The sequence below is a fragment of the Salinivibrio sp. PR6 genome (assembly GCF_001995955.1).
GTDB classification, from domain to species: Bacteria; Pseudomonadota; Gammaproteobacteria; order Enterobacterales; family Vibrionaceae; genus Salinivibrio; species Salinivibrio siamensis.
The window spans coordinates 1-52,740 of record NZ_MUFA01000026.1; the positions used below are offsets into that span (position 1 = coordinate 1).

Genomic DNA, 52,740 nt, shown 5'->3' on the forward strand with positions numbered 1-52,740 from the left:
ATCCTGTATGGGACAATCAAAACCAGCTAACCCATTTTATATCGGTACAAGCCAATATTACGCAAGTCAAGCAAACCTATTTAGATTTCACCCGCAAACTGGATGCTATTGGCGGCGCGCTCGTCATTATGGAGATTGACGCTACTGGCAAGCTTGATTCCGTGAACCCCTTATTTGAAGAGGCGCTGGGGCAGATTGACAAGTCATGTGAGGAGGCTTCACGTTCTATTTATCATCAAATTACTCACGAATTAAAAGAAGCGATTAATAAACAAGGGCATGCTTCGGCGTTGATCGAGTTTGATGGTCAACATGACCAACTGGCGATTGATGCGAGAATCTGTGTACTTAAAGATTTATCCGGCAACATACTCAATTATGTCATGTTCGGTATCGATATCAGTACGCGGCGTAAAACCGTCGCAAAAACACAAACATCAATGCAGTCCGTCTCTCAGTCCAGCCAAGAGGTCATGAAAATCATTGATACCATCAACAACATTTCAGAGCGCACTAACTTACTCGCACTCAACGCCGCCATCGAGGCTGCTCGCGCGGGTGAGGTTGGGCGTGGTTTTGCCGTGGTCGCCGATGAGGTTCGTCAGTTAGCCCAAAGCTCTCACCAATCGAGTAAACAAATCAGTGAATTAGTAAAAGCACAGTGAAAAGCATCGATGAACTGGCCACCTTGTTGAATGACATAGAGAGCTAGAACGCCGAGAAGCCCAAGAGCCAACACTCGCGCCATCTATTTACTCAAAAACTAAATTAGCATTGACTTATATTAAAACCTCAGTATGCTGCGTGTCTGATTTAATCGTAACCTGTTTTGACTCACTGAAAGGAAAATCATGACATTTCAAATTCCATGGGAAGCCTTAGTTGGTGGCATGCTTGTGGGCACAGCCTGTCTGGCACTATTAGCTTTCAATGGTCGCATTGCGGGGATCAGCGGTATAGTGTCAGGCGCGTTGTCATCACGCGGTCGTGAGGCACAATGGCGAGGGTTGTTTTTGCTGGGTATGATCACTGCCGGCGTCTTAATGCCATTCATTGGCTTCGAATTGCCCGACTACACAAGCCTTACACCGGGATTAACACCTATGGTTGCCGTACTCGCAGGATTATTGGTCGGGGCAGGAACAACGCTCGGAAACGGCTGTACCAGCGGTCATGGTATTTGTGGTATGGGTCGCTTGTCGAAACGGTCTATTGTGGCAACGCTTACTTTTATGAGTGCTGCCTTTGTCACTGTTTTTGTTCGTTTACACCTTTAAGGACGTTTATCGCTTATGTTCCGCCTTGTTGCTCTACTCTCAGGCTTTATCTTCGGTGTGGGTATGATGGTGTCAGGCATGACCAACCCGTCTAAGGTGATTGGCTTTCTAGATGTATTCGGCCAGTGGGACCCCAGCCTTGTGTTTGTGATGGGTGGTGCGCTGCTGGTTTTTGTTCCCGGCTACTTTTTGGCCGTGCGTCGGCAGAAAAAACCCTTAATGGCCGATCAATTTTGCCTGCCTAAAACGCGAAAGATTGACAAAAAGCTCGTCGGCGGCGCATTACTCTTTGGCGCCGGCTGGGGACTCGCTGGACTTTGCCCAGGCCCAGCAATCACGGCCATTGGCTCAGGATCGCTCCCAATTGCTTTATTTATGATTAGCATGCTCGTTAGTATGCGTTTTGCCGCCTACCTTCAGCAGCCACCTGCCTCCTCCCCATTAAACGCTTAAAGATCTAGCAAGGGATTATGCGCCCTAATTATCTATTTTTATTAGGGCGCTAGTCTTCCATACTAATTGGCGAGGCGCTGAACCGTATCTGAGACTTCCTCAGCACCAGCATAAATATCACGCATCACGGCTTCCGCTGACGTAATCTTTTCTCGGCTCTGTTCGGATTCTGCGACGACTTCTTCCATCGACCCACTCACCCCCTGAGTTAATTTTCTGTTTTCATCGACAACATTTGCGATTTGTGTTGTCGATTCACTGGTGCGTTTGGCTAAACTTCTCACCTCGTCAGCGACCACGGCAAACCCTCTGCCCATCTCGCCGGCTCGTGCCGCTTCAATCGCCGCATTCAGGGCGAGTAAGTTGGTTTGTTCGGCAATTTGATTGATGGTGGTGACAATCTCTTCAATGCTCTGTGCATGCTCAGTCAGTTGATGGAGCTGCTCTGCCGTGGATTGCATTTTTTCTGTGACATGACTCGTAATGTCAACGGCCTCTTTGAGCAAGGCACTACCACCCTCAACATGTTGAAGTGTCGCGGCTGAAGAGTGATGAGCGAGTTCAGCAGCTTGTGAAACTGCATGGCTTTTCTGCACGCTAGTGGTTATATTTGAAGCAAATTTCACCACTTTCTCAACACGCCCACTATCACCGAATATTGGATTATAGGTGGCCTCTAACCAGATTTCGTTGCCAAATTTATCACGGCGTTGATACTGCCCGCTTTTAAATTGTCCATTTTCTAGCTCTGCCCAGAAATCCGGATTTTTCTCATAAAAATCGGCGTCGCAAAACATGCGATGATGTTGCCCTGTGATTTCATCTAATTCATATCCCACTGTGGCTAAAAAGTTATCGTTAGCATGGATAATGTTGCCTTGGGGAGTAWAAACGATGGCCGCCATTGAACGATCAAGGGCTGTAAATAAGGCCTCTTTTTTAGTTTTTTCTTGGTGGATCCGCGTCACGTCCGACGCGATTTTGCGGACTTTAATCACTTTTCCGGTCTTGTTTTTAACCGGAAAATAGGTCGCATCCATCCAAATTTCGTTACCGTTTTTATGTCGGCGCCGGACAACTCCCTTTTGCCTTTCACCCTGACCGAGCCGCGCCCAAAAATCTCGGTATTCTTGAGACTGCGAGGTTTCAGGAAAACAGACCACAGAGTGGTGTTGCCCGACAACCTCTTCAAACTCATAACCGATAATATCCAACAGCAACTGGTTGCAATTAAGGACAGTTCCATCTGTCGAGAATGTAATGGTGGCAACACTTTCGTTTATCGCATCAAGCTCTATCTCTAGATGCTCTCTATTTTTCTCACTCTCGGCAAGCAAGCGTTTTGTTTGATTAAACATCATGGTGGCTCCCTATTACCTCTAGGCCCATATTTTTGCTCTTTGCGCTTCTCATCTGCTGTGGCTAGCCAATCCACATGAGCGCTTGAGAGCATGTTAAATGACGTCTATTCGCGTCATATCAAATAGCATAGCGAATCACCATGGTTACACCAGTCAGACTTTTTAATGAACAAGCATGATAGGTGTCAATTATGTAAGTAAATAATAAAAACTATGCTAAACAATAGGATGAATAATTATTTTTTGTATATTTAGTTTGCCAAACCATCCAACAAAGCAGCCACTGTATCAATGAATGGTGTAATACTTATTGCGCCACCCATTGCACTCATACTATTGAATGAGATGCCGACTGACTATTACGAAGAAAACAACCCCGACGACAAATACCGATCGCCGCGATCGCAAACAATGGTCACCACCACAGAGCCGGGTTCGGCTTTGGCGACTTGCAGGGCCGCAAACACCGCACCACCCGAGCTAACCCCCGCACAAATACCCTCTTCTCTGGCTAGGGCGCGCGCGGTCTCTTTCGCATCTTGCTCGGAAATGTCCATCACTGCATCAATGTGCTCGTCGGTATAAATGCCGGGAAGATATTCAGCTGGCCAGCGGCGAATACCAGGAATCGCGCTCCCCTCTGTCGGTTGTAAACCAATGGTTTTAATCGCGGAATTTTGCGTTTTTAAGTACTTTGAGGTTCCCACAATGGTACCTGTGGTGCCCATGCTGGCAATAAAGTGGGTAATTTGTTGCTGGCTTTGTTGCCAAATTTCTGGCCCTGTACCCGTTAAGTGCGCCTGCCAGTTATCCGGGTTATTGAACTGATCCAACACTTTGCCCTTACCCTGTGCTTGCATGGATAAAGCTAAATCGCGAGCGCCCTCCATCCCCGCCGCTTGAGAGACGAGGATCAACTCACTGCCATAGGCTCGCATGGCATCTTTGCGCTCCTGTGTGGCGTTTTCAGGCATGATTAAAATCAGTCGATAACCTTTAATCGCCGCCGCCATCGCCAACGCGATCCCTGTGTTGCCACTGGTCGCTTCAATCAAGGTATCGCCGGGTTGGATATCACCCCGCGCTTCTGCCTGCACGATCATATTAAGTGCGGGTCTGTCTTTCACCGAACCGGCCGGATTATTGCCCTCGAGTTTGACTAAAACAGTGCTACCTGTCGCTGCGGCTAGGCGCTGCAAGCGCACCAAAGGGGTCTGACCCACATAATCTTCAAGCGTGGGGAAATCAGCCACGTTGTTTACCTCTGCATGTTTCATGAATTGCCTGCCTGATGGATGCTCTCAACACCGCATAAGACACTGTCTATCGCCACATCCTACAAGGAGGCTTGACACGACACGCAGACATTTTTTCACTAACATATACAAAATGGTTATATTTAAACTGTTTTTTATTCCCTTCAATTGCTTTTATTCTGTGACCTATCCCAACTTTCTTTGCTGATAACAGCAACAAACGGCCATCAAGGATTTAACAATGAAGGTATTCAAAACTCTGGCTCTTTCGGCCTTGCTTGCCACCAGCGCGGCGCCGGTATCTGCCGCCGAGCAAACCCTCTTGAATTCATCTTACGATATCGCACGTGAGCTTTTTGCTGATTACAATCCGCTGTTTGCAGCGCACTGGCAAGAAAAAACCGGAGAATCGGTGACCATTAAGCAGTCGCACGGTGGATCCTCGGCGCAGGCGCGCGCCATCATGCAAGGGCTGCAAGCGGATGTGGTCACCTTCAACCAAGTCACGGATGTGCAGGTGTTGTACGATCGCGGCAAGTTGATCGACAAAAACTGGAAAGAGAATTTCCCCAACAGTAGCTCGCCGTACTACTCAACCACCGCGTTTTTGGTGCGCAAGGGCAACCCAAAGAACATTGAAAATTGGGATGATTTAGCCAAGGACGACGTAGCCTCTGTTTTCCCAAACCCAAAAACCTCTGGTAACGCCCGTTATACCTACCTTGCCGCACTCGGTTATGCACAAAAGGCATTCGGCAAAGATAACACCGAGCAGCAAGACCAATTTTTGAAACAGCTTCTCGCCAATGTGGCGGTGTTTGATACCGGCGGCCGCGGCGCAACCACCTCGTTTGTTGAACGCGGAATTGGCGATGTGCTGGTCACCTTTGAATCAGAGGTCAACAATATCCGCCAGCAATATGGCAGTGATAAATACGATATTGTGGTGCCTAAAACCTCGATTTTGGCCGAGTTCCCCGTCGCCGTGGTCGAGCGCAACGCCAAACGCAACGGCACCACTGAGCTGGCGACCGAGTATTTGTCTTACCTTTACAGCGAAAAAGCACAACGCTTACTGGCCGATTTTAACTACCGCGTCCATCATCCTGACGTGGTCAAAGACCATGCCGATCGTTTCCCTGAAGTCGAACTGCTGACCGTAGAAGCTATCGCAGGGAGTTGGGATCAGGCCATGAAAACGCATTTTGCCAGTGGCGGAAAACTCGACCAACTACAACGCCGTTAATGCTTTCTAGGTATTGAGACGCTATGCCATCGCTATCGTATCAACGCCAATCGATCCCTTGGGCAGCACGTCAGCAGCGCGTGCTGCCCGGGTTTGGCATCAGTTTGGGCGTGTCTTTGCTGTTCATCAGCTTGATTCTGCTGTTACCGGCCAGCGGCCTTATCATGCAGACCAGCCAAATGACATGGCAAGAATACTGGTTTGCCATCACTGACCCACGGATTGTCGCCAGTTATAAAGTCACGGCCGGTGCGGCGCTGATTGCCTCATTATTAAACGGTGTGATTGGCCTACTCTTTGCGTGGGTGCTGGTGCGATACGACTTTGCAGGCAAACGCTTCGTCGATGCGCTGGTTGATTTGCCGTTTGCTCTGCCCACCGCCGTTGCCGGCGTCACGCTCGCCACCCTGTACGCCGATAACGGCTGGATAGGCAGTGTGCTTGCTAACGTCGGTATCCAAGTTGCCTACACGCCGCTTGGGATCGTGATTGCCATGATGTTTACCAGCTTGCCGTTTGTGGTGCGTACCGTCCAACCCGTGTTGGAGGAAATTTCCCAAGAGGAAGAAGAGGCCGGTACTGTGCTCGGGGCGAGCGACGCTGCGGTATTTTGGCGGATTATTCTGCCGACCATCAAGCCAGCGTTGTTAGTCGGTGTGGCCTTATCGTTTACCCGCAGCTTAGGTGAGTTTGGCGCGGTGATTTTTATTGCTGGCAATATGCCCTACGTCAGCGAGATCACGTCGCTGATGATCTTTGTTCGCTTGCAAGAGTTTGATTTCCCAGCGGCTAGCGCCATTGCCTCGGTGATCTTGATGGTATCCCTGTCATTGTTGTTTGCCATTAACCTTTGGCAAGGTCGCTACTTAAAGCGCATTCACGGGCGATAAGGACACCTTATGAGTACAAACACGGTGAGAATCGGTGATACCCCATGGATCAGGCGCAGTTTAATCGCGCTTATGCTGCTGCTCGTGGCGCTGGTGTTGGTTGTGCCACTGGTGAGCATCTTTTCCATTGCCTTCGCCGATGGCATCACAAGTTATTTTCAGCATTTACTCGCACCGGATACCCGCCACGCGATTGGCCTTACATTGTTGGTGGCCATTCTCACGGTGCCCATCAACCTCGTATTTGGCGTGATGTTGGCATGGGCCGTCACCCGCTTCCAATTTCCGGGGCGAAAACTGATCACCACCTTGATTGATATCCCGTTTGCCGTATCGCCCGTGGTCGCAGGCTTACTCTATTTGCTGCTTTATGGCAGTAACGGCTGGCTAGGCGCATGGCTATTTGAGCATGATCTTCAAGTGATGTTTGCCCTACCCGGCATTGTGTTGGTCACTATTTTTGTTACCTGCCCTTTTGTCGCCCGCGAGCTGATCCCGCTCATGCAACAGCAAGGGCAAGCAGAGGAAGAAGCGGCGGTGGTGTTAGGCGCATCATGGTGGCAGCTTTTTCGCCGCGTCACCTTGCCCAATATTAAGTGGGCCCTCATCTACGGGGTCATTTTGACTAATGCGCGCGCCATCGGCGAGTTTGGGGCGGTCGCTGTGGTGTCAGGCAGCATTCGCGGTCAAACCAATACCCTGCCTTTGCAGGTACAGCTGCTCTATGAGGACTACCAAACCCAAGCGGCGTTTGCCTGTGCGTCATTACTTGCCTTTATGGCTCTCGCCACCTTGGCGCTAAAAGCTTTGGTGGAATGGCGTCAGCATCGTGTGCACGCCAGTACCGCGCCGATGGATGAAAGCAGTGCATCAACGCCTGCCCACTTAACCTTACAAACGAACCAGAGTGAGCCGTAAGCCATGCGCATTCAACTGAACGATATCACCAAACACTTTGGCCAATTCCAAGCGTTATCGCCGTTATCACTCACCATTGAGCAAGGTGAAATGATGGGGCTGCTTGGCCCCTCAGGATCCGGGAAAACCACGTTATTGCGCATTATTGCCGGATTAGAAAGCAGTGACAGCGGCCAGATCCTGTTTGGAGAGCGCGATGTCACCCGCGTTCATGTGCGAGATCGCCGTGTCGGGTTTGTTTTTCAAAACTACGCCTTGTTTAAACACATGACGGTGGCAGAGAACATCGCCTTTGGCTTGCAAGTGATGCCGCGTCGCGAGCGTCCTTCACCGGCCACGATGACACAAAGGGTTAATCAACTGCTTGAGGTCGTGCAGTTAAGCCACCTGGGCCAGCGGTATCCCGAACAATTATCAGGCGGGCAAAAGCAGCGTATCGCGCTGGCGCGAGCGTTAGCGACACAGCCGGAAATCCTATTGCTTGATGAGCCATTTGGGGCATTAGATGCACAAGTGCGCAAAGAGCTGCGTCAATGGTTACGCCGACTGCATGATGAAATGGCTTTTACCAGTGTGTTTGTTACCCACGACCAAGACGAAGCACTGGAACTATCGGATCGCGTGGTGGTGATGAGTAACGGTCAAATTGAACAAGTCGACAGCCCGGTTGATCTATATGCTGCGCCGAAAAGTCGCTTTGTCTTTGATTTTTTGGGGAATGTAAATGTCTTTTCCGGCGCCTATCAACAAGGCGTCTGGAAAAATGGCAATGCCTTTATCCAACCCACATTAAACACGCACACCCAACAATCAGGCACTTTGTATGTGCGCAGCCATGAGTTAACTCTGGCCGATAAACCCAATAGCCAACTCTCGCTGCCCATGCGTGTGGTCTCTATCAATCCAGTCGGTGCCGAGGTGCGGGTTTCACTCGCTCCACAAGGCTGGGAGAGTGAACAACTGTGGGAGGCCACCTTGACCCATCATGCGTGGCAAGCCGCAGCGTATCAAAAGGGCGATACCGTGTATGCGATGCCGCACCGCGGATACTTTTTCAACGGCACTGACATGGAGCCACAACGCCTTAATTGGCCATTTTTGGCGAAAGATAGCTTGGTATACGATATTTAATGGTTTTGCGGGTAAATCTTGGCGGTGCTTTATCAACTCTCTACTCAGTATCCGCCTTTCAAACAAACATCGCCACTTTCAATTCGGATAGCGAAGAAGGGTAGCCTAGGTAATAACCTTGTGCATATTCGCACTCAAAGCTTTTCAACAATGCAAGCTGAGTGTCCGTTTCCACGCCTTCAGCCACCACGTTAATGTCAAGTCGTTTGGCAATATCAATAATACCTGCAGTGATCGCTTTGGCACGACTGTCGGTTTCCATCGATTGGATGAAACTACGGTCAATCTTGATCTCATCGACGTTGATTCGGTTAAACATCCCTAAAGAGGTATATCCCACACCAAAATCATCAATGGAGAAAGCCACGCCATGGCGTTTGAGCGTATCAACCACTCGTGCGCACTCAAGAATATCATCAAGTGCCGCGGTTTCGGTTATTTCTAGGCACAGGTAACGCGCGAATTCTGGATTCAGTTGCAAGTAGTCATCAATACGCCGGATAGCACTCTCACTATTAAACTCAACCGCAGAAATATTAACCGACACACGCTGAATGACAGTTCCCAACAGACCGCTATCATGTAACTGCTTGGCAGCTTTTTCGAGCACGAGCGCCGTTAGGTCTTCGCAAAACCCCTGCTCTTCGGCAAGCGTGATAAACGTACTCGGTGGCACCACACCATAGGTTTCATGGGTCCATCTCGCCAATACTTCTAAGCCGGTTAGCTCGCCTGATGCCAAGCGATATTGCGGCTGAAAGACAACCTCAATCTCTTTGTTATTGATTGCAATCCTGAGTGCGGAAACGAGCTGCCTACGCTTTTGAGCTTGCTCAGTTAAATGAATATCATGATACGTTATCGCCCCTTTGCGCTTTTTGGCATCATTCAGGGCGCGCGTAGCCGCCGTCATCAAGGTGGCGGCATCGTCACCATCTGGCCCAAATAACGCCACCCCTATCGAGCAAGTGGCTTTTTGATCGTATCGTTGCAAATGACGATGACACTCACGGTGCAACCTATCAATATAAAGGGCCATATCGCTGGCACCGTCTAACGCTACAAGGCAGGCAAAGCGGTCTGCATGGACGCGCGACGTGAGTTTATCGAATAGCGTTGATACCTCAATGGCATGAGCCATGTCAGACAGCAGGTGATTAGTACGTTCAAACCCAAGTTTATTGGTGAGTGATGTAAACCCATCAATGTCGATAATCACCAAAACATACGAGGTTTGTTGCTCCCGTGGGGCAAGCAAGGTATCCACATGACGCATAAACACTGACGGGCTGTGCAACCCTGTGACACTATCAATGTCACTCGCTCGCTCTAACGCTAGGTGATTCCTTCTTGCCAGGTTCCAGAGCATAATCGATGTCACCACCACAAAGAAATGCCCTTTAAATGCTTGTGCTAATTCATGCATCTCTAGATTCGTTGCCAACGCAGTCACCACGCGATCGGAGAATAAGATCCACAAAGTCGCAAAAAAGAAATAGATAAACGCCAGCTTCAGTGCGTAGTAGTTCGTTTTTTTCATTGTGGTTCCCGTGCGATGACGTCCATTCAACCTTCTTGCAACACCCTACCTCACGCCCACCGTGACGCAAAATGAAAGAAGCGGCAATAAAACCGACCTCTTTCAATCCATTATTAAAAATGAGACAGCGTTTTTAAAGTGTGTAACTGCATATTAGGTCTAATGTTAGTTGTTCGCTAGAAAAAACGACAATAAACAACCTACTAATTGATAAACGCCTTCCATCTATATCAGCCATCTCATCAATGATTAGGCGTTAAACTACCTAGCATCAATCCAACACAATCCGGTAAAGCGTCATACATTACCCCGCCGCGCCATCTGCGCGTGCTTGACTCAACATGGGGCCAAATCGCACCGCAAACCAACCATAGCTGATCGTCCAAAGCAGAGCAGACACAGCAACCAGCTCTAGGGTATAAACGGGCCAAAACCACATGCCAAATACACGGACGAGGGCTGAAATGAGTAAGGCATAAAAGAGCCAAGAAACAGTGGGACCTTGATAGACATTGCGCCCAGTATGGCCGAGCGTGACTCGCACAATCATGGCCAAGACAACGCCACCGAGCGCACCTATCGCAAATAAGTGCCAGATAAGATTTGATGCCCAGGGGTTAATCACCAAGGCTTTTAATAACAAGCCAAGTGGTAAAAAGAGATAGAATAGGTGCAGCGAGAACAGCATTGGTACCTGGTACGCTCTCCAACCTTGCCAGCGGTAGAGCCGAACACATTGCGCAATACCCGCTGTAAGCAGCAACCCACGCGCGACCATGTTATCAGTGCCGGACACCAAAGTGACGCCAATCAGTAGCACAAACAGAGCGATAATCGCTCGCTCTAGCCACACAGGTGGGCTGGACACCTGTATACCCAACTTCTTCTCCGTGAAAAACGGGATCACACGGCCACCCATTACGCTAATAAGCAGCATGAACCACAACAAGGTACTGTGCCAAACTTGATTAATAGGTAGTGAGACTTCCCCTAACAGTACGCCGTAAGACAATGCGTTAAGCAAAGCCGCCACCGCTAAAATAGGAATAAATAGATAATTGCGCTGACGCTTAGTCACTACCACGCGATAACCCAACGACCATGCCACGCAGGCCATAAACAGGGTATCAAGTACTAGGCTCGCCCAAATCGGGACATCCACCCAGAAGCTCAACCGCGCCAACAGCCATAATGAAAAAATGGCGAAAAGCTTCAGCCCTCGGGTACCCGGCACACCCGTCCAGTTTTGCACCGCCGTCATTAAGAACCCACCGACAATGGCCATCGAAAACCCAAACAGCATCTCGTGGGCATGCCACCAAAGGGAGGGAACGGTCAGTGAAACCATTCCAGGATGCGTGTAAAGCCCACTCCATATAATAATAACCAGACATGAGTAAAGAGCACCAAAGAGGAAGAAGGGCCGAAAGCCCAATCGGAGCAACGGTGGGATCTTATCTTCTTTTTGTTTGTCGGTGACATTCAGTAGCATGGTAAAGCACTCCATAGGAGAATTTCGATGATGTCACCCTAGCACACACGAAAACACTGCCTTTGATATTAAACAAATCCAAACCACTTTAATGTGCTACAAAAAATAGGGTTATTATATCTATTGAGTAACCGATTTCCGTCTTGTCGTGTCACTCGGTCAAGGCCGTCAATAGAAGAAGAAACCCAAACCACTAAATAGAACCACGCTACTGAAAATTAATTACAACATTGTCATTTAATACAGATATTAATTAAACATTGATCACAAATGAAACACGAACTATGCTCTAAATATACCAATATGTAATTTAGTTACACATAAGGAGCGTGTTATGTTATCTGCGATTAAGGAACTTTTTACCCCTCATAAAGATTATGCGGGCCGACATATTGACGCCGTTATCGATCGATTAGCGGCACAAACAGGGACAGAGCCTCATGTTTGGTCTTACCTTCGAGAGCAAGCTGTTTATGAAAACACCCTCAATGGCATGCGTGTATATCCTCATGAGCTCAGAAAGTACGCGGCCTAGAACAAACTGTTCCTAGAACACCAACAGATTTTGCGTCGTGCTACTGTAAGGTTCGTGCTAGACTCCACGCCATTCAGTGTGTCTGTGCAGTAACGCGGACACACGCTTCTTGTTTGTTGAGTCTGTTATGCCATTTAAAAAACTGGGTTTAAGCGACCCACTTTGCCAAGCCATTGCCCAACGCGGCTTTACCACGCCAACGTCCATTCAAGCCAAAGCGATTCCGGTTATCCAACAAGGGCATGATCTGATTGCCGCGGCACAAACGGGCACGGGGAAAACCTCGAGTTTTATCTGGCCTATCATCGATAAATTATCTGCCGGTGAAGCTGGGCGCAAAAAACGTGCTCGCGCTCTCGTCATCGCTCCCACTCGTGAGCTCGCCCTGCAAGTGGCAGAGAGCGCAGGTCAAGACAGCCAGTTTACTGAGCTAAAAACCTTGGCGATGGTTGGCGGCATGGACGAGCAGGCACAAAAGCAAGCCTTGATCGACGGCGTCGATATTTTGGTCGCCACCCCAGGACGTCTACGGGATTTACTCAGCCAACGTGCCGTCTATCTAGATGAAGTAGAAGTGCTGGTTCTCGACGAAGCGGATCGCATGCTCGATATGGGCTTTATTGATGCGATTCAACATATTCTAGACCGATTGCCGGCAAGCACGCAGTGCTTACTATTTTCGGCCACGCTATCTAATAAAGTGCGCGATCTGGCCAAAGCGACCATTGGCGATGAAGGCAAAGAAATCAGCATTGCCGCACGAGATGCCTCGAAAGACAACATTACTCAATGGTGTATTCCAGTCGATAAAGATAAGAAATCCGCCCTACTGAGTCACTTAATCAAAGAGAATGGCTGGACGCAAGCGTTGATTTTTATCGAAACCAAGCACGGCGCCGCCAAGCTCGCCACCCAGTTAGAAAAACGTGGCATTGCTGCGGAAGCGTTTCACAGTGGACGCAGCCAAGCCGTGCGGACCCAATTGCTGGAAGACTTTAAAAACGGTGACATCCAATTTTTAATTGCCACCGGTGTCGCCGCACGCGGCATTGATATTGAGTCGCTCGAGCGCGTGGTTAATTATGATCTGCCCTTCCCCGCCGATGAGTACGTCCATCGGATTGGCCGTACCGGTCGCGCCAGTGCTCAAGGCGAAGCAATTTCATTGGTATCAAAAGACAACACCAAAAACTTGCGTATGATTGAAGCACGTCTCGGGCACCCACTTGAACGTCGCATCATCGAAGGCTTTGAGCCCAAAAAGCCGGTGCCGCTGACTGCGCCTAAGTGACGAATACGTAGACTATGATTGCAACAAAATAAAAACGGCGAGCCTGGTGCTCGCCGTTTTTGTTGGCTTTATGCCTGAGTCAGTGTTTGCCACAGCGCCTGCCATGCGTCTGGGCGGCGATAGTATTGGCTCACTGTGATGGCTTGCCATTGGCCGTTTTGCTCCACCAGCATGGATGGAAAACCGCGTAAGCCATGCGCTACCATCAATTGACGGGTTTGATTCACCGCGGGCATCACGTCATTTTCGGCGCGATTCATCGCCTGTTGCCAAGCCTCTGCCTCTATCCCCATCTCACTGGCAAGCTCTGCGAGCGTGTCAGCGTCATAGACGGAGCGACCTTGCTGATAATGGCCACGCTGGATGCGTTTCAGCATCTCTGCCCCCTGACCATCAAGCTGCTGAGCAGCGAGGATGGCTTGCGCGGTAATAAAGGAGTCCAAAATTACCGGCTGGTCGCTTGCCACGCGGTCAAGATAAGCTTGACCAAATGTCTGTCCGGTTTGATCGGCAATGGTCTGATCTGCCGCCAAAATGTGTTGACGAAAGCTGTCTTCAATCGGCGCACGCTCACGCATGCCACCTGGATGAAGCTGCAAATTAATCTCAGGGGTGTTGCTCAGGCTTTCAATCAAGGTGGCGGCGCCAAAGCACCAGCCACACATTGGGTCAAAAATATAGTGGACGTTTACCATTCCATTTCTCCCATATGTACTTTGGCACCAATTTCCAAAGCCATCGGCAAACCCGCTTTCGGATATTTCGCTTGCATGGTTTTAATCAGCTCAGCACTGTCTTCGCTGTTTGCTTTCGCCTCGGCGAAGTCTTGCAAATACTGCTGGGCAAAGGTAATGGTGTCAGCGTTTAGTGCCGTGCCTGCTTTCATATGGCCTGGGATCACCACTTCAGGTTTCAGTGCTGCCATTTCTTCTAGTTGTGCGGCCCAACCTTCACGTGCTTGGTCGGATTGTGCGTCTGCCATCCAAAGGTGAACATTGCCATACACAGCGACGTTACCGAGGATCGCTTTGTTGGCTGGGATCCAAAGATACGGACGGTGCGCCAACTCGCCTTTCGCGCCGCGAATTTCAATTTTACGACCGTCCAGTGTCAATGACGTACGGGTATACGCAGCAGGTACCACGGGATTTTGCGGCGCATTGTCACCCATTTTTGGGCCCCAAAATGCCATTTTTCCATCCAGTTTTTCTGCAATGGTGGCGCGCACTGCCGGTGTGGTGATCACGTTTGCATCAGGGAACATACCGTGCAGCACTTCCGCACCAAAATAGTAATCTGGGTCTGCTTGGCTAATAAAGATAGTGGTCAGCGCTTTCCCAGAGTCCAGCACCTTAGCAGCAATACGTAGCGCGTCTGCTTTAGTAAAGCCCGTATCAACCACCATGGCTTCGGTTTCGCCATACACCAAGGTTGAGTTTACGTGGAAGCTGTTACCATCCGCGTTATACACGTCTAAGTTCAAGGGTTCAGCATTATTTGCTGCCATTGCGCTGCCGGTCAGTAATAAAGAGGCGGCTAGGGTTTTTATCAATTTCATCGTCGTGCTCCGTTGTTTGCATTCGGTGTTGAGATGCTGTGCAGTTTACGGGCTCGACTTGTTCGGATATATAGCTAATAATTTGCATCATTGTTTCATATTTCGATCATATTGATGCGTCRTCGCCATTCATCACACGATCGATATTGTTTATAGCCAACCTCGGAGCACACTCATGGATAAACTTACTGCGGCAAGAGTCATGGTAGATGTCGCCCTAACGCAAAGTTTTACCGCCACTGCCGAGCGTCTCGAGATGTCACGCCCCATGGTGACTCGCCATGTCGAAGCGCTGGAAGACTGGTTAGGTGTGCGCTTATTACAGCGCACCACGCGCAAGGTTTCATTAACTTCCGCCGGCGAGCAAAGCTTGCCGCAACTGGAGCAATGGGTTGAGCAAGCCAATGCCCTGACACAGCAATGGCAACAAGACGCGGGCTTGACTGGCAAAGTGCGGGTGGCCACCAGTATGTCGTTTGGTTTTGCGCAACTGATCCCCGCGGTAAAGCCTTTTATGGCCGCTCACCCCGGGGTCGATGTAGATATTGAAGTGCAAGACAAGGCCGTCGATTTGATTGCGGAACGGATTGATATAGCCATCCGCATTGCATCCAACCCCGACCCTTCCCTAATTGGTCGTCCGATCGCCGCGTGTGATTCCGTTTTGGTAGCAGCACCGGATTATTTAGCCGCCCATGCATCGATCCGCTCACCGGAAGATCTCACCGCGCATAGCTGTCTCAGTTACAAGCAGTTTGATCGACCGATTTGGCATTTAGACAAAGGTGAGGAACACGCCGCGGTTGAAGTTCAAGGTAAGCTCTCAGCTAACGAGGCGACCACCTTACTCAGTGCTGCCATTCAGGGCATGGGCGTAAGCATGCAGCCGGTGTATCTGGCTCATAGTGCCATTGCGCGAGGTCAGTTGGAGGTTGTGCTCCCCGATTGGCAACCCAAGGCAATGGATATCTACGCCTTGTATCCGTCACGTCGCAACCAGCCACCAGCGGTGCGTGCGCTGCTGGATGCGCTGATTGCCCACTTCGCCAATCGCGAGTGGGCACCGGTTGCTATTTAGTCAGCAGAAAAAATTGAGTAAGGCGAGCTATTTAGTGAGAGAAAAAGCGCGCAGACTTAGTCAGACGATTTTGCTCGCGCAGCATGATAACGCTGGGCTTTAACCAGCCATTTATCAAGCTGATTGGCAAAGGCTTGTTTTTGCTGCGGACCAAGCGGAGCAGGCCCACCTGTGTGCACACCGCTACTGCGCATGGTTTCCATAAAATCACGGATATTAAGCCGGGCGCGGATGTTTTCTTTGGTCAGCAATTCGCCGCGGGTGTTAATCACCGTCACGCCCTTTTCAATCACTTCATCCGCCAGCGGAATGTCTTGGGTGATCACCAAATCGCCCGCCTCTGCCTCGGCAACAATTTGGTTGTCCGCCACATCAAAGCCCTTCTCGACCTGACGTGAACTGGCGTAAGGCGACGGCGGTAAACGAATAAACTGGTTGGCAATAAAGGTGGCTTGAATGTGCGTTCGGTGTGCCGCGCGCACTATCATCTCGCGCATCGCGACCGGACAAGCGTCCGCGTCTACCCATATTTGCATGCTGGTTCTCTTAGCGTTAGCGTCAATGCCTGCATTAAACCCCAATTCACCGCAAATTGAAACGTTACCCCTGTGTTGTATCCGCGTTTAGTACTGGCTTTACATCGCTTAGCTGCTCAGGCGCGCAGATATTAGTCTGTGTTGGCCGCCCGCTCTCAAACTGCGCTAGCCAAGACGTTAAGCATGGCATCACGCCATCTGCAAACGCTGCCTCCCCTTGCCACCAAATTCGTGCCAGAGTTAACCAGCGGTGACGCTCACTGTGTGCATTGGCGATGTTGTCGGTGCGCAGTAGGCTGTGGTCGGCCTTTTCAAACACACGCACGTGATAAAACGGCAGCGGCGCGTTAGCAAGCAGCTGGTGATACGTAGAAGCGGTTTTATCTGAGTCGACATAAGCATCCCGCGCACCAAACAACGCTAACGTGGGCACGTCGAGATCGATTAAATCAGCAGTCACATCCGAGGCCCAATTACGTTGTACAAATTGCCAAAAGGCCTCGCTCATGGGCGCGTTGCCATTCGAGTTTACGTGGTTGAGGTACTGCTGATACGACGCGCCGGATTGGATCAAGGCATCCACTGTCGCCTCGGCAGCTTGCTCGGCCGCAATAGCGGATTCACTGTATCCGGCGGCTAATCGCCGTTGACGTCCAGAATACTCGGATTGCGCCATCCAGTTGACTGCTCCACCGACACTGATCAGAAAATCGATGTTTTCGACTTGGTGCGCCACCTTAGTGATCACCCAACCAGCTTGACTAAAGCCCATCAACCCCAGCTTGCCATCCTTTAGCCCCAAGGTTTGGCGCAAATAGCGAATCGCCGCCGCGACTTCATCGGCCCGATCTTGCATCGATTGCGACCGCCAATCCCCGCTCGACTCTCCCACTCCCGGCTTATCCCAAGACAACGCACACCACCCATTCGCCGCTAATACTCGCCAAAGTGGGAGGTAATAACCAAACGCATCGGTCGGCACGTCACCAGAACCATGCACAAACACCACACACTGATTCGGGCTCTCAGAACCTAAAGGTAAAATTAACTCACCCGTGAGTTGATTATCGCCTGTGTTAAAGTGAATGGCTTGACGCTTTAGCCCCGCGTTTGGGTCATCCATGACTATGACCAAAAACGTGCCTATCAGCACCAGCGCTATCAAACCTCGCTTTAGCCACTTCATCGCCTTTTCCTTCCACCCCATTATCACTAAAAGGTGTATAAATAGCCGGTATTGAACGACCAAAGATCGTCTCTATCGACAATAGGGCTGTCTGATACTTCATCGTCATAGTGGCGATAACTCACCCCCAACAACAGGTGATGCGCGCGACCAAGCGTGTAATAGAGGTTGAGGTCGGATTGGAATTTGCAGGTTTGATCAGGTTGATAAGTGGGTCGGCCAGCTTTGGCATCCTGGGCTGACACGCCGACATAATAACGACTCACCGCGCGACCCACACAAGTCAGTGACACTTGAGGATCAAGCACCCACTGGCCTTGCTCCATCGGCGCTCCATAGCGGCCCACCACCGCGCCACTGTTATGATTATCCGAGATATCATGATGGTAACCGAGCTCAAAATAGCCCACCGACGTTATCCAGCCGGTGGTTAGATTAGCGGTATACACCTTATCGAGACTTTTCATATCTTTGAGGGTTTTGCTGTCACCGCGGGCGTGATCGCCAAACACATCGTCGCCCACACCCGCCGACACATACCAGCTGTCGCCCTCGGCGAGATATACACCTAGGGTATCGTTGCGATAAAAAATCCCCTCCCATTGCGCCTCAACCACCAGCTCAATGTCTTGGCCATCTTCACCGTCTATATAAATCGACGGCTCGGTATAGCCGACCAGGCCGACAGTCAGATAATTATCCGCGGACATACTGTCGGTTTGCGCATGCCCGGCTAAGGGCACCAAGGTCAAAAATAGACAGATAAGCGTAGTAAATGGCTTCACCGGCGATTCTCCATAATGGCGAAATAGTAACTGAGAGTTCGCCCTTATCTTGAAACAACCGGTATTAAGAAAACCTTAAGACTCTCCCGTCATTTTGTGCGCGGCTTCCCAATTGATAACCGCCTTCGCCATCTGAGCGTCACATTGAAATTCAAAATGCCAGTTGAGCTGTCCGGCAATGCGCTCAACAAGCTGGAGACCTAGGCCAAATCCGATCTGATTCTCATCCACGTCTGAATCAATAGGGTTGGCAATCGAAAACTGCCCGTTGGTGATCTTAATCTCAATCGCGCCGGGCGCACTGTAGGTGAGCGCATTGCGAATCAGGTTGGTACTCGCAATACGAAACAATTCCCTCTCAATAGAAATGGGATCACTATGATTATCGATATGGACAGTCACTGGCTTATGCGCAGCAAGATACGCCAGCTCATCCACGAGGGTTGCGCAGAGCGAGCCAAGATCGACCTTTGATTGGCGAACCTTATCTGGATGTTGCCGTGCCAGCCAAAGCAGTGATTCAGACAGCGCCATCATATTAGTGTTGGCACGCGAGGCACGCTGCAAGGCCGGATAACTGACATCCTTGTCATCGATGCGCAGTGACAAAGTATCCAAGGATGCCTGCATAATCGCCAAGGGCGTGCGCAGTTCATGGCTGGCATGCTTTAAGAACTGCTGCTCCCGTTGGTTATGCTCACGCACCTGTTGCAGCGAGGCCATCAAGTGGTCGGCAATTTGGTTAACTTCACGTACCGAAAAGCGCACATCGATGGCTTGGTCAGGGTGTGTTTTTACCCGCGCCGACCATGCCACCAACTCTTTGAGTGGCTTCAATGCATTGTTAAACAACAGCCCAATCACGGTGACAAGCACCAGCATAAAAGCGGCAATTAACACGCTGGCATCGGCCAAAGAGCGCTCTACAATCATGGCAGCTAATGCTTCGATTTTTTCTGCCGCTTCAAACTCGACCAAATACAGGCCTTGGGATAGATGATGGTCGGAGTACAACAAGTAGCCATACTCACGCGCGCCACTGTCATTAATGCGCTGTATTTCAATTGGATCATCGGGTTGTATCGGCTCTGAGGAAAACAAATCACGCACCGATGTCGGGATAGCCTGCCAATCTCGATACGCACTAACAGTGTTGCTTTGGGGCAATGGATAGTTAGGATCGGCGGCCAGCTTCTGCTCTAGCTTGATAGCATCGAGCCGCATGTAGTTTTTGCCTGCCTGACTGATTTGATAAAAGCTAAACACGGTGACAAGTGCCAACAACCCGATAAAGATCGCCACCGCCATGAACACAAGCTGGCGACGCGATTGCGCGGCGAGGCTTCGAACAGAGCTTTGGCTCATACCGGCGCGGCCTCAGAAAGGGACAAACCAATACCGACATGGGTATGGATCAGCGTTTTAGCAAAGGGTTTATCAACCACTTTACGCAAATGGTGAAGGTGCACGTTAATGGTTCCTTGGCGCACATCATCGCTGGCCCAAATCGCCTCCTCAATATCGCTTTTGGACACCACAGTGGGTGAGCGGCGAGCGAGTAGCAACAGAATGTTCCAACCGATAGGGGTCAACTTAAGCGGCGTATCACCGCGCGACGCGATATGCTCTTTGGGGTAAATCGTCAGATCAGCAATGGTAATACACTCTCGTACCGGTTGATGACGTCGATGCAAGGCCTGTAAACGTGCGAGCAACAAAGGCATGGTGCAAGGTTTGACCACATAATCATCCACGCCGGCGCGAAAGCCCTCAAGCTGGTCGGCGTCCGCGCCGCACGCGGTCAGCATTAACACCGGGGTATCAATCCCCTGCTCACGCAGCTCACGACAAACCGCCATACCCTGAACGTTGGGCAGCATATTGTCGAGTATCACACAATCAAACGTCTGCTGGCTGGCAAGCTGGATCCCCGTTTCGCCGTTATAGGCAAAATCACAGTCGATATTATGCAGCTCTAAATATTCTGACATCGCTAAGCTGAGATCGTGGTCATCTTCAATGATGAGTATTTTCATGCGGCGTGCTCTTCTATCCGTGTCGTTTTTAATCTACACGAATCCATTGGATAAAATACACCCCACTTAATCTCGTCCGATACAAAAAAAGCGCCCGCAGGCGCTTTTATCGAAAGACTATCATATGACTTACTTTAGCAATGCCAACACCGCATTGACGCAGGCTTCAGACGACACCGGGTTTTGCCCGGTGACTAAGTTGCCATCAGTAACCACATACGAGGTAAAGTCATCCGCTTTCTCATAAAGACCGCCGTTTTCTTTGAGCATATCCTCAACCAAGAACGGCACCACCTCGGTCAAGCCAACGGCGGCTTCTTCGCCATTGGTAAAACCGGTGACCCGTTTCCCTTTCACTAGTGGCTCGTCGCGATCTGAACGCGTATGGCGGAACACTGCCGGGCCGTGGCATACCGCACCAACGGGTTTGCCCTGATAATAGAAGGTCTCAATCAGCTGACGAGATGTCGGATCTTCCGCCAAGTCCCACAATGGACCGTGTCCACCGGGATAGAAAATCGCGTCATACTCATACGCATTCACATCGCTCAGCTTGACGGTGTTATTAACCATATCTTGCAACTCCGCATCGCCATCAAACCGGCGTGTGGATTCCGATTGCGCATCTTCCGCTTCGCTGTTCGGATCAATCGGTGCTGCGCCACCTTCCGGGCTGGCAACTACAATGCTCGCTCCAGCATCTTTAAACGCGTAATAAGGGGTGGTGAACTCTTCAAGCCAAAAGCCTGTCTTGTGTCCCGTATCGCCCATGGCATCGTGAGATGTCAGCACCATCAAAATTTTGTGTTGTTGCATCATCGCTCCTTATTGTCACGCGTTTGGGTAGTATTTGCTTGGTTTTCATTGAGTAGACTAACAAGACATGAGTGTTAACGTAAAAGGTGGTCGCTTAGATCACTCTCATCAGTTGACGGTTTTTTTACGTTTATTGTCTAACGCTGACCTAATGCTAGCGCAATAATGACACCTAAGCGCAGCAAACGCCTATCATGAAGTCATTCATCGCTGGCCCCCAGCAACGATTTAGCCTTTAAACATTAATTAAACGAGGTAAACATGAAAAAAACCTATTTACTTGCACCACTGGCACTGGTTGTCGCACTGGTTGGCTGTGAACAGCAAACCAACGAACCACAAGAGGCGCAATCGCAAGTCGAATCTAGCTTAGACGACGCCCAAAATGCAGTGAAAGAAGGCACAGAGCAAGCGATGGATAGTGCAGAAAACGCCATCGATAGCGCAGAAAACACCGTTTCTGAAATGGTTGATCATCATAATGCAAAAACATCACTAGACTGGAACGGTACGTATCAAGGTGTGGTGCCCTGCGCCGACTGTGAAGGTATTGATACCACACTAACACTGAACCCAGACAACACGTATTCACTCACCAAAACCTATCTGGGCAAAGAGGGAGAAGCTCTTAAAGAATCAGGCACCTTCAAGTGGGATGAAACAGGCAGTGTCGTCATCCTTGAAGGGCTGACTGACAGCCCTAACCACTTCTTTGTGGCGGAAAACCAGGTGATCATGCAAGACATGAATGGCGAAACCATCGAAGGCGACCTTGCTGAGATGTATCACCTGAAAAAGCAGTAATCTACCGAAGGTCTGTGATCGGCTGTTTTGGCAGGTTACAGGCCCTTTTCATCATAACCTTTAACAGGCTTCACCTCTTCTCCATTTGTTAAGTGAATATTGTCGCCGAAATACCCACCAAGATCAGACAGTTCGACATGATCTAACTTGATACCTTGATACCTTGATATTCGAATATGCCTTCGTGGTAGAGGGTATCTGGCGAATTCATCATGATTTTAACACGGAATTGGGGGTGCTTACTCTGCAGAATTCTGAATCCGACTCCCCCCGTCAGGTGCAGCATACCAAATGAGATCWCCAACCATCTGACCCTCTGATGCTTCCTCAGCTGGCGAAATCTTGACAATAATGATCACAAGTAAAGCCAGAGCTACGCATACAGCCGCAGCAAAAAAAGCCGTAGCTTTAAACACTTTTTTCATTTTATCCTAAAACCTCAAGAGTCTATATCTCATAAACAATGAACTTGCTGACACGGCTCCATAAAAGTTTTTTATATCCCCATTTAGTCGCATTCTAAATTAGAGCTTTTCTCGCTTGCGTAGACAGTCTCCGCATAAAGCAAATAAAAATAGACAACAAAAATCACCATACACAACATTGTCTTACCTAAAAAAACAAATAAAAAATTAGAAAAAACAGTTAATTATAATTAACAACACAGGCAGGTATCACTGTGACAAAGATCACTTGCGTGTCTTGATTTATAGTCTAGATTTAAGTTCGTCTGCACTTTGAGTGTTAAGACTCATACCTCCGAAACACAAAGTAAGGGAACTAGACATGAAAGATTTAAAAAGCCTTCACAGCTATATCGAATCATTAGAATTAGCAACCCTTGATTCAGCAATCATCCCAGAAGGAGCAGCCCGCCGGACCAAGGCTGCGCCAAAAGACAACAAAGAATCAGCAAACGTTAGCGCCAATTCCGTCGTCTCTTTCACCAAGGATTTGCCTGAACAGCTCAGAGCAGACGTGCTCAACTCCACCCTATTTGCCCAACTCGCCGCGACAGCTAAGCACGATCCTGAAACGGATCCGAAAGGCTGGTACCAGCTGTACAATGAAGTGCTGAATAATATTGGCTGGAATTTCCCTAGCTGGGACTATTCAAAAATACAAACATCCAGCCAAGGATTTGAAATATCGAAAGAAGTAATCAAACTTATCAAAAAGGTAGATGTCTCTGCTGCTGGCATGATGAGCGCTGTTCTTGATTCATTATCAGCAGATGGTAATGAAGATGCTGCAAACCTATTTGATAGTGTCTCAAACCCCAAGCAAGACGCTAACTTCCAAATCGGGCCCTGTGCGTACAGTGGGAGTAATGTCGTAATGACCTCAGCCTGTATGTTTTTCAAAGCCACAGAGCATGTTCACCGCTTCCTATGGTTCACTTGGAAAGACCAAAGCACTGAGCTTTGGGGGTCGGCACGTAAAGCCGAATTGGTTGATGATGTCTATGCACGCGTCCGAGACCAAATTATTCAGAAGCTAGGCGACCGAGCTGAGAAGTATGTCATGGATATCGATCTAGGTGACTTTGGCTCCAAACTGGCCAAACACACAGACAAGTTAGAAGAAATGACCGCCTAACTTTCACTCTAATACTTCTGGTGCCTTGCTGTGTAGGCACCATATCCACGAGTTCCTATAGATGCCGTCATAGGCTTCGAGCTACATCTTCGCTAATCCCGATAAACATACGAAAGGTAGACGAGAATGATAGGTTATAGACTAGCTGGTCAAGCAATGCTACTAAGCGCATTAGTGACAATTAGTGCCTGCAGTACACAATCAGGCATGGACACTACTGATGAACAAATGCAGGGAATGGAATCCAAACAGACGATAGTGCAATCGTCGTACCTTGGGACAACCAACTTTGCGGCGGGCACAGACTTTTGGAATGTCATCGGCTCGACAGGAGACAATATCCCCGGTGGCTACAATTCCTGGATTAAGCTGTACGGCGGCACGTGTGGCGCTCCTACTCCGATGCAAAGCGCTACCGGGAAAGCCTGCAGTTTCCGCCTTATCGGTGGGCACGTTGTTACAGACCAAAATGACCAACACCCTGCAAAAGGGGATACAGTTTACATTGTACCCATCTGCCACTCTGAGAACATGAAACCCAGTCTTACAATGCAAACTGCGGCGCAGACTTGTGCCGTTGAATTGGGATATAGACAGTAATCCGATACTCGATTGTATTACTGTCAGCCTCTTTAAACCTTAAAGCACAAACTATCCAGCAGTATAGGTGGATTGTGCTTTCTAAATAAACAACACAGCTTTATGCTGGTTTACCGTCGCCATGTGTCCCCATCAGAATCACCTTGCGATTGACGAAAGTACACATGAAATGATTTCTGCCGTCGTTAGCTTAGCGTCTGTGGGCGATAATGAAGCCCTACCTACGCTGCTCAACCCGTTACGCCGAAAAATCGCCCAAGTCTGTGCTGACGGCGCTTACGATACGAAAGCCTGTCATCAGGTGCTCAAGAAAAAAGGCATCAAACCGACCATTCCACCGCGCAGCAATGCGGGTACTGGGAGAACGGTCATCCTCGCAATGCAGCCGTCAGCTTACTCTGCGTAATTACAATGCACAATTTGGCGAAGCATTGGCCAACGTGAAGTGATGAACAAAGTCATAAGACTCAGTATCCCTGTTAGCTACCAAGTTGATTAATGGGAGTAATCCCATTGGGATCAGTGCATTAGGTGACTGATTTGATCAACAACGCCCTTTCACAGGTTTCATCTCTTCTTCATTTGTTAAGTGAATATTGTCGCCGAAATACCCACCAAGATCAGGCAGTTCGACATGATCTAACTTAAAATATTGATCTTACAATACCTTTACATTTGGACTCAAATGGGAGGTTGATTCCAGAAAACCCTTTGCCTTTATTTCTGGCCAATCAAAGTTGATATATTCGGCCGATAAATAGCCAAGCTAGGAGTAAAACGTGGCCCATACCGCATACATAAAGATGATTGGAGAAACACAAGGCTGTATCTCTCAAGGTTGCAATACCGATGATTCGATTGGACGAAAAGCACAGATGTCACACACTGACGAAGCAACCGTTTTAGCTTGCAACTACTCGCTAAAGTCATAAGACTCGGTATGCCTGTTAGTTACCGAGTTGATTAATGGAAGTAATCCTAATAGAATCAGTGCTTTAGGTAAATAACTTGATCAACAACGCCGCTATTAACTCCCAAAAGACAGTAAATAAATACTTTAATCATGATCGTTTCTTTTCGAAAAAAGTCGCACTCACTCGCACTCGATATAGACAGGCATTTAAGTGATTGAAAAATATATTTTCGTGCTAACTTCCATTGTTTTTGTTTATTTCTTAAAGAAGTTTAATGCATCGCCGTCGGAAAAAATCGTTTTCTTTTCCAAGTATGCACTGATGCTCCTTAGCGCAGGCCAGTACATGTCGATATTTTTTTACAGTGGTAAGGTAAAAGGCGGTTACGATGCCGGAGACATACTCTTTTTCAACGATACGATAGTAGACACTCTCCAGCTCCCTGGGTACATACAATTTTTTGCCTTAGCAGTTGCTCTTTACCTCTGTGTATTTTGTCACCCGAACCACAAGAAAGGCACATCGGATGCGGGATAACGTGTTACACAGGCTATTCATGATCTGTCTTATCGTATTTCGTATCCCCTTCCCACGCTTTCCCGCTTCACGCCAACACTTGCCTGTCTGCACAGATTGGCAGTTTAGTGACAAATTTGTTGCTAATAAAACTTGACGGGTTTTCACTCCATGGTTTAACACTTAATTAGAGGCGAAACAAAATCTTATCCGGTGAGCAGGCCGAATGGGCTCACTGAGCAACAGCCGCACCAGACAGTAGAGTCGCCTAGACAGGACCGCGCAACACTCGCGCTTCCTCCGTTTGTTCGATAACAAGACCGAAAAACGGCACCTTTCTGTACCGGTAATCATACTTGATCCAAGTTTGATTACCGGTCAGTAGTACGTTTATAAGCACCACAGTCGTGGTATTGAACAGGAGTCACGCGTATGAGCGACGTTGTATTGAAGTTCTCTTACGAAGAATACAGCGCCCGTTTAGCCAAGGTTCGCTATGCCATGGAAGAACAAGAGATCGACACCTTGTTAGTGCACGATCCATCTAACATGGCGTGGCTAACCGGTTACGATGGCTGGTCTTTCTATGTGCCTCAGTGCGTAGTGATTGGCGCAACGGGTGACCCTTTGTGGTTCGGACGTGTCCAAGACGCGAATGGCGCGCTGCGTACTGTCTATATGAGTGCTGAGTGCATCACCTACTACCCTGACCATTACGTGATGAATCCGCCACTGCACCCCATGGAATACTTGGCAAACTATGTGCTGGCAGAACGCTATTGGGATCGTGGTCGCATCGGCGTCGAGAAAGACAACTACTATTTCAGCGCCACGGCGTTTGAATCGCTCAAAGAACATCTGCCAATGGCGACCCTCGTCGATACTACCGGACTAGTTAATTGGTGCCGCGCGGTCAAGTCTGATCAAGAGCTCACCTACATGCATACAGCCGCGCGTATCGTGGAGAATATGCACCGTGTCGCCTTTGAGATGATCGAGCCCGGCTTACCCAAGCATTTACTGGTTGCAGAGATTAATAAACACGCGGTGGTTGGCCACGATGGCCACTTTGGGGATTATGCCGCTATCGTGCCGATGTTGCCCTCAGGCGGTGATGCTGCTGCGCCTCACTTAACGTGGGACGATCGCCCATTTAAACGAGGAGAAGGGACCTTCTTCGAAATCGCTGGGGTGCATCGTCGCTATCACTGCCCACTCTCTCGTACCATTTTCTTAGGAGAGCCGGGTTATGAGTTCCTCCGTGCTGACGAGGCGCTACAGGCCGGACTAGAAGCCGGTCTCGCGGTCGCCAAGCCCGGCAATACGTGCGGAGACATTGCCAACGCCCTCAACGATGCCTTGTTGCGCTATGGGTTTGATCGGGAAGGCGCGCGCTGTGGCTATCCGATAGGGCTAAGCTACCCACCCGACTGGGGCGAGCGCACCATGAGCTTGCGACCCAGTGATCAAACCCTATTGCGTGAGGGGATGACGTTTCATTTCATGCCAGGGCTTTGGATGAAAGACTGGGGCATGGAAACCACAGAAAGCATTGTGATCACCCGCGATGGTGCACAAACCTTGTGCGACCTACCGCGCCAGTTGTTTGTCAAACATTAGCTTGGTACATCGCGTCAGATACGGGCACCATGCTTGTGCCCTTTTCTGTTCAGCCTCGTTACTATTTTTAGCTACACTCATAACGTGATGATTTAAAAATTAAACTTTACCCGTTTCCGCCGGATTGAGCGTCACAACAGATCACAAGGAGAGGTTATGGAACCCACCGCAATTGAAGCCACCGTCGATTTTCATGCCGATGGTGTACAGCATGGCTTTCTTAAACTGCCTCACTCACACGACCAATCCGCATGGGGCTGTGTCACCATTCCGATCACTGTGGTTAAAAACGGCGAGGGGAAAACGGCCCTGCTGACGGGCGGCAACCATGGGGATGAATACGAGGGCATCACAGCGTTACTCAATAGCTGTCATCAACTGATGCCAAACGATATCAAAGGCCGTGTGATCATCTTACCAATGATGAACGCGCCCGCGGTGACCGCAGGTACACGCACTTCCCCTTGGGATCAAGGCAACATGAACCGCGCTTTTCCTGGTTCACCAACCGGCAGTGTCACCGAACAAATTGCCGATTACTTCACCCGATATTTAATCCCACAGTGCGATACCGCTTTAGACATTCACTCAGGCGGTAAAACCTTAGATCTTATTCCCTATGCGGCGTCCCACCGCTTAGAGAATCTTCAGCAAGCCGACGCCTGTGCCGAAGGGGCTCGCCTGTTTGGTGCCCCCTATCAAGTGCAAACCACTGAAATGGATGCCACCAGCATGTACGACACGGCGGTAGAGCAACAAGGTAAGATTTTTGTCACCACAGAGCTTGGCGGCGGCGGCACCAGCACACCAGACTCCATCGCGATTACCCAACGTGGTATTCATAACTTCTTGGTATTTTCAGGGATCTTACAAGACGACTACCGTCACCCACCCATCGCCCCTGTCAAACTCGAGTTACCAGATAAACATTGTTATGTACAAAGCGAGCACACTGGGATTATTGAGTTCTCTGTCCACTTAGGCGATACCATCAAACAGGGTGATTTAATTGGCAAAGTGCATAATATTGAGCGTACAGGGACCGAACCCATCCCCTACTACGCCGAGCGCGACGGTATTTTACTGGCCAAACGTCACCTCGGACGGATTTATATCGGCGATACCTTTGCGGTGATTGCCGAACCTGTTTAGCGGAGGGGCCATGAAGCTGGATAAATTTGATATCAAAATCTTGCAGATCTTGCAGCAAGATGGCCGTATTACCAAATCTAACCTCGCACAGGCGATCAACCTGTCTGTAAGCCCCTGCTGGGAGCGGGTAAAACGGCTCGAGCAAGCAGGTATCATCGAGGGCTATGGCGCACGTATCAATCCAGATGCGGTGGTAAAACTTAACACTGTGCTGGTCGAGATCACCCTTGGCCAGCATGATGTTGACAGCTTTCAACGTTTCGAACGTGCCATGCAGCACTGCGACGATGTCAAAGAGTGTTGGGCGACGGGCGGTGGGATAGACTATATCGTTCGTCTTGGTGTCACTGATATCGACTATTATCAGCGTCTGATTGACAGCTGGTTGACCGATGACCTTGGCATCAAACAGTACTACACCTATATCGTCACCAAACAGGTGAAGCGACCGGCCCTCACCTTACCACTTGAAACACCAGATGTTGCTGCCAATGGCTAATCATTGCTTGCCCTTGTTTGCGAGTGCTCAATGACACTCCCGCATGAGTCGTTAACCTCTTGGCAATATCTGATCACCTGCTACATGATCACGGTCAATGCCCGTTTCTCTCATGACCAGAAAATTTTCTTCTGTCATTGCGCGGTTTCAGAAAAAATTTCGTTAATCACCCTTCTTAACAAAAAACCTCTTTTTTGCTCATTGCATACAGTAACAGTAGGCAAACGCTGATAGGCAGCGTGGCGATTTTGAATCAGGAGGGAGTATGACCGTATTCCAATCACGCGATCTTAACTACACTGGCAGCGCAGCCAATGCATTGCGTCATGATGTAGCCGGCAAAGCCAGTTCAGACGTTCTCGCGTACCTGGACGATCAGCGTCTATTTCGCCAACTTGCCTATGCCAATGGTAAATGGGTCAATGGCGATTCAGATACACCCGTGCTCAACCCGGCAACGGGCGAAGTGCTCGGCTACACCGCATCACTCAATGCTGCGCAAATCAATCAAACCATTGATGACGCCGAGACCGCTTTCCACCTGTGGCGTGCCGAGTCCGCCGAAACGCGCGCCAAGCTATTGATGAAATGGCACGACTTAATCATGGAAAACCAACACGATCTCGCGCATCTAATGGTGCTCGAGCAAGGCAAAACGTTGCGCGACGCCGAGGGGGAAGTGGCGTACGGGGCCTCGTTCATTCAATGGTTTGCCGAAGAAGCGAAACGCGTGTATGGCGACACCATGCCTAGCCACATTCCCAACGCCCATCTGGCGACACTACGTGAGCCCATTGGGGTGGCCGCCTTGATCACTCCATGGAATTTCCCTAACGCGATGATCACCCGCAAGGCAGCAGCAGCGCTCGCGATTGGCTGTAGCGTGATCGTCAAGCCCGCAGAAGAAACGCCCTTTTCTGCACTAGCGTTGGCCGAGCTCGCGGAACGTGCTGGGATCCCTGCAGGGGTGTTTAACGTGATTATGGGTGACGCACCCATGGTCTCGACCCAGCTTTGTCAAAGTGACAAAGTCAAAGCGCTAAGCTTTACCGGCTCAACGCGTGTGGGCCGCTTATTGCTCGAGCAAAGCGCCCAAACCGTGAAAAAGTGTGCCATGGAGCTTGGCGGCAATGCGCCCTTTATTGTCTTGCCTGATATGGATATTCAACAAGCAGCGCGCGCGGCCATTGATGCCAAGTTTCAAACATCGGGACAAGATTGTTTGGCCGCCAACAAAATTTTAGTCCCGCGCGACAAACATCAAGCCTTTGTCGATGCCTTCGCCGCGTTAATGGATGAACTTGAAGTGGGTAATGGTTTGCTGCCCAGCACAGATATCGGCCCATTGATTTCGTCTCGTGCCGTGGATAAAGCCCAAGCCATTGTCGATGACGCCATTGCCAAAGGCGCGACCGTGATGGGCGGAAAACTCAACCCCAACCTAGGCGAAAACTTCTTTGCCCCTACGCTTATCACCAAGGTGACACCCGATATGCTGGTGTATCAAGAAGAGAATTTTTGTCCTGTGGCGGGCGTGATTGCCTATGACAATCTGGATGAGGCAATTGCGATGGGTAACGATACCGAGTACGGACTCTCGGCGTATGTCTATGGCAATGATATTCGAGATATTTGGCGCTGTCTGCGCGGCCTTGAGGTCGGCATGGTCAGTGTCAACTCAGTGAAAATGACCGGTCACCCTATTCCATTTGGTGGCGTCAAACAGTCGGGCTTGGGCCGTGAAGGAAGCCGCTATGGCATCGACGAATTTAGTGAAATCAAATACTACTGTTTAGGTGGCTTGCCCACGGTGAGCGGCAGCTAATTCAGGTTTGCTGACGGATAAGGAGACTGATCATGCGTCCAGAAACAAAAGCCTTGTTGGAAAAAGACAGAAACACCGTCTTCCATGCTTCAACCCACTTGAAGCAGTATGCGCACGGCGAGATGCCAGGCCGAGTGATTGAGACAGGCAAAGGTATTCGCATCACCGATTCCGAAGGGATTGAGCTGATTGATGGCTTCGCTGGGCTCTACTGCGTCAATATCGGCTATGGTCGGGAAGAAATGGCCGACGCCATTTATGAGCAAGCGAAAAAGCTCGCGTACTATCACACCTATGTAGGCCACACCAACGAAGCGCTCGTGACCTTATCGGAGCGCCTAATCAACATGGCGCCGGGCATGAGCAAAGTCTATTACGGCATGTCGGGCAGTGACGCCAATGAGTCACAGCTTAAAATTGTTTGGTACTACAACAATGCGCGCGGCAAGCCTGAGAAAAAGAAAGTCATCTCTCGGGATCGGGGTTATCACGGCTCCAGCGTGGCATCAGGGTCACTAACGGGGTTACCACTGTTCCATGCGCACTTTGATCTGCCCATCGAGCGCATCAAACATACCATGGCTCCCTACTATTATCGCCGAGAAGACAGCGGCATGACAGAACCTGAATTCGCGCAACACTGTGCTGATGAACTGGAGAAAATGATCCTCGCAGAGGGGCCCGACACGGTCGCGGCGATGATTGCCGAACCCGTGCTTGGCACCGGTGGCATCGTACCGCCTCCCGAAGGTTACTGGACGGCAATTCGCAAAGTACTGGATAAGTATGATGTCTTGTTGATCGCCGACGAAGTGGTATGTGGCTTTGGCCGTATCGGGAGTGATTTTGGCTCTATTTACTACGACATGAAGCCTGATCTGATTACCGTTGCCAAAGGATTAACCTCGGCCTATCAGCCACTGTCTGGGGTGATGATCGGTCACAAGGTATGGGATGTGCTGGAAGACGGCACCGATGCGTGGGGGGCGATTGGCCATGGTTACACCTACTCTGGCCACCCACTGGGCGCGGCAGCCGCACTGTGTAACCTCGATATCATCGAGCGCGAAAACCTCACCCAAAACGCCGCGACCACGGGGGAATATTTGCAAATGAAGATGAAAGCCGCGTTTGCCAATCACCCACTGATTGGCGATAGCCGCGGGGTGGGTTTGCTCCATGCTCTCGAGTTTTCGCCTGATCGTGCCAACCGCAGCCACTTTGACCCCAGCCTTAAAGTGGGCCCACAAGTGGCCGCAGCCTGTATGGAGCAAGGTCTGATTGCGCGTGCGATGCCACATGGTGATATTCTTGGTTTTGCCCCACCCTTGGTGGTCACCCCCAACGAAGTGGATGAAATCGTCGCTAAAGCGCAAGTCGCCGTCGATAAGGTGATGGATAAACTCGTCACCAGTGGACAATGGCAACCCAAATAGCGCGATGATTCCTATCCAGTAAGCAAAAAAAAGCGCCGACAACTCGGCGCTTTTCTCATTAACAAACTCTGGTCTTACTAACTGGCAGTCGCCGGCTGCAATGCTAAGTTCGCTTCTTTCTCTTGCTGCATCCGCATCACCGCAATCGGACCGGTGATAAAGGTAAAGGCAATCAAGAAAGACACAGGCACGGCGGTGATCACGATAAACGACTGAAGCGCATTCAAGCCACCATCACCGGCAAGCAGAAGTACACCGGCAACCACACCCATCACAATCGCCCAGAACAGACGATGACGGCGCGTTGGCTGATTGTCACCTGACACGGCCATCGCAATCGAGTAAGCCATCGAGTCACCCGTGGTCGCCACGAAGGTGGTGGTCAGCAGCATAAAGGCTGGGATCAGAACCACGCTGTAAGGCAGCTGTGACAAGGACGCAATCAAGATAGCAGGCAAACCCGCATCCGCCATTGGGCCAGAAATGCTGCCAGGCGATTGCAACTCATAAAAGATACCCGTACCACCCAGTACTGAGAACCAGAAGTTAGTGGCAATCGGTGCACAAATAGCCACGGCGACGATCAGCTCACGAATCGAACGGCCTTTCGAGATACGAGCGATAAAGATCGCCATCATCGGCGCAAAGCCAATAAACCAACCCCAGAAGAACCAGGTCCACCATGCATTCCAGCTACCGTTATCGGTATTCAGTGCTAGCGTATGCATATTGTTGAGGTAGTAGCTAAAGCCTGAGCCAAACTGTTCGAAAATAAAGCCAGTTGGACCCAGCACAATCACCACGCCCAACAATACGGCTGCACCAATCACATTCATGCGGCTCAGCCATTGTAGGCCTTTATCCATCCCCGTAAATGCAGAGATCGAGTAAATCGCCACGACGGCAGCCAGAATCAGCATCTGCATTGGCATGGTGTTTTCGATACCCACAAAGCTTTCTAGGCTGTAGCCAAGCTGGGTGGCCAAAAAGCCAATCGGACCGATGGTACCGGCCGCCACGGCAATGATAGAGCAGGCATCAATCACAGAGCCTAACCAGTGGTTTTCCAGCTTGTCACCGAGTAGCGGATACAGCAACGCACGAGGGCGCAGGCGTACACCCGCTTGATGGTGGGCATACATCAGTACGATGGTTGCCAAGGTGCCTAATACTGCCCAGGCTAAAAAGCCCCAGTGGAAAAAGCTTTGGCTCAGGGCAGGGGCGACGGTTTCCATCACACCCGCTTCCATGTCACCCAACGCCGGCGGTGGCGTCATGAAGTGATAAATAGGTTCCGCGGCTGACCAGAAAACACCACCGCCCGCAAGCAGGGTGCACATGATCATCGCAACCCAACGGAAACGACTCATTGAGACAGTATCCGTGGCGCCAAGTTTTAATTTACCAAATTTACTGCCGCCAATCGCAAGCGCCAGTACAAAATTGATCACCATCAACCACTGCCACCAGTAACCAAAAAGGTTGGCAGACTCAGAAAATAGAGACTGGATAACAGAAGAGAAGTGTTTCAGGTCAAACAAGGCAAAGGCAAGGAAGACAGCAACAAAGCCGATGGTAAACACGGCTACGAGACGGTCATTATTTTGTGTAGATTTAAGCATTAGTTCGCTCACAAGGTGTGTGAGGGAGGGGACTCTATCAGTGTGGCGAATGAATGACCAGAACAAATTGTTACAGTCAAAGAAGGGAAAAACGTGACAAGCATCACCTATTCAGCCATGGCGGGGGCTGAATAGGAATATGACATTTTTGTTAAGTGGGCAAAATTTACCCAACACCGTGTCGTCACGCTGGTGTCTTCGGTTTCTCTGTCTTATTCGCCTTACCCGTTTCGAGCACTTTTTTATGCAGCACCACGGTGGCGCGATACAGTTTAGGGTGAACCTGTGACTCGCCTGTTTTTGCACGATTACACGCCGAAATCACTGCCGCCGTTATGCAAGCGGCCACTTTCAGCTGTCCAAGCTGATAGGCATAGTTAGCAACCTTTATCGCCATAAAAATCGATTGGTCGCTGTATTTGTAATTACGGGCGGCGAATTTCTCAAAGCGGAGAAAGTCTTTGTGATAACCCTTCAGAATGCGATCAACGTGGCGATCGTAATACTTTTTATACTTGGCGTAGCTCCCTTTGGGGTTGCTCGCCATAATGTCTCTCACCCAGACAAACGATTGCAGCTGTTCCTTTTCAAATAAGCCACTCAGCCAGGCAAACATATGACCTCCCTACTGCTAGCTTAGCGGCCTTATTCTACTCAATTTCCGTGACTAATCTATGAAAAGGCGAAAGTAACTCATTGACTGGCGGTTATTTAATCAGTGTTGGTCGCTAACTATTACGAGGCTCCGATGGACAACAGTGAGCGACCACAGAAAGATTAGGCTTGCGTGTTGATGTTAATGGTATAAGTGGCGTCCCCGACGGGGAGCATATGTAGGATCTGCTCGCCAAGCGCTGGATGGGTAAGCAGGTAATTGCCTTGCGGAAAGCGGGTGTCTTCCGGCCCTTTCAATACCAGGCTGAAGTTTTCTACCGCGTGCCCGCCCACCTCATCACCGTGGCCAGGATGGGTGTCGACACGCGCCAGCGTCATTGCGTATTCCGTATCCGTTCCATCAATGAGCGTGATCGTTTCATTAATCAATTCATTGACATGCTGGAAAGATAGTACATTCATCGTCCCTCCCGCGCCCCTCTTTGGGTCAATGCGCTTGTTAAAGCTTTACTGATAAGATTAGATGAAAAATTCGACAATGCACAATAGCTTAGTGATTTTTTCAATCGCTTAGAACGACAAAAGGCAACCCATCGGTTGCCTGACTAACGCTTAATTACGCTGACCCAGCCGCTTTAACTGGGCGGGTCTTATTCGACTTTGTTTTGTAGTAATACCACAAACGTCTGCTTTTGTTGTTCATCGAACACCTCTCAATCAGATTAATGAACGATATTGATGCCAAGCGCCGAATGCGGCGCCAATTCATAGTCTTATATTATTTCGTTTCGGAAAGCAAATTCGATCACTGTCAAGCAGCGATAAGGCGAGAAAACAGCCAGCTCAAAGCGGTAAATACGTATTCAATAGGTCAGGCGAGAGGCCTACAAAAGAGAAAGCCGCTCTACAGAGCGGCTTCAAGACGCATTCCTTGTTGGTTGTTGGTCAATGAACATGTTTCTTACATTGCCCCGTGTGCTCACTACGTTGAGCGTCCTCACCGCATGGTCTTGTGTTAATTGCCTGGCTGGCGGCTAACAAGGTGTCGTCATGGGCGCCTGACATTAACGGGGACTTAACGCATTATGTGGCGCGTCACTGCGCGCTAATCATCTACCAAATTGTGTGTCAGCTCAGCTGACATTTTCAGTAAAGCACACTTTTGCCACTGTGCCACGGCGTGCCGTTCAAATTGTGAACAGAGTAATAAATCTGACACAAACTGGGATTTCGCACAGCATACCGGCCTGATTTATGCCACCGAACCACGCCAACATAAAAAATTCTCGCACCACTAGACGACCGGTCTAATTTTCATTATGCTACCCCACATGAAATCGAGCAGCACCCAAGAAACCAGCACTCACAACGCGACCCACCAACACTTGTTGGAAACGGGCGTGAGCGTGATGGCGCAATTTGGCTTTAGCGGCGTCGGCCTTAGCGCGATACTAAAACAAGCCGGCGTGCCCAAGGGGTCTTTTTACCACTACTTTGCGTCGAAAGAACAATTCGGCCAAGCCGTGTTAGACCACTATTTTGCTTGCTACATTGCCGATGTAAACCGCTTACTGTCAGATAGCACGCTCTCTCCCATTGCACGTGTACACAGCTACTTCAGTCGCTGGCAAGCACAATATTGTAGTTTGGATCCGGTGCAAACGTGTTTGGTCGTCAAGCTGAGTGCAGAAGTGGCTGATTTATCCGAGCCAATGCGGCTGGCACTGCGTGATGGCACCGATCAGCTGATTAGCTGCTTGGCGAACACCCTCGCCCAAGATAGCGATGTGTTTGATGAAAAAACCGCGCTTACCACTGCCACGACCTTGTATCAGTTGTGGCTGGGCGCCAGCTTATTAACCAAACTGCATCGTAACGACAGTCATCTTGCACAAGCGATGACCATCACCGAAGAAAAGCTCGGACTGATCGATTAATCCTGTTGTGCTCTACTCAGCACGCAGTAAGCAATAAATAACCGTTGATACGTGGCGGCGTCATAGATTATCGCCCCACCACCAACTTGAAACCCGCCAAGGCGGGTTTTTAACCGGCATTAACTAGACGACCGGTCTAATTTAAATAAACGCTTGATACCATCAAGCACAATAAAAGGAAGGATGAGCAATGAACAACTTTGAGTTCTACAATCCCACACGTATCGTTTTTGGCGAAGGTAAGATTGCCGAGCTGGATCGGCTCATCCCAGCCGATTCAAAAGTATTGATTCTTTTCGGCGGCCAAAGTGCTCGCAAAAACGGCACCTTGGATGAAGTAGAGCAAGCGCTGGGGCAACGTCAATTTGGCCTGTTTGGTGGCATTGAGCCAAACCCACGCTATGAGACCCTGATGAAGGCGGTTGAGAAAGTCGGCGCTGAAGGCTATGACTACCTCCTCGCCGTTGGCGGTGGCTCAGTGATCGACGGCACCAAATTTGTTGCTGCAGCGGCCCAATATGACGGCGACGCATGGGACATCCTCACCAGCATGGGCGGAAAAGTGGAAGCAGCGCTGCCATTCGGCACCGTGCTCACCTTGCCTGCTACCGGCTCTGAAATGAACAAAGGCTCAGTCGTGACCCGTGAGTCGATGCAAGCGAAACTGCCGTTTATGAGCGAACTGGTGTTCCCGCAGTTCTCGGTATTGGATCCGGTGAAAACCTACACCCTACCCATTCGCCAGGTTGGCAACGGTGCGGTGGATGCGTTTGTTCACGTGGTTGAGCAATACCTGACCTATCCAGCCAATGCGCCAGTACAAGACCGCTTTGCTGAAGGCCTGCTACAAACCTTGATTGAGTTAGGCCCACAAGCGCTGGAAACACCAGAAGATTACAATGTGCGTGCGAGTCTGATGTGGACAGCCACCTTAGCGCTTAACGGCTTGATTGGCGTGGGTGTCCCGCAAGACTGGTCAACCCATATGCTTGGTCACGAGCTCACAGCCCAACATGGCTTAGACCACGCACAAACCCTTGCTGTTGTGCTGCCTGCGATGCTCAATGAGAAGTTTGAGCAAAAACAGGCCAAGCTCGCACAATTTGCTGAACGTGTTTGGCATATTGACCAAGGCAGCGACGCCGAAAAAGCACAGCAAGCGATTGAGAAAACACGCGATTTCTTCGAGCGCATGAACGTGAAAACACGCATGAGCGATTACGATCTGGATGAAACTGCGATTGAGCCGTTGATTGAAAGTCTAACCCAACACGGTATGACCCAGCTCGGCGAACATGGCGATGTCACCCCGGACGTGTGTCGCCGCGTGCTGCAAGCCGCACTGTAATCGCCGGTTTATTTCATTGCTATTGTGAGGCGCGCTGAATCAGCCGCCTCTTTTCCCAACATCAAGGGAGGAACTAATGTCAGCATTAACCAATCAACGTTTTGTTCTCGCATCACGCCCAGTTGGCGCACCCACTGCCGAGAACTTTCGCTTAGAAGAAGTCGCCATTCCCGCACTAGGCAACAATGACGTCCTGATTGAAAACCATCACCTATCGATTGACCCATACATGCGCGGCCGGATGAGCGATGCCAAATCGTACGCAGAGCCGGTAGCGATTGATGGCCTGATGGTCGGTGCCACCGTGGGTAAAGTACTGGAATCTAACCATGCCGATTACCAGGCCGGCGATTGGGTACTGGCTTATAAAGGCTGGGAAACCCATTCTGTCGTTGATGGCGATACCCTGCTTAAACTTAATCCCGATCTCGCACCGGTTTCATACGCGCTTGGGATCTTGGGAATGCCCGGCTTCACCGCCTACATGGGCTTATTAGATATCGGCCAACCCAAAGAGGGCGATACCCTGGTGGTGGCGGCCGCAACCGGCCCCGTTGGCGCGACCGTCGCACAAATCGGTAAGCTGAAAGGCTGCCGCGTGGTAGCGATTGCCGGTGGTGAAGACAAATGCCAATACGCTCGTGAACACCTCAGTGTTGACGCCTGTATCGATCACAAAGCCGATAACTTTGCCGAGCAGCTTGCCGAAGCCTGCCCGCAAGGCATTGATGTGTACTTTGAAAACGTCGGCGGCAAGGTATTTGATGCGGTGATGCCACTGCTTAACACAGGGGCACGTGTTCCCGTGTGTGGCTTGGTATCTCAATACAACAACACCGCCCTGCCAGAAGGCCCAGACCGCCTTTCGCAGTTGATGGGGACCATCTTGGTTAAGCGCCTAACCGTGAAAGGTTTCATCATTTTTGATGACTATGCGCACCGTTACCCTGAGTTCGCTCACGACATGGCCAAATGGGTCGGTGAAGGCCAAATCCATTACCGTGAACACGCGGTGGATGGCTTTGAGCAAGCGCCTCAAGCACTGATTGATGTACTCGAAGGCCGAAACTTCGGCAAGATGGTCGTCAATATTAAATAAAGCTTCCGCGCTTTATTTCGTCATACCGAAAACCCTGCCTCCCCCTTAGCGATGGATAGCTAAGGGGGTTTTTTATGAGTGACGTTCGCTTTTCCGTTCCACTCCCCTTTTTGATGCAGAAGAAACACTCAGTGCCAACTACACTAATGGGGATGATTGACTAGCTTCATCGAAATTTGGCAAGGCTGACCGCAGGACGCAACCGCTCCACACCTGTTTCAGCTAAGAAAGAGGATGTATTCAAAATGGCCAAAGTCGCACCCATGATTCGTCATCAGATCAACCTCGGTTTTGCGTTTGTTCTGATTATGGCATTACTGACGATTTTTGCGGTGGTGGAATGGAAGGTAAAACCCGAGCTTATTGAGCAGCGACAAGAGCGGATCAGCATCAATCAACACGCCCTGCTCGATTTACTCGACGCCAAACTCGGCCAAATTGAACTGTTAACCAGCACCATGGCGTTAGCGGGGACCACACTCCCCAAAGATGAAGCTCTGTTCCGCACCACCTTTCCCGAGATCCTCAATAATCATGGCGATCCAGCGATTGCCGGCGGTGGTATCTGGCCCGAGCCCGGCACATTTACACAAGGGGTGGCGCGGCGAAGTTTTTTCTGGGGCCGAGCAGGCGCGACCATGGAGTACTACGACGATTACAACCATCCAGACGGGAAGGGGTATCACAATGAAAGTTGGTACGTAGCGGGCAAAACAACCCCCGCCGATCATTGCAGTTGGTCCAACGCCTATATTGACCCTTTTACCAAAGAGCCGATGATCACCTGCACCGTGCCAATGAAAGATGATAAGCGCTTTGTGGGTGTCGCCACCGTCGATATGAGGCTCGCCGGCATCTCAGATATTTTGTCCCAGTATGGCAAAGAAAACGGTGGCTATGTCTTCGCCTTCGACGCAGACAGCAAGGCGATCAGCTTTCCGCAATCAGCCGTCACCTTTCAACCCTACAGGAACACACTATGGACGCGAGACGAACTGCAAGTGCAATTGCCTTGGTTGCAATCGGCGTTCAAGGCAACCCAAACACTCAGCACCAGCAAGCTAATCACGGTAGAAAATGACGGCATCCTCAACGAAGCCGCATATGTTCATTTGATTCGCTACCCTGAAGCCGACTGGGTGATTGGCCTCGCCGTCCCTAAAAGCAAAATGACCGCCGCCGCTGACAACATGGGGTTGTTTTTAATGATAGCGATTGGTGGCTTGCTGCTCGTTGTCGGTGTCATCGCGACGATCACCGCCCGCAATTTACTGGATAAAATTCGACAAACCACCCATCAGATCCGAGAGTTGATCGATGGTGAAACCACCCAAGCACTCGACGTGGGGAACCTGAATGAAGTCGGGGAATTACGCCATGCCGTCAACGATTATGGTGATAAACTAAAGGCACTGCTGTTGCGTTTAGAAACACTCCAAGATGAATTGGTTCAGAATGAAAAACTGTCCTCACTCGGCTCCCTAGTCGCAGGCATCGCACACGAGCTGAATACCCCCATCGGCAACGCACTGATGTCTTCAACCTCCATCTTGTCGATGAAGCAAGATTTTGTCCAACAACTCGAAAAGCCGATCACACGTGACGATTTAGACCAATTTCTCACCCATGTTGAAGATGGGACACGGATTGTTGAACGTAACATGTCACGTGCCTCCGAATTAATCCGTGCATTCAAACAACTGGCCGTGGATCAAACAAACGACCACCAGCGCGAGTTTGACCTCCATCATCTTATCAACGAAGTGCTTCTGTCTTTGCGTCCGACACTTCAGCGAACGCCTCACCACCTTGATGTAGATATCCCTGAGGCAATTAAGCTCAATAGCTACCCTGGAGCCCTCACCCAAACGCTGATCAACTTAATTAACAATGCGTTAGTGCATGCATTTACCACGCAAGATCAAGGCCATATTCAAATCCATGCGAGTCAGGATTCACACGATCAGGTACATATTACCGTCCAAGATAACGGCGTGGGCATGACGCCAGACGTGCAAAAACACATTTTTGATCCCTTTTATACAACCCACCTCGGTCAGGGCGGATCTGGCCTTGGCTTACATATTACCTTCAACCTCATCACGAGTGTGCTCGGTGGCCGTATTCAGGTAAAAAGCAAACCGCAACAGGGCAGTCGCTTCATTGTGACGATTCCACTGACGGCCCCCGAACGTGCCTCGTCGTCTTCATGAAGATGGCTGGTAAATGGAATATCATTGTCCAGCCAACTGCAACACCGTGGGCAATGCGGTCATAGCACCTTTGGCGGTAGTGGCCAGCGCGCCACAGCGGTTGCCTTGACGCACGGCCTCAGTCACCGCCTCTGGCGACTGCCAGTCGGGCAACTTGGCTAGGGCAGCCAACAAGCCGCCCATAAACGCATCACCAGCGCCAGTGGTATCCACGACCTTGGCGGGTGTTGTCGCCACCTGCCAAAGCGCTCGGTTGAACGCAACTTGTGCACCGTCACTGCCTAGCGTGACCACCCACAAGGACACACTCGGTACGTGCGAGACGAGCACTTCAAGCGCAGATTTGATAGGCCGGCTCTCGCCGGGCTCGGAGCCTGTCACTAACGGCGCAGTCAGTAAAGCAAGCTCATCATCAGACACTTTGACCACATCCGCCAGCGGCAAGGCTTGCCTCACGGTCTCTAGCATCTGCGCCTCGCTTTGCCACAAATCATCACGCAAGTTAGGGTCAAAGCTGACAAACCCACCCTGGTCACGACACGCTTGCATGGCGCCGAGCGTGGCCGATCGCGAGGGTTCGTTCGCTAACGCAATGGAGCAAGCATGTAACCACTGCCCCTTTTCAAACACAGGGAAGTCATAGGGCTGCACAAACTGATCGGCACTGGGTTTCACCATAAACGTAAAGCTGCGCTCACCCGCCTCATCTAACTCGACCAACACGGTTGAGGTGCGTTGCGCGTTATCGCGATGCATAAACGCAATGTCTACGCCTTCATCGGCCAACGTGGTTTGCATAAAACGTCCCAATGGATCGTCGCCCACTCGACCAATAAAGCCCGTTTTCTCCCCCAGCCGGCTAATCGCCACGGCCACATTGGCGGGCGCACCGCCCGGACATTTTAGGTAGTGGCGTTCACCGTCAGGGATCAAATCCACTACCGCATCGCCAGTGACCCATACCTTACTCATCACGCTTGCTCCTCGTTCAATGCTCGATTAGGCCGCCGCCGTTTGCGCATATTTTTTACGGGTACCCAGTACATAGGTCACCGCAAACGCCACGACAAAAGCAATGGCCATTCCGATGATATACGGCACCACTCCGTCAGGGCGAATCGAAATGATCCCTGGCAGCCCCGCGGCACCCAGCGCTTGCGCTTTCACTTTAAAGAAGGTGATGAACGCGCCTGCACAGGCTGCGCCTACCAATGCACCGATAAACGGATAACGATATTTAAGGTTAATACCAAACATCGCCGGCTCAGTGATGCCAAGCAGTGCCGTGATACCCGCCGGCATCGCAATTCCTTTCGCTTTCACATCCGCGGTTTTTAGCCCGAACGCCAAACAGGCCGCGCCTTGCGCCACATTTGACATCGCGGCAATCGGGAAGATGAAGGTACCGCCGGTGACCGCAATGTCTGCCAATAGCTGCGTTTCAATTGCGATAAAGCTGTGGTGCATCCCGGTGATCACAAACGGCGCATACACAAACCCAAACAATGCACCACCAATCATCCCTGCTGATTCATACACCCAGTTGAGACCATCGCCGAGCAAGAAGCCGAGATCACGGGTAAATGGACCCACCAGAGTAAAGGTGATCAGACCGGTGATAAAAATCGCCAGCAAGGGGGTCAGCAAGTTATCCAGTACTGAGGGAATAATGCGACGTAACCCTTGCTCGACTTGGGCGAGAATATAAGTGGCAACCAGCACAGGCAGTACCGAGCCTTGATACCCGACTTTTTCAATCTCAAAGCCAAAGATTTCCCATACTGGAATATCGCCGGACACCGCCGCACCGCCAAAGCCCCAGCCATTGAGCAGATCAGGGTGGACCATTAACATTCCCAGTGCCGCGCCCAAAAAGGGGTTAGCGCCAAACTTTTTACTGGCAGAAAACGCCAACAGTACCGGCAAGAACACAAACGGCGCATTAGCGAAGGTATTGATCATATTGGCCAAATCGCCCATTTGTGGGTAGGCCTCAATCAAAGATTTGCCATCAATAATCAAACCCGGCGCAGTCAGGATATTAAAAATCCCCATCAGCAGACCACCGGCAACGATGGCTGGAATAATGGGAACAAAAATATCTGACAGCCCTTTCACCGCGCGTTGTAGCCAATTTTGTTTTTCAGCGCCAGCCGCTGCCACGTCTTTCGACGACATGTCTGACTGGCCCGTTAATTTGCTGAATTCGGCATAAACATTATTAACAATGCCCGAGCCAAAAATGATCTGTAACTGACCACTGACTTGAAATTGGCCTTTCACACCTTCAATCGATTCAATCGCGCTTAAGTCCGCCAAGTTATCATCATGGAGTGCGAGTCTTAGCCGCGTGGCACAGTGTGCCGCCGCCGCGATGTTTTCTTTTCCACCCAGTTTATCGAGTAGTTGTTGTGCTATTTTTTGGTAGTTCATGGCTACTTCCCCTGCACGCTCTCACCGTCTTTGCCACCGTCACTTTTATTTTCGTGTGGCGTCACACGCTCCACATTTTCGGGAACGATCCCGAAAATGATGTGCTGAATCCTGTAAAGCATCAAGTATGAGGGCTAATCGCTGTGAGATCGATCAGTAAACCGCCGCGTACCTCTCACCTTAAATGTGATGAATATCACCAAATAGGGGGCATTTAAGGCGCTATGTTTGCAAAGGATCCGTAAATGGAACGATCATGGTACTCCCAGCAAAGGAGAACCCATGGCTAGCTTGAATGATGTCGCCCGTTTAGCGGGTGTTTCTAAATCAACCGTTTCACGCGTGATTAACCAGGAATATGGCGTAAAGCCCGCCACCATTGAAAAAGTTAACCGCGCCATTGAGCAATGCGGCTATGTGGTCAATCAAATCGCTAAGGATTTGAAATCCAACAAAACCAACCTCATCGGGGTGATTGTACCGCGAGTATCGTCGAATGCGATGTCAGCCAGCGTTGATGGGCTTAGCCATGTCTTTGATAAAAAAGGCAAACACGTGCTATTGGCCAACACGCGCCAAGACGATCAGCGTATTTGCTACTACCTCGATTTGTTCAACCAAAAACGCGTAGAAGGGATACTGCTGTTTGCCTCCACGCTCAACCCCGACTTGGTGCACGCCATTAAGCGCTCGAGTGCGCCGGTGGTGGTAATTGGTCAAGACGGCTCACCCTATAACATTCCCAGCGTGATCCATGATGATTATCGGGTGGGCTTTTGTGCTGGCGAGCAGCTTATTAATGCTGGCTGCCGACAAGTGGGCTTTCTGGGGGTACAAGCGGAAGATATTGCCGTTGATCAGCAGCGTTATCAAGGCTTTGAGAGCGCATTGACCACGTTGACCCAAACGGTACCCTTGTTCCATTACCAAGGTCAATTCTCGATTCAATCGGGCTATGTCGCCATGACCGCTATGTTAGAGCAATATCCTGATCTTGACGGTGTATTTTGTGCCACCGACCGTATCGCGATTGGCGCTATCCAAGCCTTGCAAGCACAAGGGATCACCCCTGGGCACACCGTGAAGCTGATGGGAGTGGGCGATGACGAGCTTGCCCAAGTGGTATCGCCAAGCTTATCCACGTTTAACTATGCCTTTGATGCAGCAGGAGAAAGTGGTGCCAAAATGCTGCTCGAGTTACTGGAAACTGGGCAAAGTCATGTGTCTAAATTGGTGATGGGCTTTAACTATATCAGCCGCGCCACCTGCCCTTAACACAGCGACCGTTAACCCAATACAGAGAAATTTTACTTGCGCCACCGCCGTCTTGTTCGCTATTTTTGGAACGTTCCCGAAAATAAAATTGGTACGGATAGATGGAAATAACCCCAACAGGCCTGGTTGACGCATGTGGTGGCGCCGATAACGTGCGACGAGCATTGCGCCATCAAGACAAGGTGATCATTGAGCTCATCGAGCTTGAACGCGTGAACCAAGACGTGCTGCCAATCAGTACGATTGACCATTCACTACGCCAGATCACCCTCGATCAACCCGTTAGTCAGGGGGCGCTAACGGCACTGGGTCGCGTGATCGACCACAACCTGCGTGAACAAGCCGCGCCCTTCTATTCACCCAGCCAAAAGACAGATTTCCATCGTCCCGGATGGCATATCAGCCCTCCCCAAGGGCTGCTGAATGACCCCAATGGTTTTATTTACTTTCAAGGTCACTATCACCTTTTTTATCAGTGGTATCCCTTTGCCTGTGAGCACAAAGATAAATTCTGGGTGCATTTAATCAGCCCTGATGGGGTGCAATGGCATACCGCGCCGCTCGGCCTCACCCCCAGTGATTGGTATGACAGCCATGGGGTATTTTCAGGCCACGCCATGGTGATGAACGACGCCCTTTGGCTGTATTACACCGGCAATACCCGCATTGGCCCCGAGCGTTTGCGCCAAACAACCCAGTGTGTGGCGCGGTCAAGCGATGGCATTCATTTTGAAAAGCTCGGCCCGGTGATTGATGCCCCACCAGCAGGCGTGACCGAGCATATTCGCGATCCCAAAGTCATCCATGACGGCCAACACTATCGGATGCTGTTGGGCGCGCAACGTGAAGATAAAATAGGCCGCCTGGCGCAGTATTCGTCTGCTGATGGCCTTACGTGGCACTATGACGGACTAAGCGGTGATAGCTTAGGCGAGCATGGTTATATGTGGGAATGCCCAGATCTGTTCCAATTAAGCGATCAATGGCTCTGTATTCTCTGCCCACAAGGCAGCCCATCACCAACGCCCGATCACCAAGTTCCTCACCACAATGGTTACGCCAAAGCTACGCTAGAAGCGGACGGCATCAGGCTTGATAACTGGCAAGTGCTGGATCATGGGTTTGATTTTTACGCCCCGCAGACGGCGCAGACCCCTGACAATAAGCGCATGCTTATCGCTTGGATGGGCCTGCCAGACGAAGTTGAACAACCCAGTTTAAGTGCGGGCTGGTTGCATCAGTTAACCTGTCCACGTGAGTTACACTGGGAAAATGGGCAAATTTATCAGCGCCCAGCCGCCGCGCTGCAAAGCTTAAGAGGCCCTCAGCAACTTTTGGTGATTAACCCTGAGTGCCACTCAACCTCCGTGGATTTAGGCACCAAGCAGTTTGAGCTCAACACCACGCTGCCCATTCCGACCAGCGGCCACTACACGCTATACTTTCACAGCCGCAGCGGCATGATGACGCCAGCCACCTCCGGCAAACCATCCGGTTGTGCACTCACCATTGACGGTGACAGCCGCACCCTAACACTGGATAGAAGCGCAAGCCTCGCCAAAGAAGGCGATACCCGTCGCTGCATTCACTTGCCCGAGCCGCTAGAAGATTTGCCACTACAGGTTCTCGCTGACACCAGCTCACTGGAGTTCTTTATCGCCGACGGGCGATGGACGATGACCAGCCGTTACTTTAGCGCTATTGATGCAACCTTTTTAGCGCTGACACGCGATCGCCACGACACGCCTTTGCCAAAAGAGATGGATTGGTATGCGTTGAAAAACGCCAGTGTTAGGTGATACATCAGGGAAGTGGCGTTGACCATACTACACCACATCTGACTGGCACAGTTAACGCCCATCAACTAGCATTAAGAGTTTGAATCTTCTGTGTTTAATCATCGCCATGATATTATTGGTGATGATTAAGCACGCTTCTTATTTCAACTAGGGTGACGATATGCTGCTTGCAATACTGGCGATTATTGCTGGATTTGCGCTTTTGGTGTGGAGTGCAGATAGGTTTGTAGAAGGCGCGGCTGTGAGCGCCCATTATGCCGGTATACCGCCGCTACTCATTGGCATGCTGGTGGTAGGGTTTGGGACATCAGCGCCTGAAATGGTGGTCTCAGCGATGGCTGCAGTCGATGGCAATCCTGCGTTAGCACTGGGCAATGCGCTAGGCTCGAACATCGTCAATATCACCTTAATTCTCGGGGTGACCGCCCTCATCGCGCCTATTGCAGTGCATTCCACCATTGTGCGCAAAGAGCTACCCATTCTTTTAGCCATCACTCTCATTATCGGGGCAATGCTATGGGACTTCACGATCAGCGCCTACGAAGCTTTACTGCTTATCACAGGCTTTTTACTGCTGATCGGCTGGTCAGTGTGGTCTGGCGTACGTACTAAAAACGATACCCTCGCCACCGACATGAATGCCGAACTCAACCAGCAAACCCTGTCGCTAAAAAAAGCACTGATGTGGCTAACGATTGGGCTGGCACTGTTAATTGTGAGCTCGCGCATCTTGGTATGGGGTGCCGTTGAGATCGCCCAACAACTGGGCATCAGCGATCTGATTATTGGTTTAACCATAGTCGCATTAGGCACCTCCCTGCCCGAGTTGGCCGCCTCAATTATCGCCGCCCGCAAAGGAGAACACGATATTGCCGTGGGCAACGTGGTCGGCTCCAACATTTTTAATTCCCTTGCCGTGATTGGTATTGCTGGCGTCATCGAGCCGATTCGCGACATCACCGAAGCGGTCTTCTGGCGAGATTGGGTGGTGATGCTCGCCGCCACCGTGATCTTGCTGCTGGTCGCAATACGCTTTGGCAAGACACGCGAAATCAACCGCGCCGAAGGGGGATTACTGTTTGTGTGCTATATCAGCTATACCTGTTTGCTGATCTATGCCGTGCGGTAGGGGCTCTACAAATCAAGATCTGAAGCGTACATCGTCTCAACAAATAGTGATTAGCGCCTCGAACAAGCAATGAGTTGATTTCACACATAGTTACACAACGGTGCGCTTTTACGCTTTACATCGAACGCGGGTCGATGAACACTGCTTGGCAGAGTATAATGACAACCGATATCACGTAGAGTTAGTCACAGATTATGAGCAATACCACCGCGAAAAAGCCGAGTCCCCTGTTTGAAACCCTGTTCAACGTTTTCATCCCCTCGATCATCCTGATGAAGTTGAGCGGCGATGAATACCTAGGGACAGCCACGGCCCTGGTCGTCGCTTTGGCCTTTCCTCTCGCTTACGGCGGGATGGATCTGGTCCGTAACCAGAAATTCAATTTTATCGCAGCACTGGGCTTTATCAGCGTATTACTGACAGGCGGGATTGGCCTACTCGAGCTCGATACCCGTTGGTTAGCCTTAAAAGAGGCGCTGATCCCCGGCCTTATTGGCTTGGCGGTGTTAGGGTCAACCTTTACCCGCTACCCACTGATGCAGAAGTTAATACTGAATGACACTGTGCTCAACCTCTCGTTGATTAATCAGCGCCTAAAAGAGAAAGGACAATCCGACGCCTTTGAGCGCTGCTTGATGTGGTCAAACTACCTGTTCGCCAGCACCTTTGTGTTCTCATCGGCGATGAACTACTTCCTTGCCACGTGGATTGTGACCAGCCCTGCCGGCACGTCCGCGTTTAATGAAGAACTAGGCAAAATGACGCTGTACAGCTACCCGATGATTGCTATCCCTAGCATGCTGATGATGTTCGGCATCTTTTACTACATTTGGCGTCAGATACGCGCGATGACATCGCTAGAAACAGAGCAAATTTTCCACCTGAAATAGCAAGCGCCACGCGCGGCGTTCAGAACAGATCAAAAAGGGAGGATCGCCTCCTCCCTTGCGTTATCACTTCCACCCTTGACGCCACTTCTCGTCACTTTTAAGCTCACGCCAGTCAATCGGATATTCTTTTTTCGACAGCACCGACTCGAGCACGCATAACACCACCACACCGTCTTCATCATACTCAACGTCAGAGACCAAAAAGTGCTTCTCACGATGAATAGGTTTGACCGCCGTCCACTTGCTATTGCGTAACTTAGCTGGATTGATCTGGTTCACGACTGCCCCTTAACAAACGCCGGAAAAGGCTGACAAGGAATGCATTCGTTTCAACTTATCAGCCCTTTCAAGAATAGCAATACAAAGTAAACGAACGCTACCATTGACTAATTTGGGTTAGACGGTCAGCCCGTTCGAGTGAATCAGCACTCATTGCTTTGAGTTCAGATGCCCCTTCAGCGTTCTGCTCCGACAACGTCCTGATTCGATCCGCCAGTTGACTGATCTCTTCTGTTACATGCGCTTGCTGCTCCGATGCCGTGGCAATGCTTACGGTGCGCTCTTTGATGTTATCAAATGCTGTGACAATCTCTTCAAAGTGCTCACGCACCACACTCGCTCGCTCAACCGAAGATTGAGACAACTGATAACTCGATTCAATCACGTCCACGCCCTGGCTAGCCGCCGAATGAAGCTGATGAATCATGCCATCAATTTCTTCCGCTGATTCCTGCGTTTTGGCGGCCAATGAGCGCACCTCATCGGCAACCACTGCAAACCCACGTCCTTGCTCTCCCGCACGCGCCGCCTCGATAGCCGCATTCAGTGCTAGTAGATTGGTTTGCTCTGAAATCTTTTTGATGACCTCAAGGACCGTTCCCACCTGCTGTGAATCTGAGGCCAGTTTATCAATCACAGAGGAGGCTTCTTTCAGTGTGGTAGCAAGCTTGGCAATCGCGTCACTGTTCTCATCGACGGCTTGCTGTCCTTTTGCCACCACGTGCGATGCATCCTCGGCAGTATCTGCGGCAGTGGCAGTATTGCTCGACACCTCGGTGGCACTTGCGGACATTTGGTTTATCGATGAGGCGAGCGTGATATTCTCATTCGTCTGCGCCGACGTTCGGTCGCTCAAATCTTGGCTCAGTGCCTGTAAGTCGTTTGCACTGCTTTTAACGCCAATCGCTTCTCTCGCTACGTCTTCGAGAATTTTTTCAAGATGGGCGCCATAATCGTTGACAGCGCGCCGTAGCTCGCCCATCTCATCAGCACGAACAATCTCTAACTTACCGCCTTTCTCACCTTTCGATAGACTGCTAACCTGCTGAGTCGTCTCTTTGATACTGCGAATGAGTCTCTGGCCGAGCCATACCACAACTAACGCGAAGACAATCACCAGCGGTAACAGTGTTATATACAGGCCAGAACTTACTCGATTCAGCGCCGCCAAGGCCGTTGCCTCAGGCAACAACATGCCCACTGTCCAACCCTGTTCCGGTAAAGGAACCTGCACGAGGAGCGACCGGCTATCGCCTACCACACCTTCCGGCAGGTAAACCGGCTCCTCAGCGTCCAAGGCCGAGACAAGCGGGGATAAACGAGGATACCGTCTACTTGCGTCGCTCAGGCTTTGCATACTAAGGCTTGAAGAACGCACATCGGGAAACGACAGAATGCGATCGGTTTGATCGAGCACAAAGGCATAGCCTCCGGTTGCCTCATTTTGGTCAGTTAATAAGTTTGACAGACCGGAGAGCATCAAATCGATTGTCGCAACGCCCCAAAACTGGCCATCTCGGCGAATTGCGACCGTGCAAGTGACCATGGGCGTGCCAGAAATCGCATCCTCATAAGCGGCAGACCACGCGCATTGCCCCGCCGGTAAGCCTCGGCCTGCTTGATACCAGCTTTCGTTATGATAACCACTGCCAGCGGGATCATTGTAATCATCTAATAGATCCAGCGAGCCTTGTGCATTACGTGCCCAAAATAAGGAATCACGTGTTTTTCCCGGTGTTAACTTACCAGGTTCAGGCCAAACACCACCGCCCGCAATCGCGGCGTTACCGTAGTGATCGACCACGGGCTCAAGACGTTCAATAAACTGCCCGCGATCTAACGGCAATGTTTCCGATAGCGCCGCGAGTGTATCGGTCAACACTGCCCCTTCATTCAATGCCGTGGCAATACGCCCTTCAATGTTTGTGACGGTTTGCCGAGCGCCAGCCTCTGCCTGCTCTTGCAAAACGGGCTTCGCTACCCACTCCATAACCAGGTAAATGGTAAGAAATGACCCCAGCAAAAGGGCAAGCGCCATGGCTTTAATCTTACGGCTGATTGTCATGGCAAAATCCTCTGCACTGCTATTTGCTATAAGCGTAGCAGCGAGTCGTCTAATTACCATGAAGGTGTGTTTTCTCGCGCAAAACGTACTGATCGCGATGGAGGGGTTTGACCGCCGTCCACTTGCTATTGCATCACTTGGTTGGATTGGTTGGGTTCACCCCGTTAGATACTGCATCGGTTAAAAATGACGATAACTAGTACGAACGGGGCTTGGTTTGGTTCAGTGGTTGGGGTGGTGTAACTCGTTCCCACGCTCCTGCGTGGGAATGCATATGGATTTTGAATCATGGGCAGGATTCACTACAAGATCACTGAACTAACTCCGTATTTTTTCGTCTCCAGACACCGCCAATACCTTTAGATCATTATCAGCAAGTAAACAGGTTCAATGCCCTACCGAGCGCAGTGTTACACAGTTTATGGAGCTGCTTGTATTTGAATAAAAGCTAGATATGCATTCCCACGCGGGAGCGTGGGAACGAGAAAAAAACCGCCCCCTAGCTTCAAACAATTCCATTTTGTATGTCACTTCTGATAATCTCCAAAACCTGATTATGCAAATCTTCATCGTGATAATGTTTAAAATCTGAAGCTGTATCCCTATCAAAGTGATATTTGTTTTGCTTACCATTGCTATCATTTGATACAAAAATCACAAATTCATCTACATTCTCTGCAAACCTGATTGTGTAACTATTACCACTTACAACCATTGGAAAAGTTTTTGTAATATTAAAACCGATTAAACTTGTCATGTATTTCTCCTTTTTTATAAAGCATCGCTCTGCGGCAAACTTGGAGCGCAGCGAAAAGTTTGTCCGACAGCAGCGCCTTGTTAAATGCAAGCTTACTAAACCTTTCAAGCATCCAAATTAACTACATTACCCTCACCAAACCAACTAACCGCTGTTTGAATGACTTGAGCACTTGGATTTGGAAAGAATACAGCCAACCTTTCTTTCGCACGAGTACAACACACATAAAATATTTTTTCTGACCTCTGGCGAACACTATCGGTGCCGTTTCGCTCAAACAAATAATTAAAGTTATATTGGTTCCACTTGCCATTATCCAGAACTACCAAAACATTAGGAAATTCGGCACCTTTAGTTTTATGCTGTGTCGAGAATGGCAAGTACCCTTCGAGATATTCAAAGACATTTCGGAACTCTTGATAATTAACTTCGCACACCTGCTTGTATAAATAATATTTATCTTCTATGTATCTTGCCAGATTGTCATCCTTGATAACTAAACCTAATTCATCAGCGAGATCAATAACCTCACCTATCTTAATACCCGCCTGTATTTCAAAAGACTGAATGGCTTTATTAAGCCTGATTTTATCTTGAACAGAAGTAAGGGAGTAATCAGTCGCTTTAATGAACTGATTAAATTTTTTAGATTGATAGAGTCGTATGCAATTTTCAATTTTAAACAGGTGCTTGACTAAATCATCTCTATTAGAGCCAGGTTTACTTTCATCACCAACATTATTTTTCTTATCATCAAGCAGTTGTTCTTTATCAACGTATAGCTTTGATATCTGATCATAAGGCTGTTTTTTGGCTAAATCAAAATATATTGGATGATTATCAATGTAATTGCTCTGCGCAGGTGTTGGATCTGGATTTCCAACATGATCAATTACTTGAGCAAGTGTTTTTCCTTTAGAATCGTATTC

General features: G+C 50.0%; 46 protein-coding genes and 3 pseudogenes. 27 read left to right on the top strand and 22 right to left on the bottom strand.

Translation table 11 applies throughout. The features are described from left to right. From BZG72_RS16540 to BZG72_RS14815, 3 genes are all read left to right on the top strand, one after another. On the top strand, nucleotides 1-665 hold a 665-nt coding region (locus BZG72_RS16540), incomplete at its 5' end, for a methyl-accepting chemotaxis protein (protein WP_274532478.1). 186 nt (nucleotides 666-851) lie between these two features. Further along, nucleotides 852-1,277: a YeeE/YedE family protein gene (locus BZG72_RS14810; protein WP_077667145.1), complete on the top strand. Its 426-nt coding sequence runs from the start codon at nucleotides 852-854 to the stop codon at nucleotides 1,275-1,277. A gap of 15 nt (nucleotides 1,278-1,292) precedes the next feature. Continuing rightward, nucleotides 1,293-1,730, top strand: a complete 438-nt coding sequence (locus BZG72_RS14815) for a YeeE/YedE family protein (RefSeq protein WP_077667146.1) — start codon at nucleotides 1,293-1,295, stop codon at nucleotides 1,728-1,730. 62 nt (nucleotides 1,731-1,792) lie between these two features. On the opposite strand, the gene BZG72_RS16630 is transcribed toward BZG72_RS14815, so the two are convergent. The 3 genes and pseudogenes from BZG72_RS16630 to cysM all read right to left on the bottom strand — a co-directional run bounded on the left by BZG72_RS16630 (nucleotide 1,793) and on the right by cysM (nucleotide 4,344). Further along, nucleotides 1,793-2,191 (bottom strand): methyl-accepting chemotaxis protein, encoded by a 399-nt coding sequence (locus BZG72_RS16630; RefSeq protein WP_443508089.1) that lies wholly within the window; start codon nucleotides 2,189-2,191, stop codon nucleotides 1,793-1,795. Nucleotides 2,192-2,332: 141 nt separating this feature from the next. Further along, nucleotides 2,333-3,091: pseudogene (locus BZG72_RS16635) on the bottom strand (PAS domain-containing protein); the annotation flags it as partial. Between the two features lie 359 nt (nucleotides 3,092-3,450). After that, nucleotides 3,451-4,344 carry a cysteine synthase CysM gene (cysM, locus tag BZG72_RS14825; RefSeq protein WP_077667175.1) on the bottom strand — a complete coding sequence of 298 codons (894 nt, stop codon included), beginning with the start codon at nucleotides 4,342-4,344 and terminating at the stop codon, nucleotides 3,451-3,453. Nucleotides 4,345-4,588: 244 nt separating this feature from the next. On the opposite strand from cysM, the gene cysP reads away from it, so the two are divergent. From cysP to BZG72_RS14845, 4 genes are read left to right on the top strand one after another with little or no spacing between them, the layout of a single operon-like run. Further along, the gene (gene cysP, locus BZG72_RS14830) at nucleotides 4,589-5,593 is read left to right on the top strand and encodes a thiosulfate ABC transporter substrate-binding protein CysP (RefSeq protein ID WP_077667147.1); all 1,005 of its coding nucleotides are present in this window, start codon (nucleotides 4,589-4,591) and stop codon (nucleotides 5,591-5,593) included. Nucleotides 5,594-5,616: 23 nt separating this feature from the next. Beyond that, the gene (cysT, locus tag BZG72_RS14835) at nucleotides 5,617-6,483 is read left to right on the top strand and encodes a sulfate ABC transporter permease subunit CysT (protein ID WP_077667148.1); all 867 of its coding nucleotides are present in this window, start codon (nucleotides 5,617-5,619) and stop codon (nucleotides 6,481-6,483) included. Between the two features lie 9 nt (nucleotides 6,484-6,492). Continuing rightward, complete coding sequence (cysW, locus tag BZG72_RS14840; protein ID WP_077667149.1) at nucleotides 6,493-7,401, top strand: sulfate ABC transporter permease subunit CysW; 909 nt, start codon at nucleotides 6,493-6,495, stop codon at nucleotides 7,399-7,401. Between the two features lie 3 nt (nucleotides 7,402-7,404). Continuing rightward, a complete protein-coding gene (locus BZG72_RS14845) occupies nucleotides 7,405-8,532 on the top strand; it encodes a sulfate/molybdate ABC transporter ATP-binding protein (RefSeq protein WP_077667150.1) in 1,128 nt (375 codons plus the stop codon). Nucleotides 8,533-8,590: 58 nt separating this feature from the next. Here BZG72_RS14845 and BZG72_RS14850 read toward each other — a convergent pair whose 3' ends face one another. Then, a complete protein-coding gene (locus tag BZG72_RS14850) occupies nucleotides 8,591-10,072 on the bottom strand; it encodes a putative bifunctional diguanylate cyclase/phosphodiesterase (RefSeq protein ID WP_077667151.1) in 1,482 nt (493 codons plus the stop codon). 304 nt (nucleotides 10,073-10,376) lie between these two features. Next, entirely contained in the window at nucleotides 10,377-11,564 is a 1,188-nt protein-coding gene (locus BZG72_RS14855) for an NnrS family protein (protein WP_077667152.1), read from the bottom strand. Between the two features lie 334 nt (nucleotides 11,565-11,898). Between BZG72_RS14855 and BZG72_RS14860 the strand changes: the two genes are divergently transcribed. After that, nucleotides 11,899-12,099, top strand: a complete 201-nt coding sequence (locus BZG72_RS14860) for a hypothetical protein (protein ID WP_077578364.1) — start codon at nucleotides 11,899-11,901, stop codon at nucleotides 12,097-12,099. Between the two features lie 127 nt (nucleotides 12,100-12,226). Further along, a complete protein-coding gene (locus tag BZG72_RS14865) occupies nucleotides 12,227-13,390 on the top strand; it encodes a DEAD/DEAH box helicase (protein ID WP_077667153.1) in 1,164 nt (387 codons plus the stop codon). Nucleotides 13,391-13,458: 68 nt separating this feature from the next. On the opposite strand, the gene BZG72_RS14870 is transcribed toward BZG72_RS14865, so the two are convergent. Both BZG72_RS14870 and BZG72_RS14875 read right to left on the bottom strand, forming a co-directional pair. After that, a complete protein-coding gene (locus tag BZG72_RS14870) occupies nucleotides 13,459-14,085 on the bottom strand; it encodes a DsbA family protein (protein ID WP_077638291.1) in 627 nt (208 codons plus the stop codon). Further along, a complete protein-coding gene (locus tag BZG72_RS14875; protein WP_077667154.1) occupies nucleotides 14,079-14,948 on the bottom strand; it encodes an MBL fold metallo-hydrolase in 870 nt (289 codons plus the stop codon). Before BZG72_RS14875 ends, BZG72_RS14870 begins: the two co-directional genes overlap by 7 nt. 175 nt (nucleotides 14,949-15,123) lie before the next feature. On the opposite strand from BZG72_RS14875, the gene BZG72_RS14880 reads away from it, so the two are divergent. Next, entirely contained in the window at nucleotides 15,124-16,026 is a 903-nt protein-coding gene (locus tag BZG72_RS14880) for a LysR family transcriptional regulator (protein ID WP_077667155.1), read from the top strand. Nucleotides 16,027-16,082: 56 nt separating this feature from the next. On the opposite strand, the gene BZG72_RS14885 is transcribed toward BZG72_RS14880, so the two are convergent. The 6 genes from BZG72_RS14885 to BZG72_RS14910 form a co-directional block, all read right to left on the bottom strand. Then, on the bottom strand, nucleotides 16,083-16,562 hold the full coding sequence (locus BZG72_RS14885) for a YaiI/YqxD family protein (RefSeq protein ID WP_069587832.1): 480 nt from the start codon (nucleotides 16,560-16,562) through the stop codon (nucleotides 16,083-16,085). Nucleotides 16,563-16,626: 64 nt separating this feature from the next. Next, nucleotides 16,627-17,748, bottom strand: a complete 1,122-nt coding sequence (locus BZG72_RS14890) for an alpha/beta hydrolase family protein (protein ID WP_198930075.1) — start codon at nucleotides 17,746-17,748, stop codon at nucleotides 16,627-16,629. Between the two features lie 26 nt (nucleotides 17,749-17,774). Then, nucleotides 17,775-18,533 carry a MipA/OmpV family protein gene (locus BZG72_RS14895; protein ID WP_077667157.1) on the bottom strand — a complete coding sequence of 253 codons (759 nt, stop codon included), beginning with the start codon at nucleotides 18,531-18,533 and terminating at the stop codon, nucleotides 17,775-17,777. Between the two features lie 75 nt (nucleotides 18,534-18,608). Further along, on the bottom strand, nucleotides 18,609-19,898 hold the full coding sequence (locus tag BZG72_RS14900; RefSeq protein WP_077667158.1) for a sensor histidine kinase: 1,290 nt from the start codon (nucleotides 19,896-19,898) through the stop codon (nucleotides 18,609-18,611). Then, complete coding sequence (locus BZG72_RS14905; protein ID WP_077578372.1) at nucleotides 19,895-20,569, bottom strand: response regulator transcription factor; 675 nt, start codon at nucleotides 20,567-20,569, stop codon at nucleotides 19,895-19,897. Before BZG72_RS14905 ends, BZG72_RS14900 begins: the two co-directional genes overlap by 4 nt. Nucleotides 20,570-20,698: 129 nt before the next feature. Continuing rightward, a complete protein-coding gene (locus BZG72_RS14910) occupies nucleotides 20,699-21,385 on the bottom strand; it encodes a type 1 glutamine amidotransferase domain-containing protein (protein ID WP_046075760.1) in 687 nt (228 codons plus the stop codon). 261 nt (nucleotides 21,386-21,646) lie between these two features. Between BZG72_RS14910 and BZG72_RS14915 the strand changes: the two genes are divergently transcribed. The 9 genes and pseudogenes from BZG72_RS14915 to BZG72_RS14965 all read left to right on the top strand — a co-directional run bounded on the left by BZG72_RS14915 (nucleotide 21,647) and on the right by BZG72_RS14965 (nucleotide 32,350). Further along, nucleotides 21,647-22,189 carry a copper resistance protein NlpE gene (locus BZG72_RS14915; RefSeq protein ID WP_046075759.1) on the top strand — a complete coding sequence of 181 codons (543 nt, stop codon included), beginning with the start codon at nucleotides 21,647-21,649 and terminating at the stop codon, nucleotides 22,187-22,189. 786 nt (nucleotides 22,190-22,975) lie between these two features. Then, nucleotides 22,976-23,788: a hypothetical protein gene (locus BZG72_RS14925; protein WP_077667160.1), complete on the top strand. Its 813-nt coding sequence runs from the start codon at nucleotides 22,976-22,978 to the stop codon at nucleotides 23,786-23,788. 739 nt (nucleotides 23,789-24,527) lie between these two features. Beyond that, nucleotides 24,528-24,778: pseudogene (locus BZG72_RS14935) on the top strand (transposase); the annotation flags it as partial. A 2-nt stretch (nucleotides 24,779-24,780) separates the two neighbouring features. Next, a pseudogene (locus BZG72_RS16640) lies at nucleotides 24,781-24,887 on the top strand (IS5/IS1182 family transposase); the annotation flags it as partial. Between the two features lie 1,363 nt (nucleotides 24,888-26,250). Further along, nucleotides 26,251-27,438, top strand: a complete 1,188-nt coding sequence (doeA, locus tag BZG72_RS14945) for an ectoine hydrolase DoeA (RefSeq protein WP_046075758.1) — start codon at nucleotides 26,251-26,253, stop codon at nucleotides 27,436-27,438. Nucleotides 27,439-27,594: 156 nt separating this feature from the next. Further along, nucleotides 27,595-28,590, top strand: coding sequence for a N(2)-acetyl-L-2,4-diaminobutanoate deacetylase DoeB (doeB, locus tag BZG72_RS14950; protein ID WP_077667163.1), 996 nt, complete (start codon nucleotides 27,595-27,597; stop codon nucleotides 28,588-28,590). Nucleotides 28,591-28,600: 10 nt separating this feature from the next. Beyond that, complete coding sequence (locus BZG72_RS14955) at nucleotides 28,601-29,089, top strand: Lrp/AsnC family transcriptional regulator (RefSeq protein WP_046075756.1); 489 nt, start codon at nucleotides 28,601-28,603, stop codon at nucleotides 29,087-29,089. 265 nt (nucleotides 29,090-29,354) lie between these two features. Next, nucleotides 29,355-30,914, top strand: a complete 1,560-nt coding sequence (locus BZG72_RS14960) for an NAD-dependent succinate-semialdehyde dehydrogenase (protein WP_046075755.1) — start codon at nucleotides 29,355-29,357, stop codon at nucleotides 30,912-30,914. A gap of 32 nt (nucleotides 30,915-30,946) precedes the next feature. After that, entirely contained in the window at nucleotides 30,947-32,350 is a 1,404-nt protein-coding gene (locus BZG72_RS14965) for an aspartate aminotransferase family protein (RefSeq protein WP_077667164.1), read from the top strand. 77 nt (nucleotides 32,351-32,427) lie between these two features. Here BZG72_RS14965 and BZG72_RS14970 read toward each other — a convergent pair whose 3' ends face one another. From BZG72_RS14970 to BZG72_RS14980, 3 genes are all read right to left on the bottom strand, one after another. After that, on the bottom strand, nucleotides 32,428-33,972 hold the full coding sequence (locus BZG72_RS14970) for a BCCT family transporter (RefSeq protein ID WP_046075753.1): 1,545 nt from the start codon (nucleotides 33,970-33,972) through the stop codon (nucleotides 32,428-32,430). Nucleotides 33,973-34,156: 184 nt separating this feature from the next. Beyond that, nucleotides 34,157-34,588 (bottom strand): hypothetical protein, encoded by a 432-nt coding sequence (locus BZG72_RS14975; protein ID WP_077578377.1) that lies wholly within the window; start codon nucleotides 34,586-34,588, stop codon nucleotides 34,157-34,159. 161 nt (nucleotides 34,589-34,749) lie between these two features. Next, entirely contained in the window at nucleotides 34,750-35,049 is a 300-nt protein-coding gene (locus tag BZG72_RS14980) for a DUF6916 family protein (protein ID WP_077578378.1), read from the bottom strand. An 869-nt stretch (nucleotides 35,050-35,918) separates the two neighbouring features. Between BZG72_RS14980 and BZG72_RS14985 the strand changes: the two genes are divergently transcribed. The 4 genes from BZG72_RS14985 (at nucleotide 35,919) to BZG72_RS15000 (ending at nucleotide 41,184) form a co-directional block, all read left to right on the top strand. Then, nucleotides 35,919-36,524 (top strand): TetR/AcrR family transcriptional regulator, encoded by a 606-nt coding sequence (locus tag BZG72_RS14985; protein ID WP_108743082.1) that lies wholly within the window; start codon nucleotides 35,919-35,921, stop codon nucleotides 36,522-36,524. 190 nt (nucleotides 36,525-36,714) lie between these two features. Then, on the top strand, nucleotides 36,715-37,872 hold the full coding sequence (locus tag BZG72_RS14990) for an iron-containing alcohol dehydrogenase (RefSeq protein WP_077667166.1): 1,158 nt from the start codon (nucleotides 36,715-36,717) through the stop codon (nucleotides 37,870-37,872). 76 nt (nucleotides 37,873-37,948) lie between these two features. Next, complete coding sequence (locus BZG72_RS14995; RefSeq protein WP_046075748.1) at nucleotides 37,949-38,971, top strand: NADP-dependent oxidoreductase; 1,023 nt, start codon at nucleotides 37,949-37,951, stop codon at nucleotides 38,969-38,971. Nucleotides 38,972-39,216: 245 nt separating this feature from the next. After that, nucleotides 39,217-41,184 (top strand): sensor histidine kinase, encoded by a 1,968-nt coding sequence (locus BZG72_RS15000; protein WP_077667167.1) that lies wholly within the window; start codon nucleotides 39,217-39,219, stop codon nucleotides 41,182-41,184. Nucleotides 41,185-41,205: 21 nt separating this feature from the next. Here the strand turns inward: BZG72_RS15000 and BZG72_RS15005 are convergent, their stop codons facing one another. Then, a complete protein-coding gene (locus BZG72_RS15005; protein WP_077667168.1) occupies nucleotides 41,206-42,156 on the bottom strand; it encodes an aminoimidazole riboside kinase in 951 nt (316 codons plus the stop codon). Nucleotides 42,157-42,183: 27 nt separating this feature from the next. After that, nucleotides 42,184-43,617 carry a sucrose-specific PTS transporter subunit IIBC gene (locus tag BZG72_RS15010; RefSeq protein WP_046075745.1) on the bottom strand — a complete coding sequence of 478 codons (1,434 nt, stop codon included), beginning with the start codon at nucleotides 43,615-43,617 and terminating at the stop codon, nucleotides 42,184-42,186. Nucleotides 43,618-43,899: 282 nt separating this feature from the next. Between BZG72_RS15010 and BZG72_RS15015 the strand changes: the two genes are divergently transcribed. The 4 genes from BZG72_RS15015 (at nucleotide 43,900) to BZG72_RS15030 (ending at nucleotide 48,710) form a co-directional block, all read left to right on the top strand. Then, entirely contained in the window at nucleotides 43,900-44,892 is a 993-nt protein-coding gene (locus BZG72_RS15015) for a LacI family DNA-binding transcriptional regulator (RefSeq protein WP_077578383.1), read from the top strand. A 101-nt stretch (nucleotides 44,893-44,993) separates the two neighbouring features. After that, nucleotides 44,994-46,691 carry a glycoside hydrolase family 32 protein gene (locus BZG72_RS15020; RefSeq protein ID WP_077667169.1) on the top strand — a complete coding sequence of 566 codons (1,698 nt, stop codon included), beginning with the start codon at nucleotides 44,994-44,996 and terminating at the stop codon, nucleotides 46,689-46,691. Between the two features lie 160 nt (nucleotides 46,692-46,851). Then, entirely contained in the window at nucleotides 46,852-47,820 is a 969-nt protein-coding gene (locus BZG72_RS15025; RefSeq protein WP_077667170.1) for a calcium/sodium antiporter, read from the top strand. 194 nt (nucleotides 47,821-48,014) lie between these two features. Next, nucleotides 48,015-48,710, top strand: coding sequence for a VC0807 family protein (locus BZG72_RS15030; protein WP_077667171.1), 696 nt, complete (start codon nucleotides 48,015-48,017; stop codon nucleotides 48,708-48,710). Nucleotides 48,711-48,773: 63 nt separating this feature from the next. Here the strand turns inward: BZG72_RS15030 and BZG72_RS15035 are convergent, their stop codons facing one another. The 4 genes from BZG72_RS15035 to BZG72_RS15050 all read right to left on the bottom strand — a co-directional run. Continuing rightward, complete coding sequence (locus tag BZG72_RS15035) at nucleotides 48,774-48,989, bottom strand: TIGR02450 family Trp-rich protein (RefSeq protein WP_077647534.1); 216 nt, start codon at nucleotides 48,987-48,989, stop codon at nucleotides 48,774-48,776. Between the two features lie 97 nt (nucleotides 48,990-49,086). Further along, a complete protein-coding gene (locus BZG72_RS15040; protein ID WP_198930076.1) occupies nucleotides 49,087-51,054 on the bottom strand; it encodes a methyl-accepting chemotaxis protein in 1,968 nt (655 codons plus the stop codon). A gap of 505 nt (nucleotides 51,055-51,559) precedes the next feature. Continuing rightward, nucleotides 51,560-51,811 (bottom strand): hypothetical protein, encoded by a 252-nt coding sequence (locus BZG72_RS15045; RefSeq protein ID WP_077667173.1) that lies wholly within the window; start codon nucleotides 51,809-51,811, stop codon nucleotides 51,560-51,562. A gap of 104 nt (nucleotides 51,812-51,915) precedes the next feature. After that, a partial coding sequence (locus tag BZG72_RS15050) for a 3'-5' exonuclease (protein WP_274532479.1) occupies nucleotides 51,916-52,740 on the bottom strand: 825 nt, incomplete at its 5' end.

Bases quoted from the DNA above. Each gene is read 5' to 3' on its own strand.
- BZG72_RS15040 (WP_198930076.1), bottom strand. From the start codon at position 51,054: ATGACAATCAGCCGTAAGATTAAAGCCATGGCGCTTGCCCTTTTGCTG.
- BZG72_RS14815 (WP_077667146.1), top strand. From the start codon at position 1,293: ATGTTCCGCCTTGTTGCTCTACTCTCAGGCTTTATCTTCGGTGTGGGT.
- BZG72_RS14960 (WP_046075755.1), top strand. From the start codon at position 29,355: ATGACCGTATTCCAATCACGCGATCTTAACTACACTGGCAGCGCAGCC.
- BZG72_RS14995 (WP_046075748.1), top strand. From the start codon at position 37,949: ATGTCAGCATTAACCAATCAACGTTTTGTTCTCGCATCACGCCCAGTT.
- BZG72_RS15005 (WP_077667168.1), bottom strand. From the start codon at position 42,156: ATGAGTAAGGTATGGGTCACTGGCGATGCGGTAGTGGATTTGATCCCT.
- BZG72_RS14845 (WP_077667150.1), top strand. From the start codon at position 7,405: ATGCGCATTCAACTGAACGATATCACCAAACACTTTGGCCAATTCCAA.
- BZG72_RS14985 (WP_108743082.1), top strand. From the start codon at position 35,919: ATGAAATCGAGCAGCACCCAAGAAACCAGCACTCACAACGCGACCCAC.
- BZG72_RS14875 (WP_077667154.1), bottom strand. From the start codon at position 14,948: ATGAAATTGATAAAAACCCTAGCCGCCTCTTTATTACTGACCGGCAGC.
- BZG72_RS14915 (WP_046075759.1), top strand. From the start codon at position 21,647: ATGAAAAAAACCTATTTACTTGCACCACTGGCACTGGTTGTCGCACTG.
- BZG72_RS14955 (WP_046075756.1), top strand. From the start codon at position 28,601: ATGAAGCTGGATAAATTTGATATCAAAATCTTGCAGATCTTGCAGCAA.
- BZG72_RS15000 (WP_077667167.1), top strand. From the start codon at position 39,217: ATGGCCAAAGTCGCACCCATGATTCGTCATCAGATCAACCTCGGTTTT.
- BZG72_RS15030 (WP_077667171.1), top strand. From the start codon at position 48,015: ATGAGCAATACCACCGCGAAAAAGCCGAGTCCCCTGTTTGAAACCCTG.
- BZG72_RS14890 (WP_198930075.1), bottom strand. From the start codon at position 17,748: ATGAAGTGGCTAAAGCGAGGTTTGATAGCGCTGGTGCTGATAGGCACG.
- BZG72_RS14905 (WP_077578372.1), bottom strand. From the start codon at position 20,569: ATGAAAATACTCATCATTGAAGATGACCACGATCTCAGCTTAGCGATG.
- cysP (WP_077667147.1), top strand. From the start codon at position 4,589: ATGAAGGTATTCAAAACTCTGGCTCTTTCGGCCTTGCTTGCCACCAGC.
- BZG72_RS14865 (WP_077667153.1), top strand. From the start codon at position 12,227: ATGCCATTTAAAAAACTGGGTTTAAGCGACCCACTTTGCCAAGCCATT.
- BZG72_RS14810 (WP_077667145.1), top strand. From the start codon at position 852: ATGACATTTCAAATTCCATGGGAAGCCTTAGTTGGTGGCATGCTTGTG.
- BZG72_RS14970 (WP_046075753.1), bottom strand. From the start codon at position 33,972: ATGCTTAAATCTACACAAAATAATGACCGTCTCGTAGCCGTGTTTACC.
- doeA (WP_046075758.1), top strand. From the start codon at position 26,251: ATGAGCGACGTTGTATTGAAGTTCTCTTACGAAGAATACAGCGCCCGT.
- cysT (WP_077667148.1), top strand. From the start codon at position 5,617: ATGCCATCGCTATCGTATCAACGCCAATCGATCCCTTGGGCAGCACGT.
- BZG72_RS14860 (WP_077578364.1), top strand. From the start codon at position 11,899: ATGTTATCTGCGATTAAGGAACTTTTTACCCCTCATAAAGATTATGCG.
- BZG72_RS15015 (WP_077578383.1), top strand. From the start codon at position 43,900: ATGGCTAGCTTGAATGATGTCGCCCGTTTAGCGGGTGTTTCTAAATCA.
- BZG72_RS14975 (WP_077578377.1), bottom strand. From the start codon at position 34,588: ATGTTTGCCTGGCTGAGTGGCTTATTTGAAAAGGAACAGCTGCAATCG.
- BZG72_RS14855 (WP_077667152.1), bottom strand. From the start codon at position 11,564: ATGCTACTGAATGTCACCGACAAACAAAAAGAAGATAAGATCCCACCG.
- BZG72_RS14880 (WP_077667155.1), top strand. From the start codon at position 15,124: ATGGATAAACTTACTGCGGCAAGAGTCATGGTAGATGTCGCCCTAACG.
- BZG72_RS15020 (WP_077667169.1), top strand. From the start codon at position 44,994: ATGGAAATAACCCCAACAGGCCTGGTTGACGCATGTGGTGGCGCCGAT.
- BZG72_RS14925 (WP_077667160.1), top strand. From the start codon at position 22,976: ATGAAAGATTTAAAAAGCCTTCACAGCTATATCGAATCATTAGAATTA.
- BZG72_RS15045 (WP_077667173.1), bottom strand. From the start codon at position 51,811: ATGACAAGTTTAATCGGTTTTAATATTACAAAAACTTTTCCAATGGTT.
- BZG72_RS14870 (WP_077638291.1), bottom strand. From the start codon at position 14,085: ATGGTAAACGTCCACTATATTTTTGACCCAATGTGTGGCTGGTGCTTT.
- BZG72_RS16630 (WP_443508089.1), bottom strand. From the start codon at position 2,191: ATGCAATCCACGGCAGAGCAGCTCCATCAACTGACTGAGCATGCACAG.
- BZG72_RS14885 (WP_069587832.1), bottom strand. From the start codon at position 16,562: ATGCAAATATGGGTAGACGCGGACGCTTGTCCGGTCGCGATGCGCGAG.
- BZG72_RS14980 (WP_077578378.1), bottom strand. From the start codon at position 35,049: ATGAATGTACTATCTTTCCAGCATGTCAATGAATTGATTAATGAAACG.
- doeB (WP_077667163.1), top strand. From the start codon at position 27,595: ATGGAACCCACCGCAATTGAAGCCACCGTCGATTTTCATGCCGATGGT.
- BZG72_RS14900 (WP_077667158.1), bottom strand. From the start codon at position 19,898: ATGAGCCAAAGCTCTGTTCGAAGCCTCGCCGCGCAATCGCGTCGCCAG.
- BZG72_RS14910 (WP_046075760.1), bottom strand. From the start codon at position 21,385: ATGCAACAACACAAAATTTTGATGGTGCTGACATCTCACGATGCCATG.
- BZG72_RS14850 (WP_077667151.1), bottom strand. From the start codon at position 10,072: ATGAAAAAAACGAACTACTACGCACTGAAGCTGGCGTTTATCTATTTC.
- cysW (WP_077667149.1), top strand. From the start codon at position 6,493: ATGAGTACAAACACGGTGAGAATCGGTGATACCCCATGGATCAGGCGC.
- BZG72_RS14965 (WP_077667164.1), top strand. From the start codon at position 30,947: ATGCGTCCAGAAACAAAAGCCTTGTTGGAAAAAGACAGAAACACCGTC.
- BZG72_RS14990 (WP_077667166.1), top strand. From the start codon at position 36,715: ATGAACAACTTTGAGTTCTACAATCCCACACGTATCGTTTTTGGCGAA.
- BZG72_RS15010 (WP_046075745.1), bottom strand. From the start codon at position 43,617: ATGAACTACCAAAAAATAGCACAACAACTACTCGATAAACTGGGTGGA.
- BZG72_RS15025 (WP_077667170.1), top strand. From the start codon at position 46,852: ATGCTGCTTGCAATACTGGCGATTATTGCTGGATTTGCGCTTTTGGTG.